This window comes from Arthrobacter sp. P2b (genome assembly GCF_900168295.1).
Classification (GTDB): Bacteria; Actinomycetota; Actinomycetes; order Actinomycetales; family Micrococcaceae; genus Arthrobacter.
The window spans coordinates 1-57,671 of record NZ_FVZL01000020.1; the positions used below are offsets into that span (position 1 = coordinate 1).

Annotated in this window: 43 protein-coding genes and 2 pseudogenes (1 of these 45 running past the window's edge); 25 read left to right on the top strand and 20 right to left on the bottom strand. The window is 62.5% G+C overall.

Features of this window, described 5'->3' with window-relative positions; genetic code table 11:
- The first annotated feature begins 663 nt into the window (after positions 1-663).
- The 3 genes from B5520_RS19635 (at position 664) to B5520_RS19645 (ending at position 6,094) form a co-directional block, all read left to right on the top strand.
- On the top strand, positions 664-4,308 hold the full coding sequence (locus tag B5520_RS19635; RefSeq protein ID WP_102974571.1) for a hypothetical protein: 3,645 nt from the start codon (positions 664-666) through the stop codon (positions 4,306-4,308).
- Between the two features lie 119 nt (positions 4,309-4,427).
- On the top strand, positions 4,428-5,528 hold the full coding sequence (locus B5520_RS19640; protein ID WP_079598755.1) for a helix-turn-helix domain-containing protein: 1,101 nt from the start codon (positions 4,428-4,430) through the stop codon (positions 5,526-5,528).
- Positions 5,525-6,094 (top strand): hypothetical protein, encoded by a 570-nt coding sequence (locus B5520_RS19645; protein ID WP_079598756.1) that lies wholly within the window; start codon positions 5,525-5,527, stop codon positions 6,092-6,094. The genes B5520_RS19640 and B5520_RS19645 overlap by 4 nt, the downstream gene beginning before the upstream one ends.
- 437 nt (positions 6,095-6,531) lie before the next feature.
- Here the strand turns inward: B5520_RS19645 and B5520_RS19650 are convergent, their stop codons facing one another.
- Positions 6,532-7,485, bottom strand: coding sequence for an HNH endonuclease signature motif containing protein (locus B5520_RS19650; RefSeq protein WP_079598757.1), 954 nt, complete (start codon positions 7,483-7,485; stop codon positions 6,532-6,534).
- A gap of 261 nt (positions 7,486-7,746) precedes the next feature.
- On the opposite strand from B5520_RS19650, the gene B5520_RS19655 reads away from it, so the two are divergent.
- Positions 7,747-9,225 carry a competence protein CoiA family protein gene (locus tag B5520_RS19655; RefSeq protein WP_139386278.1) on the top strand — a complete coding sequence of 493 codons (1,479 nt, stop codon included), beginning with the start codon at positions 7,747-7,749 and terminating at the stop codon, positions 9,223-9,225.
- Positions 9,226-9,251: 26 nt separating this feature from the next.
- The gene (locus B5520_RS19660) at positions 9,252-9,758 is read left to right on the top strand and encodes an HAD domain-containing protein (protein WP_139386279.1); all 507 of its coding nucleotides are present in this window, start codon (positions 9,252-9,254) and stop codon (positions 9,756-9,758) included.
- A gap of 18 nt (positions 9,759-9,776) precedes the next feature.
- Here the strand turns inward: B5520_RS19660 and B5520_RS23290 are convergent, their stop codons facing one another.
- The 4 genes and pseudogenes from B5520_RS23290 to B5520_RS19675 all read right to left on the bottom strand — a co-directional run bounded on the left by B5520_RS23290 (position 9,777) and on the right by B5520_RS19675 (position 13,557).
- Entirely contained in the window at positions 9,777-9,974 is a 198-nt protein-coding gene (locus B5520_RS23290) for a hypothetical protein (RefSeq protein ID WP_079598760.1), read from the bottom strand.
- 230 nt (positions 9,975-10,204) lie between these two features.
- Positions 10,205-10,534: a hypothetical protein gene (locus tag B5520_RS22560; RefSeq protein ID WP_139386280.1), complete on the bottom strand. Its 330-nt coding sequence runs from the start codon at positions 10,532-10,534 to the stop codon at positions 10,205-10,207.
- Positions 10,535-12,284: 1,750 nt separating this feature from the next.
- Positions 12,285-12,410 (bottom strand): annotated as a pseudogene (locus B5520_RS19670) (acetyl-CoA C-acyltransferase); the annotation flags it as partial.
- 130 nt (positions 12,411-12,540) lie between these two features.
- Positions 12,541-13,557 (bottom strand): NAD(P)H-quinone oxidoreductase, encoded by a 1,017-nt coding sequence (locus tag B5520_RS19675; RefSeq protein ID WP_368483730.1) that lies wholly within the window; start codon positions 13,555-13,557, stop codon positions 12,541-12,543.
- A gap of 368 nt (positions 13,558-13,925) precedes the next feature.
- Here B5520_RS19675 and B5520_RS19680 point away from each other — a divergent pair, with 368 nt between their 5' ends.
- The 3 genes from B5520_RS19680 to B5520_RS19690 all read left to right on the top strand — a co-directional run bounded on the left by B5520_RS19680 (position 13,926) and on the right by B5520_RS19690 (position 17,911).
- Positions 13,926-14,819, top strand: coding sequence for a VOC family protein (locus tag B5520_RS19680; protein WP_079598763.1), 894 nt, complete (start codon positions 13,926-13,928; stop codon positions 14,817-14,819).
- Between the two features lie 222 nt (positions 14,820-15,041).
- Complete coding sequence (locus B5520_RS19685) at positions 15,042-16,406, top strand: MFS transporter (RefSeq protein WP_079598764.1); 1,365 nt, start codon at positions 15,042-15,044, stop codon at positions 16,404-16,406.
- 197 nt (positions 16,407-16,603) lie between these two features.
- Positions 16,604-17,911 (top strand): LLM class flavin-dependent oxidoreductase, encoded by a 1,308-nt coding sequence (locus B5520_RS19690; protein WP_079598765.1) that lies wholly within the window; start codon positions 16,604-16,606, stop codon positions 17,909-17,911.
- A 21-nt stretch (positions 17,912-17,932) separates the two neighbouring features.
- On the opposite strand, the gene B5520_RS19695 is transcribed toward B5520_RS19690, so the two are convergent.
- Positions 17,933-18,868 (bottom strand): LysR family transcriptional regulator, encoded by a 936-nt coding sequence (locus B5520_RS19695; protein WP_176156926.1) that lies wholly within the window; start codon positions 18,866-18,868, stop codon positions 17,933-17,935.
- 147 nt (positions 18,869-19,015) lie between these two features.
- On the opposite strand from B5520_RS19695, the gene B5520_RS19700 reads away from it, so the two are divergent.
- Positions 19,016-20,608 carry an FAD-dependent oxidoreductase gene (locus tag B5520_RS19700; protein ID WP_079598767.1) on the top strand — a complete coding sequence of 531 codons (1,593 nt, stop codon included), beginning with the start codon at positions 19,016-19,018 and terminating at the stop codon, positions 20,606-20,608.
- Between the two features lie 80 nt (positions 20,609-20,688).
- Here the strand turns inward: B5520_RS19700 and B5520_RS19705 are convergent, their stop codons facing one another.
- Positions 20,689-22,194: an aldehyde dehydrogenase family protein gene (locus B5520_RS19705; protein ID WP_079598768.1), complete on the bottom strand. Its 1,506-nt coding sequence runs from the start codon at positions 22,192-22,194 to the stop codon at positions 20,689-20,691.
- Between the two features lie 136 nt (positions 22,195-22,330).
- On the opposite strand from B5520_RS19705, the gene B5520_RS19710 reads away from it, so the two are divergent.
- From B5520_RS19710 to B5520_RS19725, 4 genes are read left to right on the top strand one after another with little or no spacing between them, the layout of a single operon-like run.
- Positions 22,331-23,353 (top strand): ABC transporter substrate-binding protein, encoded by a 1,023-nt coding sequence (locus B5520_RS19710; RefSeq protein ID WP_176156927.1) that lies wholly within the window; start codon positions 22,331-22,333, stop codon positions 23,351-23,353.
- Between the two features lie 37 nt (positions 23,354-23,390).
- Positions 23,391-24,170, top strand: a complete 780-nt coding sequence (locus B5520_RS19715) for an ABC transporter permease (protein WP_079598770.1) — start codon at positions 23,391-23,393, stop codon at positions 24,168-24,170.
- Entirely contained in the window at positions 24,163-25,014 is an 852-nt protein-coding gene (locus B5520_RS19720; RefSeq protein WP_079598771.1) for an ABC transporter permease, read from the top strand. The genes B5520_RS19715 and B5520_RS19720 overlap by 8 nt, the downstream gene beginning before the upstream one ends.
- A 35-nt stretch (positions 25,015-25,049) precedes the next feature.
- Entirely contained in the window at positions 25,050-25,856 is an 807-nt protein-coding gene (locus tag B5520_RS19725) for an ABC transporter ATP-binding protein (protein ID WP_079598772.1), read from the top strand.
- 93 nt (positions 25,857-25,949) lie between these two features.
- Here the strand turns inward: B5520_RS19725 and B5520_RS19730 are convergent, their stop codons facing one another.
- Positions 25,950-26,663 carry a GntR family transcriptional regulator gene (locus B5520_RS19730; protein ID WP_176156928.1) on the bottom strand — a complete coding sequence of 238 codons (714 nt, stop codon included), beginning with the start codon at positions 26,661-26,663 and terminating at the stop codon, positions 25,950-25,952.
- A gap of 128 nt (positions 26,664-26,791) precedes the next feature.
- On the opposite strand from B5520_RS19730, the gene B5520_RS19735 reads away from it, so the two are divergent.
- A complete protein-coding gene (locus tag B5520_RS19735) occupies positions 26,792-28,783 on the top strand; it encodes a flavin-containing monooxygenase (RefSeq protein WP_079598774.1) in 1,992 nt (663 codons plus the stop codon).
- Positions 28,780-30,255 (top strand): carboxylesterase family protein, encoded by a 1,476-nt coding sequence (locus tag B5520_RS19740; protein WP_079598775.1) that lies wholly within the window; start codon positions 28,780-28,782, stop codon positions 30,253-30,255. Before B5520_RS19735 ends, B5520_RS19740 begins: the two co-directional genes overlap by 4 nt.
- Before the next feature lie 95 nt (positions 30,256-30,350).
- Here the strand turns inward: B5520_RS19740 and B5520_RS19745 are convergent, their stop codons facing one another.
- Complete coding sequence (locus B5520_RS19745; protein WP_079598776.1) at positions 30,351-31,442, bottom strand: Zn-dependent alcohol dehydrogenase; 1,092 nt, start codon at positions 31,440-31,442, stop codon at positions 30,351-30,353.
- A gap of 157 nt (positions 31,443-31,599) precedes the next feature.
- On the opposite strand from B5520_RS19745, the gene B5520_RS19750 reads away from it, so the two are divergent.
- The 4 genes from B5520_RS19750 (at position 31,600) to B5520_RS22845 (ending at position 36,959) form a co-directional block, all read left to right on the top strand.
- The gene (locus tag B5520_RS19750; RefSeq protein WP_079598777.1) at positions 31,600-32,685 is read left to right on the top strand and encodes a zinc-binding dehydrogenase; all 1,086 of its coding nucleotides are present in this window, start codon (positions 31,600-31,602) and stop codon (positions 32,683-32,685) included.
- A gap of 143 nt (positions 32,686-32,828) precedes the next feature.
- Positions 32,829-34,349, top strand: a complete 1,521-nt coding sequence (locus B5520_RS19755; protein WP_079598778.1) for a 4-hydroxyphenylacetate 3-hydroxylase N-terminal domain-containing protein — start codon at positions 32,829-32,831, stop codon at positions 34,347-34,349.
- Between the two features lie 8 nt (positions 34,350-34,357).
- Complete coding sequence (locus B5520_RS19760) at positions 34,358-35,791, top strand: MmgE/PrpD family protein (protein WP_079598779.1); 1,434 nt, start codon at positions 34,358-34,360, stop codon at positions 35,789-35,791.
- Between the two features lie 16 nt (positions 35,792-35,807).
- On the top strand, positions 35,808-36,959 hold the full coding sequence (locus B5520_RS22845) for a flavin reductase (protein WP_176156929.1): 1,152 nt from the start codon (positions 35,808-35,810) through the stop codon (positions 36,957-36,959).
- A 532-nt stretch (positions 36,960-37,491) separates the two neighbouring features.
- On the opposite strand, the gene B5520_RS19770 is transcribed toward B5520_RS22845, so the two are convergent.
- A complete protein-coding gene (locus B5520_RS19770) occupies positions 37,492-39,117 on the bottom strand; it encodes an FAD-dependent monooxygenase (RefSeq protein ID WP_079598780.1) in 1,626 nt (541 codons plus the stop codon).
- A 54-nt stretch (positions 39,118-39,171) separates the two neighbouring features.
- Positions 39,172-40,023 (bottom strand): fumarylacetoacetate hydrolase family protein, encoded by an 852-nt coding sequence (locus B5520_RS19775; RefSeq protein ID WP_079598781.1) that lies wholly within the window; start codon positions 40,021-40,023, stop codon positions 39,172-39,174.
- Positions 40,024-40,299: 276 nt separating this feature from the next.
- On the opposite strand from B5520_RS19775, the gene B5520_RS19780 reads away from it, so the two are divergent.
- Entirely contained in the window at positions 40,300-40,791 is a 492-nt protein-coding gene (locus B5520_RS19780) for an NUDIX domain-containing protein (RefSeq protein WP_079598782.1), read from the top strand.
- Positions 40,792-40,941: 150 nt separating this feature from the next.
- Here B5520_RS19780 and B5520_RS19785 read toward each other — a convergent pair.
- The 8 genes and pseudogenes from B5520_RS19785 to B5520_RS19820 form a co-directional block, all read right to left on the bottom strand.
- Positions 40,942-41,735 (bottom strand): annotated as a pseudogene (locus B5520_RS19785) (FAD-dependent monooxygenase); the annotation flags it as partial.
- Between the two features lie 260 nt (positions 41,736-41,995).
- Positions 41,996-42,340, bottom strand: a complete 345-nt coding sequence (locus B5520_RS19790; RefSeq protein WP_079598783.1) for a DUF202 domain-containing protein — start codon at positions 42,338-42,340, stop codon at positions 41,996-41,998.
- Between the two features lie 5 nt (positions 42,341-42,345).
- Entirely contained in the window at positions 42,346-42,741 is a 396-nt protein-coding gene (locus B5520_RS19795; protein WP_079598784.1) for a YidH family protein, read from the bottom strand.
- Positions 42,731-42,997 carry a hypothetical protein gene (locus tag B5520_RS22565; RefSeq protein WP_139386281.1) on the bottom strand — a complete coding sequence of 89 codons (267 nt, stop codon included), beginning with the start codon at positions 42,995-42,997 and terminating at the stop codon, positions 42,731-42,733. Before B5520_RS22565 ends, B5520_RS19795 begins: the two co-directional genes overlap by 11 nt.
- A gap of 99 nt (positions 42,998-43,096) precedes the next feature.
- Positions 43,097-44,536 carry an MFS transporter gene (locus B5520_RS19805; protein ID WP_079598786.1) on the bottom strand — a complete coding sequence of 480 codons (1,440 nt, stop codon included), beginning with the start codon at positions 44,534-44,536 and terminating at the stop codon, positions 43,097-43,099.
- A gap of 79 nt (positions 44,537-44,615) precedes the next feature.
- Positions 44,616-45,902, bottom strand: coding sequence for an MFS transporter (locus B5520_RS19810; protein WP_254865650.1), 1,287 nt, complete (start codon positions 45,900-45,902; stop codon positions 44,616-44,618).
- 51 nt (positions 45,903-45,953) lie between these two features.
- The gene (locus tag B5520_RS19815) at positions 45,954-46,880 is read right to left on the bottom strand and encodes an MBL fold metallo-hydrolase (protein ID WP_079598788.1); all 927 of its coding nucleotides are present in this window, start codon (positions 46,878-46,880) and stop codon (positions 45,954-45,956) included.
- 30 nt (positions 46,881-46,910) lie between these two features.
- Positions 46,911-48,290: an aldehyde dehydrogenase family protein gene (locus tag B5520_RS19820; protein ID WP_079598789.1), complete on the bottom strand. Its 1,380-nt coding sequence runs from the start codon at positions 48,288-48,290 to the stop codon at positions 46,911-46,913.
- 156 nt (positions 48,291-48,446) lie between these two features.
- Here B5520_RS19820 and B5520_RS19825 point away from each other — a divergent pair, with 156 nt between their 5' ends.
- The 4 genes from B5520_RS19825 to B5520_RS19840 all read left to right on the top strand — a co-directional run bounded on the left by B5520_RS19825 (position 48,447) and on the right by B5520_RS19840 (position 52,631).
- A complete protein-coding gene (locus tag B5520_RS19825; RefSeq protein WP_079598790.1) occupies positions 48,447-49,247 on the top strand; it encodes an SDR family oxidoreductase in 801 nt (266 codons plus the stop codon).
- A 119-nt stretch (positions 49,248-49,366) separates the two neighbouring features.
- Positions 49,367-50,209: an IclR family transcriptional regulator gene (locus B5520_RS19830; RefSeq protein ID WP_079598791.1), complete on the top strand. Its 843-nt coding sequence runs from the start codon at positions 49,367-49,369 to the stop codon at positions 50,207-50,209.
- 165 nt (positions 50,210-50,374) lie between these two features.
- Positions 50,375-51,340, top strand: coding sequence for a PDR/VanB family oxidoreductase (locus B5520_RS19835; protein ID WP_079598792.1), 966 nt, complete (start codon positions 50,375-50,377; stop codon positions 51,338-51,340).
- Between the two features lie 91 nt (positions 51,341-51,431).
- Positions 51,432-52,631 carry a cytochrome P450 gene (locus B5520_RS19840; protein WP_079598793.1) on the top strand — a complete coding sequence of 400 codons (1,200 nt, stop codon included), beginning with the start codon at positions 51,432-51,434 and terminating at the stop codon, positions 52,629-52,631.
- A 1,422-nt stretch (positions 52,632-54,053) separates the two neighbouring features.
- Here B5520_RS19840 and B5520_RS19845 read toward each other — a convergent pair.
- Positions 54,054-55,130, bottom strand: coding sequence for an SDR family oxidoreductase (locus B5520_RS19845; RefSeq protein WP_079598794.1), 1,077 nt, complete (start codon positions 55,128-55,130; stop codon positions 54,054-54,056).
- A 980-nt stretch (positions 55,131-56,110) separates the two neighbouring features.
- Here B5520_RS19845 and B5520_RS19855 point away from each other — a divergent pair.
- Positions 56,111-57,671: the 5' portion of a DUF6351 family protein gene (locus tag B5520_RS19855; protein ID WP_139386282.1), read on the top strand. Its footprint extends 911 nt past the window's final position; only the first 1,561 of its 2,472 coding nucleotides appear in the window; its start codon is at positions 56,111-56,113; its stop codon lies off the right edge, out of view.

Genomic DNA, 57,671 nt, shown 5'->3' on the forward strand with positions numbered 1-57,671 from the left:
GAGGTCCCGCCCAGCGATCATGGGGCATATCAGAATGACAAGCAGCGATGGAACTTCCACTTGTCTATCGAAGCGGAGGAGTGAAGCGGCATGACCTACTGAAAGGGCGAGCCAAATCTGTAAGGACAAAGAAAAACCGCATCCCTTCCTTTCGGGATGCGGTCGTAGGTTGAAGGCTTCGACGGGCGGAAATCGGGGTGTGGACAATGTCCACACTTTTGGTCTCAGATCGGGTCCTACTGCCCTCGGACTACTTCGGATTCGGCATGTTTTCGCGGGTTCCCAGTGTCTGCAATGCCTGGAAGGTAGTTCGAGTCCCACCTCGGGCACAGTGTTTCCGCAGGTCAGAGGCTTTTTGTCCTTTTGGTGTTGACAAAGCTTGACTATTTTGATCAATCAGCGTATACGACTGCGCTTACACTTCATGCCAGCAGCGGTCTACGACGCAACACGCCCTATTGCTGTCTGTGCCCACCGGTAGTGTGATGCCAACCAGATCATGTAGCAGTAAACAGGGGTAATTCAGTGAGTCATCGGTTGCCGCACCTTGCCAGTCAGATCCAAATCGAACAGTGGGGCGAGACGCAGCAGGCGCAGTCGCGACTTCCGAATCTTGTTCGAAACCTCATCGCGGACTTGGTTCCTGATGTTCAGGAATTGATCATGCCGGGCGACGAGCACGTAAACCTGTCCGGCTATGACGGAATTGTCCAGTCGCCGGTGCAGACTCCCTTTGTTCCACGAGGGAGGAGTGTCTGGGAGTTCGGTGTTGGTGGGAACCCAAAGGGTAAGGCTGACGCCGACTACGAGAAGCGGACGAAGGAGCCCTGTGGCGTCAACCGATCCGAGACTACGTTTGTTTTTGTCACTCCTCACCGGTGGGTCAATGGGCGAACATGGGCCCAGGAAAAGACGGCGCTCAGTGACTGGAAGGCCGTACAAGTGAGGACAGCCTCTGATCTGTATGGCGCCTTAGAAAGGTCACCGCGGACGCATGTCCGCTTTTCTGAAGAAATTGGAGTTCCTGCCAATGGAGTTCAGAGCCTCGACAAGTGGTGGGAGAACTTCACGAGGGGTACACGGGGGCTACTTCCCCCTGAATTGCTCACGGCGGGTAGAACCTCGGAAGCCGCGCGACTGCTTGCATCGATAACTGAGGAGCCCGCGCGGCTTCTCTGGATTGCGGCACCCGATCCGGATGACGTGTTGAGCTTCGTGGCCGCCGTTGTACATAGGGCCAATCCCGTAATCAGGCAAGACATCCTGGATCGGACGCTGATTGTTTTCGATCCCGGAGCACTTGCATACCTGGGCGAGACGGAAGGGTTACTGATTCTTATCCCATTTGAGGAGTCCCTTGTACGCCGGGCTGACCTCATAGCTGGTCACCACATCATCTTGCACAGCTCGTCAGGAACGACGGGGGACCTCGAGCTTCCCCGAACCCCTATCGGAGAAGCTGAGAAAATCCTCAAGAACCTTGGCGTCGAAGACGACCGGGTGAGCGACCTGGCCCGGGCGATCAACAAGAGCGTCCCGCTCTACAGGAGACGGCTGACAGGTGTGCCGAACGCGGCAACCGTCATAGTGAGGGCCTTTGCGGACGATTCCATCGCACGTAGAGCGTGGATGCTGGGGTCATGGAACCTCAGATCGCCCGGCGATGTCGCGGCCATTGAGCGCATCGCCGGCGATGCTGAAGCCTTTCAAAAAGCCACAAACGCGCTGCTCGACGGAGCCGCGCCCATATTCACTCGAGTTGGTTCGGCATGGAAGATATTCGACCGACTCGATTCCGTAGGTCAGGTCGTTGCCAAGGCCACAGCGGATGATCTGACATCGCTCGAAGCTGTCGTGCAAGAAATTCTCGGAGCCGTTGACCCAAAGCTCGACTTGCCCAGAGACGAGCGATGGAGGGCTGCTATCTACGGAAAGGTTAGGAACCACTCCTCTGATCTTCGGAAGGGCCTGGCGACTACGCTCGCGCAATTTGGCTCGTTGGAGGGCGACGCTAACCGCGTAGTGGGTGGACAGACTCTTGCTGGCTGGACGCAGCTGATGGTCAGGGCGCTCCTCCAACGAGCGAACGAAGACGATACAGGCAAGGTGTGGGAGTCGCTGTTTGACGTGCTCCCACTTCTGGCCGAGGCTGCGCCCGACATTTTCCTTGAAGAAGTTGGGGTGGCGCTGGAGCCTGGCAGCGCGCTAGGTGCGGGCTTGTTCCCCGACTCTGAACGCGCCTACTTGTCACCAACTAGCCCACATGTCTATCTTCAGTGGGCCCTCGAAGTTCTAGCGTGGTCTCCGGTGTATTTCAGCGAGGCGACGCAGCTCATCATGCTCCTGACAGCGAAGGCGCCGAATGACTCGATAACAAACCACCCGACTGGCGTTCTTATAGGGCTCTTCCTGCCCTGGCGGCCCCAGACTTCCGCGTCGCTGAAGTCTCGGAACACGGTTCTTACCAAGTTCGTCAGGAACAATCCGGCTGAGGCATGGAAACTTGTGCTTGCCCTCTTCCCTCGCCGGCATGGGTTCGTAACAGCATCCGCCGGCCCGGAGTTCCATGACTGGAAGAAACGGGCCACTGAATCGAATGTATCGATGCCCGACTACGTGAACTCGGTCGACCGAATTGTCGACCTGGGCATTCAACTTGCGCGGCAAGAGCCGCCTCGGCTCGCCGCCCTGGTTGCCAAGATCGATGAGTTGAGCAGTGAACCGCGTGATCGGCTATTGAGCCTATTCGCGGAGCTCGGCCGAGAAGGAACACTGGACGAAGCGACTTCAGAGACCGTATGGAAAGAGCTGTCCTCGTTTATCCGGCGGCATCGCGAGTACAGCGACTCCGAGTGGGCCCTCGACGAGGCCGCCCTAAAGCCCCTTGACCAGGTCGCTGAACTTTTCCAACCTGCAACGCGAAAGGAACAGGTCCTATGGCTCTTTGACTACCGCCCGGAACTGGGCGACATCTCACGAAGAGACAACTATGAGGAATACGACCGCGAACTTCAGCGTCGCCAGACCGCTGCCGTCGAGGAAGTGTTCGTGCAGAGTGGCCTGCAGGGGTTGCTTGACCTCGCCTCCACTGTAAGGAGGCCCTGGTCCGTAGGTTATGCAACCACTCAATCTTCGAGCGTTCGGATCGATGAGAACGACCTGGCCTCACTCCTAGTCGACAAACGCGCAGGGGTCCTGGAATTTGCGCGGGCCGCGATCGCGAAACTTGCCAAGGAAGACGAAGAAGTCATCGTGGCAATGGCCAAAAAGCATACAAAACCACCGCTACTTGCGGCCCGGATCTTGCAGACCGTTGACGATCTCTCGGTTGCGTGGGCGGCCTTGGACCAATTGGACGAAGCGGTCAGCCGACACTACTGGGCGGAATTCCAGACCCATGGACGTGGCGAGTTTCTGCTAGTGAATGAGGCTGCTCGCCGGCTCGGAAAGCATAAACGCCATGCGGCTGCCCTGGAGCTGATGGCGATGTACTCTCACGGCGGCAAGGTCTACTTGGATCCTGAGCTAATCCTAGAGCTCTTTCACGCCTCCTCTGCCGAGGACCCTGAGGCCGGAACTCTTTCGGAGTACGAAATCGGCGCCTTACTTGACTACGTCGAACGAGACGGCGCCATCGATACGCAGCGGCAAGGACTTTTGCAGTGGAAGCTACTTCCCGCTCTCGACGACTCTACGAGCATCAGGGCGCTCGAGTCGTTGATAGCTGATTCAGCTGAATTTTTTGTCCAGATGATCAGCTTTCTCTATCGCAGAGGCGACGAGAAGGAGGAAACCACTGTCCCAGAAAACATATCTTCGAACGCGTGGAATCTTCTAAACCGCTGGACGATGATTCCGGGATCTGATCCTGAGGACGGAATCGTTGACGAGAGCGCGCTATATCGATGGGTCGGGGAGGCTCGCCGACTCCTCGAAGAATCGGGTCGCCTCGACGTTGGAGAAGCGCATATTGGTATGGTCCTCGCCAGGGCCAGGCCTGATACTCGGGACTCGATTTGGCCATGCATCCCAGTGAGAAATTTTTTCGAGAGTCAGAGTAGCGAAGTAATCAACCGGAATTTCAAGGTCGGCATCATCAATAAGCGAGGCGTGACATCGCGCAGCTTAACCGAGGGAGGCGAGCAAGAGCGAGTACTGGCGAAGGGATTCCTCGATGACGCCCTGGAGCTTGTGGATGAGTGGCCGAAGACAGCACGACTCCTACGTGAGGTCTCCCAGGTCTACGAGGCGGATGCCCGCGAGCATGACGAAGAAGCTCAAAGGATTCAAGAAGGCTTCGGGCTCTAGTGTGAGGGCGGGCTTCAGCGGCTCGATGTATGCCGTAGGAAGTTCTGCGATGCGAGGCGCCGAGGCAGTCCATAAGGCACTGCAATTGGGAAAATCCCAATTGCAGGTAGAATTGAACCATGACAACCGTGGGGGAACGTATTCGGCAGCGCATTGCTGAGCTGCAGCTTGCCGCGCCCGAGAAGGAGATCGCGGCTTCCGTCGGCATAACTCCAGATGTGTTTTCCCGGTCCTTGAACGGGAAACGGACGTTCACGAGCACCGAGCTGGCGCACCTGGCTGAGCGGCTTTCCACCTCCATGTACTGGCTCGCTACGGGTGAAGCGGACCCATTCGAGGCGAGGATAGCGGCCCGTCACGAATACGACTTCGTAAATGGCCGGTACGTGGACGACCAGGACGGAAGTACCCGGGTCACTCTTGATAACATCGAGCTTGCCTACCGGCAGGTCTATCAGGGCAGGAACGATCAGCGCACCAAGGTCGCTAACCCCGCTGAGGTTCGGGATAGGCTCGGCGAAGATTTCGTTCGCGACTTCGCGGCCCGGGTCGAGGAGACCCTGGATATTGACGTCGTGAGGGTGGAGGGCGTCCGAAGCGCGTATTCGCTTCGGGCCGGCGGCCGCTACTGCATCGTTGTTCCGCGCAGCAGTAACTGGTTCCACCAGAACAGTTCCATCGCCCATGAGCTCGGACATATCTACCTCGGCCACTTTAACGCCTCGGATGAGGCCGCATCAGAGGCCAAGGAGGGGCCTGCTTTCGATTTCGGGGCGCAGATCCTCCTTCCGGCCGACCGGATGCGCGCGATGGACTGGACCACCGCGGGCCGCATTGATGTTGTCAATTTCCTGTGGGATTCAGGGGTGTCCACCAAGTACCTGGCCAACCGGCTGCGGAAACTGTCGCTTCCTTACAGTGATGAGGTCCGGAACCTTCTGAGCCTGTCGACTTTCGACGTGCTCAACCGGCCGCTGGAAGGCAAGTCCTTCACGCCGTTCGCAGTCGGTGCGCGTACCCAGCGGGCCGCGGAGCGTCGTTTCCCCGACGCTCTAATTGCCGCTCACATGGAGGCAGTCGCGATCGGCAAGGCACCGAAGGAAACTGTTGCCTGGATGCTGGACGTGGCTCCCGACGACCTCGACGTTCACCCGATCCAGTCGCAGCCTGTAGATCTCGACGACCTGGCTGCGTCACTGGGTTTGGCGGCCAACGGTTGAGCGTAGCGCTGTTCCTGCCGGACAACACCGTCCTGGTGAACTTTGCCCGGATTGGGCGCTTTGACCTTCTGCGCCTCGTGGCCGCAGGGCGTTCCACATGGTGTTACACCGTTTCCCAGGAGTGCGAGAGGAGTTCCTCGGTTGAGGGCCTGGAGCAGCTGACAGAGGCCCCGGGCATTTTTGGCGAACCGTTGAAGTTGGAAACGCCTGCGGAGTATTTGGACACTCAGGTGTATCAAGCCCAGCTCCGCAAACCCGGTGATGACCGGGCGTCAAACTTGGGTGAAGCTGAGAGCCTTTCAATCATTTCGAACCGAAGGCTGGATGCAACGTTTGTCACTGACGACAATGGCGCCCTTGGGTTTGCCGTGACTAATGGCATTAAGCACATGACGACATGGGATCTGCTCAAGCTCTTCGTCAGGGTTGAGAAGCTGGACCGCAGCACGGCGTGGCATTATGTTTTGGAGCTCGGTGGGCATAGGCGCCGATACGAGGAGTTGCGGGACCGGGAATCGTTTTACACATGGCTCGAATCGGCCGACTCGTTACGCTACATCCCCTGATCTTTCCGCAAGCCCCGCGGGATGACGCCCGAGGCTGCCCAACCGGGAAGCGGCTCGGCTGACGGTCTTGGTCGCACTAGGTACGGCTGGGTATTGTCTCAGTCAGTACCACATCTCCGGAGCACAGACGGTCGCTGTATTCACAACGGCGGTACAAGTTGTTGTCTCAGCAGTCCTCAAGCAAGCCCTGACTGCGACGACCGGGGCATTTGATGAAACTCGGCTACGTACGCATGTCCACTTCAAATCAAAACGCGAGCATACAGATCAAGGCGATTTTGAACGACCCGGAAAGGAGGGAGTGGCGGGTGGACTGTAGGGGCGGATCTGTGATCGACGCAATGAACCGTCCATGAGTCCACCCTCAGAGAGCTTCTGGTGAGGGAGACAGGCCACAACATTGCTTTCGACGGCCCCTGCGGCTGGCACTGCAAGTCTCAGGGCGTGTTAGCTTCGACGGCCAGATGGTGCTGCCGATGCCAGGCGAAGTAGTCCCGCGACCGTTCGTCATGAGCGAGGCAGCTGCGGCCGAAGAGATACCGCAGATGGTCCCCAATTTGTCCGTGCCCCGGTCTGCCCGCCTCGATGGTTCCGTCAGTGCCGACGATAAGGTAGCCGCGCTCAAAAAGCGCATCGCAACCGAACAGGCAAGCCAGCATGGACACATTGCGAGTGTCCATGCGCTCCCCCTCGGAGCACTTCGAGCGGGGTTTGATGTGGGCGGCAACCAGGAACTCGTCCGGATAGGAGCGCCCGCAGAGAGAGCACGAGCTGCCCCGGAGCTGCAGCTGCTGGTTTCGCAGGAAGCGCTGCTCGGTCCGAACGGCGGCGAGGGCCCATGTGTCACTGGGACCGCCTAGGTATTGCTCGGAAGACCACGCCCCGTCCAGCTCCTTGTCTCCACGATTGTCGATTTCCAGCCCTGCGTGGTGCAGCAGTTTCAGGGCGGCATCCCGGTCAACCGAATACACGTAACCGTTGTTGGAGCCGCCTTTCGCCGTGACCGGGCCCCGGCCCGGCGGCAGGATCCGGTAGGCGTCTTCCCGGAGAATCCGGACTTCGCAGAGAGGCTCGGTGAGCACCAGCATGCCGTTCGTGTCCGCTGGCTCCTTGTAACCGCGCAACGGTGGATAAGCAGGCGTCGGCAGCGTGGACACAAGGCTGATGCCCTGAACTGCAGGGCTCTTGAAATTCAGTACGACATCTCCCGGCCGGACATAATGCAATGTCTCCCAAGAGGCGACGCGCTGCCCGCCGGCGCCTTTCAGAGGTGCCCACAAGGTGCCGTCGAAATAGACATGCCGGAAGTTCAGGGACTGGAATGCCCACCAGAAATTAGTGGCAGGACCGACAGGGACGGTGATCGGCGTGTCCTTCGTTGAACGGGTCATGCCTTATTCATACCGGAAAACGCAATGGCGCCTGAGGATCCTGCAAAGGGTCTGCCCAACCGGCGTGCCCTGCTCTGTCCGTAGCAGCGGGCTCGAATCTTCAACCGTTCTTGATGGCGCCGTTGGCGGACGGCAGGTAGATTGACCGCCAGGCGACAAAAGGGCGTCGTGTTGGGGGGATCTACGTTGCAGCTGGTGGCGTACATCAATGGTGAGCGACTCGATGCGACTGAAATGGCTCACCGGCCGTGGCGTGATCTGGTGAAACATCCGCGCTATGCGGAGCTGGTGCTGATTGAATGCGGGCTGCGGGCCAAACGGGTGACCTCACACATGGGCCGCCAGTACTTCGCCCATTACCCGAACCTTGAGTGCCCCGTCGTGCACAAGTCGGAGACGCCCCAGCACCTGGCCATGAAGCAGGCGCTGAAGGACAGGATCAACGCCGCCCCGGGGTGGACCGCGCAGGTGGAGGCCGCTCATCCCCAGCGGGCCTGGACTGCCGACGTCTTGGCCACCAACACGGACGGCCGGCGGCTTGCGTTCGAAGTCCAGCTCTCGCAGCAAACCGAGGAAGAGTTCGTGCGACGGTCCCAGCGTTACGTGGACGACCGCATCGGCCCAGTGTGGGTTGTCCCCAAAGCCTTCGATTGGTTCCGGGTGCAGCTGCCGATGATCGTAACGGGCTTCGGCAAGACCAGCGACCTGCCCGGGGATCCTGCCGAACTGATGGAACTGCTCGACCACCAGCCGCTCATCGGAAAGATGGCCCGGTCCGGGGCGATAGTGGACGCCGTCCTGCAACCAAGATTTACGTGGCCTCACGGGACGCCACGGCTCCAGTGGGACACCATCCAGCGGCTGGAGGCTGAGCGCGCCGAAGCAGCGGAGGCCGCCAGGTTGAAGGCTGCTCAGGAAGTCACAGCGAGACAGCTCGTGGGCCAAGAGGAGGTGCAACGTAAGGCGGAAAGGGACTCGCTGTTCGCGGTTCAGGCTGTGGCACCAGACGTCGGGGCTGTACCCGCAGTTAAGGCGGGGATGAATGTGTGGGCGAGCATCGTCAGGTGTTCTGGCTCCGGCCACCCTTTCCTCATCTGGCGGTTGCTGGAGCCGCCGGCGAGGATTGATCTTCGCCCTTACCGGCCGGGCCCTGAAAGTCTGGACCGTGTCCTTGTCCCGGTCGAGGCCTGGCTTCAGGCCGCTGGCGGCTCGCTGGTCCGAGCCAAGTTGGTCACCGTGAACCGGCCCGGTAAGCCTCTGGGGTTCGCATGCCCGACATGCAACGACCTTGTTCAAGGGCGGTGGGTGTCTTCGATACCAAATTCGAAGTGGTCAGCAATTGCCGAACGTATACAGGCGGAGGTTGACGTTCCCAGGCCGCCGGAACCGGGCTCGCGCCCTGGGCCGCCAAGGGAGCAAACTCCCAGGCCTCAGATGGTGCGCCGGCCGGCGCGCATTGAGGAAGGCCACCCGGAGTTCATCGGCCCACGGCCCTGGGCCCTGTGGATGTCTGAGGCCAGGGACGCGACCGAGATCGCCGCACGCCAGGCGGCCAAAGATGCCAGGGCGGTACGACTGCGGGAAATCAGCGAGAACCCACGCTACATCGGCAGCGCCAACGGATTCAGGTTCCAGTGCAGTGACTGCGGCGGAACTTTCGAAGACGACAACGAGGGTATCCACGCGGACGCCCAGTGTCTGGCGCGTGGCAGCAGGAACCCAGCTGGCAGTTGGCGATGACGGGCGGTCGTGAAAGGGTCGCACCCATGAAGCCGATCATCCTGCTCGACATCGACGGTGTTCTCAACCCGGCGCTCCGGTCGCGGCCGGGTACTGTCCGACCTGACCCGTTGCTCTCCTGTGAGAAGAAAGCACTGGTACGGCGCCTGGCCAGGTGCGGCCGGATCGCGTGGGTGTCGACCTGGCCGGCAGAGATGACAGCCGACTTGGAGGACCAGCTGCAACTGGACGTGGAGCCGCTGCGGGTGACGTTATTGCTCCGTGCCGCGGACGAGGCCGACCCGACGCCGAAGCTGCGTTCCGTGGCACGGTGGCTGGCCAGGATGGAAGCGGCCGGCGAAGCTGGCTGGGACTCGGTCGTATGGATTGACGACGTCCTCGGGCCGGATGCCAGGAAGTGGGCCCACGGTCACCACCAGCCGGTCCTTCTGGAGAAGCCAATACCGGACCAGGGACTGACCGAGGCGCACATCGTCGCAGTCGAGGTGTTCATCGAGGGTGGCGGGGGAGGAGTCGAAGCTCCGGCCCCCTGAAGAACGGACGGTGCCGGGCTACCGGGGCGCGGCGCCGAGGTACTCCTCCAGGGTGATGCCTTGGGTGGCAATGTCGGTGGTGAGCGGCATGCCGACGAAGCGCAGATGCCAGGGCTCGTGGTACTCCGGAAAGCGGTGGAAGGCGACCTGGCTACTTGGCGGGATCCGTACTGCAGCGCGGGCTACGGCCCCCCCTAAATTCTGGCTGCCCGTCATCGCAGAGTCCTTTGGCTGGGCAGAGGGGCTGACGGTAGCGATTTGTTTGTGCAAGATTCGTAAGGACCGTATAGACGCTGGACTGCTAACGGGCGCCCCACCACGACGGGTCAGGTGTCAAGGGTTCCACCACGGGCTCCGGCTGGGATACCTGTATGGATTCCACCTGAGAACAAATCAACAGCAGGCCGCAACGGACAGCCCCAGAACTTCCCTGCTAATGCCTCTTCCTACCGCCACTCAAACAGGTCTGTCTTCCAAGAACTTCCGTTCCAAATGAGACGGCAGTTGTACAGCCGTGGCTCAGGGTTATAGTTCACCCACGTACTTAGCTTGTAGGTCTTGATTGAAGGCTCATATACATCACTGCGGTCTTGTCTCTCCCTGTCGCCGACGCTGTCCTGAATCATCCGCTCGCAGGTTTCCTTGGCATTGCTCCATGTGTTTGCAGGATTATTCCGTGGGTTTGATGCTGTGTGTATCCAGGAACTGATGCCAAAGTATCCACCGATGACAGCGGCGATGATGCCCCAGATAGCAAGTTTCTTGAGAGGACTCATCCTAGGAGGCTGATGCTGAGCCGGAGTGGCAAGCCGGCGTTGCTGGGGAGGGCTCACTGGGGGAGTGGGTGTTTGCCAGGACTCCAACTTAAAAGGCTGCTGTGGCTTAGGTTCCGGGCCGTGTTGATTTTCAAAAAGTTCCCCCAATATCTAGATGAACGACAGCACTCACCAAAGAATGCGCTCGTGGAGTGAATCATATGGTCAAGCACCCACAATTGATGGCTACCTCGAGCTTCGGTATCAGGAGAGAGGCATTTTTCTTGATACCGGGGAAGTGCCGCCATCCTCACAGGGACTGCGAAAAGAGTTACGAACCAAGAGCGGGGTGCTAAGACAAACAACTCACACACCTGTTATTGAGGCAAGATAAACGCGGTGTGTTGCGCAGCGGAGCCAACGACATCGAGGATTTCATCGCCGAGGTGTACCGGCGCAGCATAGACCGGATCGCTGGAATCAATTTAGTAAGGCCCATGACCCCTAACACAAAACGACTGCCGGGCCCCCTCGAAATGGGGAGCGGCAGTCGCTCTGTTTGTTCAGAATCTGTCAGGAAGGGCGTGTTGACAATGTCAACAGAATCGCCGCCGGACTGGGCCGTCCATCGGCCGTACTAGCTCGGATTCGGTACGTTTCCGCGGGTTCCCAGTGTTTACAAGGCCTGGAATACAGTTCGAGTCCCACCTCGGGCACAGCATATCCCCTCGTCAGAGGGGTTTTTGCTTTAACGTGTTGACATGGCTTGTGGTGGCGTCCCTCTGACGCTAGGTTTGCGGGCTTTGGCCTGGCCTCCGCTGAGCCTATTCAGGTGTGTGGGGTGGCGGGTTCAAGGCCCTGGCTAGTGGGCCTTCCGCCTGCTGTGGTGGGGTTATATGGTTCCTCGTTCCGGTTCTGTCGGGTTGGTCGGGGGTGGCCAACACCTATTCATGGTCCTGTGTGGCGGACACAACATGACCTCGCCGACTTTGGTACGAAATTCTTCTTGAAGGGCTCCTCGAAGACGTTACGGGAGCTGCGGCTGGACGCTTTGTCCTGCCAAAGGGGGTGTGGACACTGTCAACACTTATGTCTGCTTTATAGGAGTCTCATGGTGGCGCTGGAGCGCGGAAGGCGTTGGGAATCACGAGCGGATGTAGCGCTTTGACTGCGATGGGCAGGAACCGAAGACGTTGGTCGTCCAAAAATAGTGGGGAGTTGGGGCACCTTCACTGACGGAAGTGAACTCGACCTGCCACCGTGAAAGCTGGGGCAGTTGGCGAATCGTGGCAATCCTGCCGCCCGGTAACCGACTCAGTTGACCGTGTAGCTTCGCTCCCGTTTTGGGTCGAAAACTGAAGTGTTAGATTTCGATTCTAGGACCCAAAGTAGATGTGAGCTTTGGGTGTGGGGAATCTGACGTATTCCGTTGGATATTCGGCACTGGGGCGGGGCGGAGTCGGTTGCCAGGCAGTAGGTCGTTGCATCGGCGGGCAGTGGGCAAGAGAATCGCCCCCGTGTGGGCAGCGGGGGAGCGACTCGTACGGTCTGGATGGGGACATATTTCTGGCATCCCAACCCCGGAGGCGATCAGAACGCACAAGCATCTGCTCCGATGGAGTCATCTATCGGACGGCTCAGCTCGGCAGCAGTACAAGGCTGGACCCATCGCTCATTCATTACGCGCAGCGGCAGCAGGTAGGGCGCCGCTGCTTCAGCGGACATCCGCGGCCGTGTGGGCGTTCGTGCCGCGTCCGTTGGACGCGGGAAGTCAGCGGAAGAGCAGCAATGCTTCCCCTTGGCCGCCGCCTCCGCAAAGGGCAACGGCTGCTTTGCCGGTTTTTGGGCGGGCAAGTTCCTGGGCGGCAGACACCACGACGCGCGCTCCAACGGCACCGGTTGTCTCTGTTGTGGGCGACAGCGAACTTCTGCACGATGACATTAGCTATCACGGCCGTGCTTTGGCAGGCCGGGTAAGGTGCCGTCTGGGATTACCGATTCCTACGACACCCTTCACAGTTGCACGTCTAATCTGTTTGACGGCAGTCCAGCAGGATCTTGCCAACGTGAGCCTTGGTTTCGAAGTGGGCGTGCGCCGCGGCTACTTCGGAAAGTGGGTACACCCTTTCTGTTATCAGTCTGATTGCCCCGGCTGTCAGGAACGGGAGGACAAGACGGTTCACGCCCGCCATGATCGCCGTCTTCTGTTCGGGCGAGCGGTCTCGCAGCAGGGTCCCAGACACGGATGCCTTCTTCTTCATCAGGGCCGCGAAGTTTAAGGTGCCACTGGGCCCGCCCTGCATGCCGATGGTCATGATCCGTCCGAATGGTGCCAGAGCCTCAATATTCTTGGCAAGATAACTTCCTCCGACAGTATCCAGGACGATGTCTGCCCCACCTTCAGCAAGCATCCTTTTAGCGAAGTCCTCCTCCTCATAGTTGATCAAGATGTCAGCGCCGAGACGACGGGCCACCTCAAGCTTCGTATCGCTAGACGCGGTGACTGCTACCCGCCCTCCTATGGTTTTGATGAGTTGGATACCAAAGACTCCAATACCCCCGGTGGCTCCGTGGATCAGAACGGTCTCACCGGGAGCGAAACGACCTGTGTGGCAAATATTCGAAACCAGTGTGGCTGCAACCTCTGGTACCCCAGCGACTTCGATCAACCCGATTCCCTTCGGGATCGCGAGGACATGGCCCACGCTGACGGCGACATATTCGGCGTATCCGCCTGAGGCAAGAAGTGCCATGACTTGGTCGCCGGGGATGAAGCCGTCAATACCTGGTCCCGCTTCTACGATGGTTCCAGAAACTTCCATTCCGAAGATTTCTGAGGCACCTGGGGGAAGGTTGTGGCGTCCCAGCCGTTGCAGTGAGTCAGCTCGATTTAGGCCTGCGCCTGCTATGCGGATGAGAACCTCCCCCGCTTGTGGTCTCGGATCCGGGAGTTCTTCCACAGCGAGGGTTTCGGGACCTCCGGGTGTTCTAAATCGAACAGCTTTCATGATGCGTATTCCTAGGTTTACAAAGCGGGCAGTCATCGGAGACGAGCTTGGCTACGCCGAAGGCGGGCACCGCTTTGGTCCGTCCGCATCTTCTGTGATGTCTCCCGGAGGTCAAGCAATTCCCGGCGGTTGATGATGCCGGTATCGGTCCCCCATCGCGGGCCGGCATCCGCAGATACTGTCGCGCCGGGCCTATCAAGGGGCCGGTTAGTTGAGATATGCGTCGTCGACGATGTCGAGGTATTAGGTGGTGGTGTACTCGGCCCTGCCTCCGGAAACGCCTTCGCAGCCCAGATGTTTTTTTGTTTTATTGCTGGATAATCGATTCTAACTACGATACTGTTTTATCCAAGTTGTAGCGGGTGTCACATCCGTCAGAGCCATGCAAGGAGTAGGAGACAAGGATGTCTTGGGGATTGATAAGCGCCATGGGCCACGTAAGCATTCAGACGACGGACCTCAGTAACTCGGTATTCGATGCGACCCAGATCCTTGGACTTCGTGAAACGGAACGGACCTCCGATGCCGTGTACCTTGCTGCCGGTAATGTCCACCACGAACTGGTCTATGTCGAGTCTGATGTCAACGGGGTGGATGGTTTCGGCCTGGTCGCGGCCAATGGCGACGCGCTGCGGGAGATCCGTCGGCGCGTAGAGAACGAGAACTTCACGATCCTCAGCAACAAGCCACGCGGCGCTGGCATTGAGGACGGTTTTTCCTTCATCGGGCCTGAGGGCGTCGTCTTCGAAATCTACGTAGGCATGCAGGAGAACATCGCCCTTCAGCAGTCCTTCGGTCCGGACCGGTACGGCCACTTCAACTTCCACCCCCGGGACGTCGGCGGCATGATGCGCTTCCTGCATAGGGTGCTGGATTTCCGTCTTTCGGACGTCATCGGGGACGACTTTGCCTATTTCATGCGGTGCAACCCAGACCACCACGGCATTGCCCTGGTCCGCGGCGAGGGAACCCTGCACCACCACGCCTGGCAGACGCAAAGCATTTCCGATCTCGGAAAGCTCGGCGACCGGCTGAACAAGCTGGGACGGGAGCTGATATGGGGCCCGGTGCGCCACGGCGCAGGCCACAACATCGCCGCATACTACGTGGAGACCTCGGGGGCCGTCGTGGAGCTTTACACGGACCTGGAGCAGATCTACGACGACTCCCGACCCCCGGTGGTGTGGGGCGAGGACGAGAACTGGTACAACATGTGGAGCGCCTACCGCCCCATGGATTTCCGCAAGTTCGGACTCGCCCCCGTGGATCCCCGGTTCCTCAGCAGCCTCCACCGCTAGGCGTTGCACCTTCACCACCCAGGTAGGCACAACACGCACATCAACTTCCGCGTCGGCACCCTGCTGGTCACGGATTTAATACTTTCGCCACGGTTATGCTTTATTAATTGGTCATCTCCTGTGATCTGCGTCATGCTTGAAAGAGCGCATGAAGGGGTTGCTTCGGGATAGGTCCAACATCGCCGTCGGTCACCGAACTCTCACAGCTTTCGAAAAGAGATCATGTTGAAACCGAAAACCGCTCAAGAGAGAAGCCAGAAATCGGTCGACCTGCCATCGGGCAGCAAGGCATCACCGGTTGACTCGCTGAACACCAAGGACATGCGCCGCATCCTGGGCTCCAGCCTCATCGGCAGCATCATCGAGTACTACGACTTCATCCTTTACGCCACCGCTGCATCCCTGGTGTTTGACCGGGTCTTCTTCGCAAACCTCGGCCCCGGCCTCTCCCTGTTTGCCTCCTTCGCGACCCTTGCAGCCGGATACGTCGCCAGGCCTCTCGGCGGCATCGTCTTCGGACACTTCGGCGATCGCATCGGCCGGAAAAAGATGCTGGTGCTGTCGATGCTCATGATGGGCGGCGCGACCGTCCTGATCGGGCTCCTGCCCACCACGGCGCAGATCGGCGTTGCGGCGCCGATCATACTGGTCCTCCTGCGCGTCATCCAGGGCATTTCAGTTGGCGGGGAGTGGGGAGGCGCCACCTTGATGGCCCTGGAGCACGCGCCCGCGAAAAAGCGCGGCCTCGCCGCAGCATTCGCCAACGCCGGCGGACCGGCCGGCGGACTGCTGGCCACGCTGGTGGTTTCGGCCGTTTCCGCCCTGACCGGGGACCAGTTCCTGGTCTGGGGCTGGCGGATACCCTTCCTCCTCAGTGCCCTCCTGATCCTGATCGGCATGATCATCCGTCTTCGGGTGGCAGAGACACCGGTGTTCCAGAAGCTCGACGCCGAAGCCGCCAAAGTCAAGCACCCGCCCCTGCTGGAGGTGCTTCGCAATCATCCACGTCTCGTCGTGGTCACTCTCGTGGCAACGCTGGGATTCTACGCCTGCCAGGGACTGCTGACCGTGTGGGGCGTCTCCATGGCTGTGGGGAGCGGCGTGGACCGATCCGGAGTCCTGAACTGGAAGGGAGTTGCCGCCGTGGTGACGGTGGCAGTCTGCTTTTACACCGCCCGCCTCAGTGACCGGATCGGGCGGCGCGCAGTCCTCACCGGCGCGGGCGTGGCGGCCATCGTCCTCGCCTTTCCCCTGATCATGCTGCTCACGAACGGGACCCTGTGGGGCTTTGCGGTTGCAGTGGTGGTCGGCAACGGACTTGTTCAGGGGGCGCTGGCGGGACCCATCGGAGCCTACATCTCCGAGCAGTTCCCTACCGGGGTCCGCTACACAGGAGCGTCCCTGTCCTACCAGGGAGCTTCGATGATCGGGGCGGGCTTTACCCCCATGATCGCCACGGGCCTCGTTCTTGCAGCCGGTGGCGGAATATGGATGGTGGCGGTGTTCTGGATCGCCATCCTGGCGGCGGGCCTCGTAGCAGTGCGCCTCACGGCTGAGGGCTCACGCGTCAAGCTCGACGCCGCCTAAGCCTTCCCTCACGGGAGATACCGAAGCGGGACGGCACATTAGCTGTCGTCGTTTTGGTTCGTGTCCTTCTAAGCACCATTGTCAGCATTATTGAACTCATTGTGCTGAAACTTCTGCATTTACGCGGGAACAGACGACTGGCATGCTGAAGGCAGGAAGGCGCCTGGATCGGCGCCCATCACGAAAGGAACCAGGCAATGAAGCCTAAGAATCACATGGTGCTCACCACCTTCATGCTACCGGCGGGATACCACAAGGACAGCTGGCGAATGGAAGGAAGCCGGGCCGAAGAGCTGGGCAACCTGGAGTTCGTGGCAGACCTGACCGCCATGGCCGAGGCCGCAAAACTTGATGCCGTCTTCTTTGGCGATATCGTCCACGCCAACACGGTCATGCGGGGCGACATCAAGATGAACGGGTTCTACGAACCGATGACGGTACTTGCCGCGCTGGCCGCGAGGACGAAAAACATCGGCCTGATCGGCACCATGTCCACCTCATTTTCCGAGCCGTACAATCTGGCCCGGCAGCTGTGCGGACTGGACCACATGTCCAACGGCAGGGCAGGCTGGAACATTGTCACGTCCTCGGACGGATTCAGCAACTACGGCGTTGAGGACGTTCCCGACCCCGCCGTGCGGTACCGGCGGGCCACCGAATTCGTGGACGTCGTGCAGCGCCTCTGGGACAGCTGGTCCGATGACGCCGTCATCGTGGACAGGGAATCCGGCGAATACGTGGACCGAAGCAAGCTCAAGGCCATCCGGCACAAGGGCGAGTTCTTTGAAGTCGAGGGACCCATCAACATGCCGCGGTCACCCCAGGGCCGGCCCGTGCTGGTTCAGGCCGGCTCCTCAGGTCCCGGCATGGACCTGGGTTCGTCCGTGGCGGACGGGATTTACACCGCTCAGCCGTTCAAGGAGCCGTCCATCGAGTTCTACACCAAGTTCAAGAACATGGTGGCTGAGAAGGGCCGGAACCCCGACGACGTCAAAGTCATCCCGGGCATCCTGCCGATCCTGGGCAACACCGAGAAGGAAGCGCAGGACCTGGCGAACGAGCTGGCCGGCTACGTCCACCTCGGCAACGGCCGCAAGCAGGTGGGCGCCGACCTTAAGATGGACCTTTCCGAGCTGGAATTCGATGAAACGATCCCCGCGGAGTGGTTTTCCGACGACCCCCGGATGGGAAGCCGCTACCAGATCTACCGCAAGAAGAGCGTGGACATGGGCATGACGCTGCGCGAACTGATCGTGGACCTGGCCCGCTCCACCGGGCACCAGTGGATGGCCGGCACGCCGTCGCAGGTGGCCGACCGCATGGTGGACTGGTTCGAGTCCAAGGCCTGTGACGGCTTCAACCTCAACGCCCCCTTTAACCCGGGCGGCTTCAAGCTCATCTGCGACAAGCTGGTGCCGGAACTTCAGGACCGCGGTTACTTCCGGTCCGAGTATGAGGGCACTACCCTGCGTGAGAACCTCGGGCTTTCCCGCCCGTCAGCATAGACGGAGCGGCTCAGGGCCCGCTTATGAGCTTGCAGAACCAAAGCGTTCGACGGCAACATCCACCCACGCCTGGGCGCGGGTATTCAAACGCATGCTCCGCGTCCAGGCCAGTGAAACGGTGGCCGGGGCGCGGGTATGGATACGGGGTTCCGCAACCGGCTTGAGCACAACCTTCAGCTCCTCATATGGCGCGTCCAGCATTGGCTGCTGGAAGAGCACGGCAACACCGCGACCACTTGCCACCAGCGACCGGACCGTAGCGTAGCTGCGGGAGCGGTGCCGGATCTCCGGAGTCAACCCGGCGTCGCGGTACATGTCAAGGACCCGCGTGGAAATGGGTGGAGCGTCGAAGAAGATCAGCGGACTTGCCGCCACATCCCTGAGTGAGACAACCTCCGCGTCGCGCAGGGAGTGGTCCGCCGGAAGCAGGATATAGGGCTCCACGGACAGCAGCGGCGCCGTTTTCAGGGCCGGGGAAATGTCCATGTCGTAGACGAAGGCGGCGTCGATGGAACCTGCCAGCAGGCGCTCCTGCAGATCCTCGTGGTACCCCTCGATGAAATCGACCTCGACATGCGGGCACTGGTCGGCAAAGTCGGCAAGCATCGGCGGAATGATGGTGGGCCCCAGTGGCATGAAGCACCCCACCGTCAGTGGACCCCGGATATCCGTCCTGTCCCGTTTGGACAGCGACGCAATTTCATCGGCAAGGTCAAGCAATTGGCGCGCCTGCCGGAATACGACGATGCCCGTGGATGTCAGGGTGAGCCCCTTGGACTTGCGCTTGATGCACAGCTGAGCCCCGACGATCCGCTCAAGTTCAGCGATGGACATGGAAATGGCCGACGGTGCCATATGCAGCCGCCGTGCCGCCTCGCTCATGGTTCCGGTTTCCGCCGCGACCACAAAGTGGAGGACCTGACGCAGTGTGATCGAGGGGTTCAGGGTGATGTTCACATTGTCGATTTTACTGATAACCAACAGCAAAAATAGGTCATTTACTTGATGAACCCGGCTTGTCATGATGAAAGAAACGGCGACGACGATGGCGCCAGAGTCAATCCCGCGGCGGCGGCAACCTCTCCCGAAAGTGACGTGACATAAATGGACGCGCAAGCAAGATTCCTTGACCAGGCAGAGGCCGTGGTGGGTGCCGACAATGTTGTCCGCGCCACACCCAAGGAGGGCTACATTGATCCGTACCCCCTGAACCCTGGCCGGGCGAAGTGGCCGGGCGTGCGCCCCGGCACGGTGGAGGAGGTCCAGGACATTGTCAGGCTGGCCAACAGCACCGGCGTTCCGCTATGGTCCTTCTCCAAAGGCAAGAACCTGGGTTACGGAGGGCCGGAACCGCGAACCCGGGACATGGTGGCACTGGACCTGAGCCGCCTCAACAGAATCATCGAAGTGAACGACCAGCTCAACTACGCCGTCATCGAGCCCGGCGTCAGCTTCTTTGACCTTTTCGAACACATCCAGGAGCAGGAGTTGAAGCTGTGGATGTCCGTTCCCGCCCTCGGTTGGGGCTCCATCGTCGGGAACGCGCTGGACCGCGGCTACGGTATGACGCCCATGGGTGACCATGTGCAGTCCATCTGCGGCATGGAGGTGATCCTTCCCGGCGGCGAACTGGTGCGGACCGGAATGTGGGCCATGGAAGGAACGGAACTTGGGCCCATCTTCAAGGGCGGATTCGGCCCCACGCTGGACGGCATCTTCACCCAGTCAAACCTCGGCATCGTCACCAAGATTGGTCTCTGGCTGATGCCCTGGCCTGACGTATACATCAACGGCGATGTTGTCGTGGAGCGCGAGGAGGACATGCCCAAGCTGGTCGACATCCTGACCCAGCTCCGGCGCGAGGACGTCATTCAGAACAACGCCCTCTGCGGCAACGTGGTGCGGGCGGCGACCATGAACGGGCCGCGGTCGCGCTGGTATGAAGGGGAGGGGTCCATCCCGGACGAGCGCCTGGAAGAAATGCGCCAGGAGATGGGCATCGGCCAATGGAACGCCAAGTTCGCGATCTACGGGGACAAGGGGCTTGCCGAACGCAGGCTGGAAATCATCCGGGAACGTTTCACCGGGATGGAGGGCTTCACCGTCAAGGCCCGCCTCTATGAAGGTGCTGACGGAATGCAGGTCGCATATGCGGACATCGCGGACATTGACCGCACCCAGATGGCCGGGGTGCCCACGCTCAAGCCGCTATCCACGGTGGCGTGGGCGGCGGAGAACGGCGGGCACATTGACGCCGCTCCCATCATTCCTGCCCGCGGGGAGGAAGTGTGGGCGTTTTACCGGGAGGCCAAGGAACTGTACCGCCAGTTCGGCTTCGACCTTTATATCGGCTACCACCTGTATCCGCGTCACATGGTGCACGTGACAATGATCTTCTTCGAAAACGACAACCAGGAACAGCTGGCGCGCGCGCGGGCACTGTACGCCGCACTGTTGGCGGCGGCACGGAGCCACGGCTACGCGCCCTACCGCAGCCATGTGGACTACATGGACTCCATTGCCGACGGTTTCGACTACAACAACAACGCCATCCGCCGCCTTCAGGAGACGTTGAAGGACGCCTTGGATCCCCAGGGCATCCTCTCACCGGGAAAGCAGGGCGTCTGGCCCCGGCGGTACCGCGAGGTAGGTGCCGAGACGCCCAACGGCGCCGAGGAGTCGGTGCTCCCGCGGTAGGTGGACTGTCCGTAGCGGCGGGAGGGGCCGGATGCTGGCTGACCAGCATCCGGCCCCTTCGGCCTGCCCTGTTCCGGTGGTTACGCGTTGCTGATGTTGATCGCTACGGACTTGACCTCGGTGTAGGCTTCCACGCCCTCGCGGCCGTTCTCCTTTCCCCAGCCGGACTGCTTGAACCCGCCGAATGGCATATTGGCATCCATCCCGCCTGCGGCGTTGACCCGCACGTTGCCAGCCTTGATCCTGCGTGCAAACTGGTGGGCCCTGGAGATGTCCTTGGTCCAGATCGTGGAGGAGAGCCCGTAATCGGTGTCATTGGCACGCGCCACCATGTCCGCGACGCTGTCCGAATCACGGAAGGTCGCCGCAGAGAGTACGGGCCCGAAGATCTCCTCGCGCACCACCTTCATTTCATGTGTGGTGTTGTGCAGGATGGTCGGCTGCATGAAGAAGCCGTCCCCGGGGAGGGCGGCCCCACCGGTGACCACCTCTGCGCCCTCCTCACGGCCGCTCTGGATGTAGCCGAGGATCCTTTCGCGCTGCTGGGCCGAAATCACCGGACCGATCTGGGCCTGCGGATCGGTCCCCGCGCCGACACGCAATGCTGTGGCCCGCTGTGAAATCCCTGCGATCACTTCATCCGCCACAGCCTCGTGGACGTAGAGGCGCGAACCGGCAGCACACACCTGGCCGGTGTTTCCGAAGATGCTCATGGCCGCCCCGTCCATGGCCCGCTCAAGGTTTGCGTCCGGGTAGATGACCACCGGAGACTTGCCGCCGAGTTCCAGCGAGACGCGCTTGAGGTTGCCGGCGCACGAGGCGAGCAGGTGCTTTCCTACGGCCGTCGAGCCGGTGAAGGAGATCTTGTCCACGAGCGGGTGGTCCGCGATCCGCTGCCCCGCGACGGCACCGAGGCCCTGGACAATGTTCAGTACTCCCGGCGGGAAGCCCACCTCAAGGGCCAGTTCACCCAGCCGGACCGCCGTCAGGGGCGTCAGTTCCGCTGGCTTGAGCACCACGGTGCAGCCTGCCGCTAGAGCGGGAGCCACTTTGGCAGCGGTAATGGCCAGCGGGCTGTTCCAGGGAACGATCAAACCCACAACGCCGATGGACTCCCGGAGCGTGTAGGCATGCCATTCGCCGGGCAGGGAGACGTTCCGGGTCTCGCCGTTGAGCTTCGTGGCCCATCCCGCGTTGTACCGGAAAGATTCCGCCGCCCCGCTGATTTCGAACGCCCTGGCAATGCCCAGGGGCTTGCCCGTATTGAGCGTTTCGAGCAGGGCCAGCTCGTCCGCGGCGGCGTCGATGGCTTCTCCGAGCTCCCAGATCAGCCGGCTCCGCTGGCCCGGGGACATTGCCGGCCATGGACCCGAGTCGAAGGCCCGGCGGGCGGCCTGGACCGCACGGTCCACATCATCGACGCTCGCGGACGCGGAGTCCACCAGATGTTCGCCGGTGGAGGGGTTGGTGATGGGCAGCGGTTCCGCTCCTCCTTCCACCCATGCTCCGTCGATCAGCAGGCGCAGGGGCCTGTCCAGCAGGTCCGGCCAGGGAGTGGTGGGGAGGGGTTGGGTTAGAGGCGTCATTGGCTTCCTTCCGGGAGGCGGATTACGGGGCTGGCTGTTATGCAATCTGTGATGCTTGCCACATCACTTAGACCAAGATACATTGTTCTAGGAATTATGCATTTCTTGCGTTCTGTACTCAATGAGGAGCTTCTGGATGAAAAAGCACAACCGTCACTCACTGTTGACCAAGGTCCTGACGCCGGCTGTCGCCGGCCTTACCCTCCTGTCGCTGGCGGCCTGCGGGACGTCGGGCACGCCCAGCGCGGCCGGAGATGCCGGCGGAGGCTCGCAAGGCAAATCCGCGATCAAGGTTGTCGTCGCTCCCCTCCACTTCGAAACGGCCTATATCGCCAAGGAGAAGGGCTACTTCGATGAGGCGGGCCTGAGCGTGGAAATTGTTCCCGGCGCCGATCCTTCGGCCAACCTGGCCCAGACCGTGAGTGGGCAGGCGGACATCACCACGGCGTCATGGGGCGTGATGACCACTGCCACGGCGAAAGGCATGCCGGTGAAGGTGATCTCCGGAAACGGTGTCGTTGACCCGGATGCTGACAACTCTGGAATCCTGATCCCCAAAAACAGCGGCATCAACAGTGTCGCTGACCTGAAGGGCAAGAATGTGGCCGTCGTCGGCGTGAACACCGGCGGCGACATCCCCATGCTCCAGGCTGCGGCCGCGGCGGGAATCGATCCCAAGTCGATCACCGAGATCGCCATTCCGTACGCAGGCATGCAGGCCGCCCTGGAGCAGGGAACGGTTGATGCGGCGTTCGCAGCGGACACCTACTACCACCAGTTGATTGATGCAGGCTTCAAGAGCATCGCCAGCCCGGTCCGTGAATTCCAGGGCAACATGCCCGTCACGGTCTGGGCTGCCACCGACGCCTGGCTCACAAGCAACCCCGGAACAGCGAAGAAGTTCAATGACGCCATGACCAAGGCCGCCGCCTTCTACGAAGATCCGGCCAACGTCCAGGCAATCGTTGACATCACTGCCCGGGTCAAGGAAGTGGACGCATCCACGGTAAACCCCAAGTCCTACGTTCCGGTGAATACGTCCATCAACCTTGCCACCGGACAGGCCGGCATCGACGCCATGAAGGACCTCGGGTTCGTCACCAAGCCGCTCACCGCTGAAGCCATGCTCTGGGCCGACGCCCCGCGCTTCACCAAGTAGGACTCCAGCGCATCAGGAATACAACGGAGACATTGATATGAAGACAAGCACAAAGTCGCTGGACTGGGGTTTGACCACCCAGCGGCTGTTGGCGATCGCTGCACTCCTGGCCATCTGGCAGGTGGTCATCTGGAGCGGCATGCTGCCTTCCATGACACCCGGAGTTGCCGCCCTGGCATCCTCTATCGGCACTGCGCTGACCTCAGCGACATTCTGGTCAGCGCTGGCACAGACAATGACGGCTGCCGTCAGCGGCTGGCTCATTGCCGTTGCAGCCGGAACGGTCCTCGGGCTGCTGATCGGATCCATCCGCGCGCTGGACCGTTCCACGTCGATCCTGATCGACTTCGGCCGTTCCTTTCCGGTGCTGGCGCTGATGCCGGTGGTGATCATGCTCCTTGGCGCCACCGCGCAGATGGAAACCGTCGTAGTCGCACTGTCCTGCCTCTGGCCGGTGCTGGTACAGACCATCTATGGTGCCCGGCGGATGGACGCTGCGGTGGCGGATACGGTCCGAACCTTCCAGATTCCCGCCCTGCTGCGGTTCCGCCGGATCCTCCTTCCAAGCGCGACGCCCTTCATCGCCACCGGAATCCGGATCTCGGCATCCATCGCCATTCTTGTCGCCGTCGGCGTCGAGGTGCTCAGCCAGGCGCCGGGGATCGGCCGGCAGATAACCCTGGCGCAGCAGGCCCAGCGGTGGGACTCGGCATTCGCTTACCTCTTCTTCGCCGGGCTGGTGGGTTGGAGTATTGCCGGCCTCTTGAATTTCGCCGAAGGCCGGCTCCTCAAATGGAACAGGCAGACCAATGACTGATACAGCACTTCGCTCAAAACCAAACCTGGACACCGCCTCCCGGCCCAGGACATCAAAGAGGGAGGGCGGACGCAGCCGTTCTGCACAGCTGGCTCTGAACGTACTGGAGCGGACGTGGTTGATCGTTGTTGTGTTTACCGTCTGGTGGGCCGTGTCGGCCGGCAGCAGCAATGTTTTCATCCCGTCCCTTGAGTCGATCCTGGTCAGCCTGGGCCGGGACCTCTCCAACGGCGTGATCGCCTCAGGGGCGACCTACAGCCTGACCAATCTGGCTGCCGGGCTCCTGATTGCCGTGGCCGTGGGCATCATCGTGGGACTGATCCTCGGCGAAACGAAACGGCTGCGGGAAATCGTGGATCCGGTTATCCACTTCTTCCGTTCCGTGCCCCAGGCGGCTCTCGTTCCCCTGATCATCGGCGCCTTCGGAATAGGACAGGGGCCCAAGATCTACACCATCGCCTTTGCCTGCATGTGGCCGGTACTGCTGAACACCATCGACGGCGTCCTGGGCGTGGAACCGACTATCCGCAAGTTCTCCAAGGTCTACCGGATCCCCCGTGGGCTTCATTTCCGCAAGGTGGTCCTGCCTGCTGCGCTGCCGCAGATCGTGGCCGGCGTGCGGGTGGCGCTTCCGATCGGCATCACGGTGATGGTGGTGAGCGAACTTTTCGCCGCCAACAAGGGCCTGGGTTTCTACATCCTCAACTCCTCCGCCACCTTCATGGTGCCGGAGACGTGGGCAGGTGCCCTGCTCGTCGGCGTCATCGGCTACATCCTCTCCCTCCTGTTTGTCGTCCTTGAACGCAGGATCCTGAGCTGGTACTTCAAGTCAGGCGCAAAATGACCACCCCGATCAGACAGAAAAATGAAGGAGCTCCCATGGCCATTCAGGCACCGCCCGAGGAAGTGCAGGTGGCAACGAAGCCGCTGCTCCAGGTCCAAGGGCTGACCATGAGCTACGGCGTCAGTGACTCGGAGAACAAGATTTTGAACGATCTGAATCTCGAAGTGAACGACGGCGAATTCGTCTCCATCGTCGGTCCGTCCGGCGTCGGCAAGACCACGCTGTTGCGGTGCCTCTCGGGGCTTATCCAGCCCAAGAGCGGTACCGTAAGCGTCGGCGGGGAAGTCATCAACGGCCCCCATCGGGACTTGGCTGTGGTTTTCCAGGACTACAGCCGTTCGCTCATGCCCTGGATGACGACGCTGGAGAATGTGGCTTTCCCCTTGCAGGGCCGCGGCGTGGGGAAAAAAGAGCGGAATGAAGCCGCGGAAAAGAACCTCGCGGCGGTGGGCCTGGCTGGCCAGGGCCACAAGTACCCGTGGGAAATGTCCGGCGGCATGCAGCAGCGGGTGGCCATCGCCCGCGCGCTGGCCTACAACGCCAGGGTCCTGTTGATGGACGAGCCCTTCGCTTCGGTGGATGCACAGACCAGGTTTGACCTCGAAGACCTGGTGATCGATCTCCAGTCGACCCTCGGTGTCACCATCATCCTGGTGACCCATGACATTGATGAGGCGCTGTACCTGGCTGACAAGGTGATTGTCCTGGCGGAGAAGCCAGCCACGGTGGTGGACCTGATTGAGACCGGCTTCGGTGACCACCGCGACCAGGTGGAAACCAAGGCCGATCCCCGCTTTGTGGAGGCGCGGGCGCGCATCCTGCACCGCCTGCGGGATCACTAGTCCGGTCGTGTCACAGCTGAAAGCCCTCCGGACTCTATGGATCCCGGAGGGCTTTCAGCGTTCTGAGCGCCATCTGGATTCGGCGCCGGGCGCCTAGGCGTTGGTCTTCTCCAACCCCCGCTCGGCTGCTTCCTTCTCGACACCGGATTTCAGGATGGCTTTGAGCGTGGTCTCATAGTGGGTCCGGAGGAGCCGGGACGCGGCATCGGCGTTCCGATCCAATGCCGCGGCCATGATGTCGCGGTGCTCCTTGGCGATGTCGCGGTCCATGTTGCGGGTGGCCCGGCCTGCCCAGCGGCCGTACAGCTGTGCGAGGTCGGAGAGGGTGGAGGCAAGGTCGATCAGCACCGGGACGCCACACGCTTCTAGCAGTTTGGCGTGGAACGCCTGGTGGGCGCGGTCCCACGCCTCCGTCAGCTCGCCATTTGCACTCTTATCACGGTAGGGGGTGCGTTCCAGCGTGTGGTGGGCCGCGATGAGCTCCGATTCCCAAGCGAGATCACCGCGCTTGACGGCCAGCCCGATCCCGAACTCCTCCGAGACGCAGCGCAACTCAGTAATGTCCTTGATCTCGTCCAAAGAAAGCGTAGGAACGAAGAACCCGCGGTTGGGCTTAAGCACTACCAGGCGGTCTCCCACCAGCCGCGTCAGGGCCTCGCGGATTACGGTGCTGCTGGTTTTGTAGTGCTTGGTGAGTGCCACCAGCTGCAGCTTGTCTCCCGCGGCCCAGCGGCCGGCCAGGATGTCGTCCCGGAGCGAGTCCCGGATCTGCGTGCTGAGAGTCTCAGACTCAATACTTTTCGACATGTGCATTATTGTACCGCGAAGCGGATTATGTTTTATTTGTTGACTTATGCAATATCTACCTTAGAATTGGATGAGCATACGGAGAGACCTGATCACAACAGATCCCGTCATTACCTAGGAGAACCGCCGTGACCAACTCCACCACCGAAGCCCTCCAGACCCGCGAGGAGCACGTCGTCGACGACCTTTACTGGCGGGACCGGTATGAGCCCATCGCGGAAGACGACGAGTTCCTGCAGAAGATCGTGGACACCTCGGACCTTCCGGCGCTGATGGTGGCGCTGGCGGCAGTAACGAAAGACTTCTCCCTGCTGCGCGAGGACCTCCGGCCGCCGCAGCCGCCCGCGGACATCGTAGGCGTGCCGCATGGCGGAATGAGTTCCGAACAGCAGGCGCAGGCGCGCGAGCTGGCTTTTGCTGCCCTGAAGCGGGTGCGGGACGAGCAGCTGACCAGCGTCAGTCTCCTGACTGAGGCCGAGGCCGATGACATCATCACCTGGATCACCAACGAAGCCAACCCCGAGTACCACCCCATGCTGATGCATGACATGGCCCTCGTTGAGGGCAAGAGCGGCAAGCCAAAGTGGGACTTCAAGGACATCGCGCTGGGCCGGGAGTTCAACGTGGCCGTCATCGGGTCAGGAGTTTCCGGGATGGCGGCCGCCTACCGGCTGAAGCAGGCCGGCATTCCCTACACCGTGTTCGAAAAGGGCCACACAGTCGGCGGCACCTGGTGGAAAAACACCTATCCCGGAGTACGCCTCGACACGCCCAACTACGCCTACAGTTTCTCCTTTGCCCAGCGTGACGACTGGCCCCAGCAGTTCTCGCAGGGGTCGGAGATTTTCGAGTACACCCGGCAGGTGGCCGAGCGCGGCGGTATCCTCGGTGAGATCGAATTCAACACCGAGGTTACGTCCGCCACCTATGACGAGGCCACTGGCCTGTGGAACGTGGACATCATCGATGCTTCCGGCCGGCCGGTCAGCCGCCAGTTCAATGCCGTGCTCTCTGCCGTCGGCCAGCTGGACCGGCCCAAGTATCCGGACGTCCAGGGACGCATGGACTTCGCCGGCATCCAGATGCACTCTGCCGAGTGGGACAACAGCGTCGATGTCACGGGCAAGCGGGTGGCGGTCATCGGCACCGGCGCCAGTGCCTACCAGATCGTCCCGGCAATCGTTGACCAGGTCTCCTCACTGACTGTCTTTCAGCGCAGCTCACCCTGGATGCTGCCCACCCAGGGCTACTACGCGGACATGCCGGACTCTGTCCAGTGGCTGGTCCGCAAGCTCCCGCATTACGGGCAGTGGCTGCGGTTTTGGCAGCACTGGCTCGGGGTGGAGGGCCGGCAGCACACCACCGTGGCGGAGCCGGGCTGGGACAAGCCCGGCAGTGTGTCCGCCGTCAACGCGAAGTGGCGCCAGGGCCTTACCGACATCCTGGCCAAGCAGTACCAGGACCGCCCGGACCTGCTCGCCAAGGTCACCCCCGATTACATCGTGGGCGGCAAGCGCATGCTCCGGGACAACGGAGTCTGGGCCGAGTCGCTGAAGAAGCCCCAGTCCACGCTGGTCACAGAGGGGATTGAACGCATGACCCCCGCGGGTATCATCACGAAGGACGGCGTGCTCCACGAGGTGGACATCATCGTCTACGCCACCGGCTTCCAGGCCTCCGAGTTTCTGGAGCCGTTGAAGATTACGGGCCTGCACGGCACGGACCTGCACGAATACTGGGGCGGCGACGCCAAGGCTTTCGCCGGCCTGACCGTGCCGAACTTCCCCAACCTGTTCATCATCACCGGCCCCAATACCGGCCACGTCGTCAACGGCAGCCTCTATTCGATGATCGAATACGGGGTCGAGTACATCCTTGAGTCGCTGCGCCTCATCATCGAAAAAGACCTTAAGGGTCTGGACCTGAAGCAAGAAGTACTCGATGAATTCGTCGCCGGCCTGGATGCCGCCAACGCCACCAAGGCGTGGGGGCATCCCAGCGTTCACACCTGGTACAAGAACAAGTTCGGCCGGGTGTCCCAGATCTGGCCCCACCCCGTGTTGGACTTCTGGCAGATCACGCGCACCGTGAACCTCGACGACTACAACCAGCTGGCATGAGGACTGCCGCAACCGGGCCGCTTACGGGCATTCGTGCCGGGGAGGCCCTGTACAAAGTGGAAACCCACGACGGCGTGATTAGCGTCCGCGGCGTCCGTTACGGTCAGCGGCTGGATCCTGAGGACCGCTTCTCCACGCTGGGTGATCCCTCACCGGAGCGGCCCCAGGCTCCCGCGACGGTTTTCCCGCAGGCGCCCGGATCGCTGGACTGGCTGCTCGGCCCCGCACTGGCCCGGATGCCGCAGGACGAGGATTCCTTCCTGCTGGACATCTGGGCGCCCGAAGGCGCAAAGGATCTTCCGGTGCTGGTCTTCCTGCCCGGGGGAGCCTTCATCAGCGGCGCCGGGAACGTGCGCTGGTACGACGGCGGCCGGCTCGCCCGGGAGGGCCGTGCCGTGGTGGTCACCGTCAACTACCGGCTCGGAGCGCTCGGTCTGCTCAACGGCGAAGGCGACGCCGCAGCCCCTGGCCCGCGGAACCTTGCGGCCGGCGACATCCTGCAGGCGTTGACCTGGATTCACCGGAACATCCACGCGTTCGGCGGCAACCCCGAAGCTACCACCCTGGCGGGCCACTCCGCCGGGGCGTGGTACGCGTACGTTCTGAGCTTTGCGGGGCAGGCGCGCGGCCTGTTCAACCGGACCGCCCTGTTCAGCCTGCCCTGGCAGCCTCCCCTGAACGAGACGGAGTTCGCCGAGCGGTCCAGGCTGTTTGCAGCGGCCCTGGGGGATGGCGACGGTGCCGGCCACAGCACGGGGGACATCCTGGCCGCACAGGCCGCGGTGTCCAAGGCCTATGCAGGCAGGAGCCTCGGCCTGATGCCGGCAGCGGACGGGGAACTCATTCCGTCCTGGGCGATGGACTTCGAGGCCGCGGCGGCCGCAATGCATGTGGACGCGCTGCTGCTGAGCAGCACCGACGATGAAGCGGCCGCGTTCCTGCACGCCCTTCCCGTCCAGGCCGTCGGCGCGCAACAGCTTGCCGGCTTTGTCGAAGCGCACTTCGAAGCCGCCGCCGAGGCCACGTCCTTCATCGAAGAACGGCATCCTGCGGGGACGGACCACAGGAAGCTCGTGGAGGCCATGAGCCTGCACCAATTCCGACTGGCCGCCACCGAGCTGGCAGGCCGGGCGGACCAGTCCGAGATTCCCGCCACGCTGCTGCGGTTCTCCGTGCGCAGCAGGCTGGACGGCGCCGGCAGCCCGCACTGCTTTGAACTGCCTTTCCTGTTCGGAAACGGCGCAGACTGGCACGATGCCCCGATGCTCGGCGGGTTCCCCGCCGAGGTCTTCGACAACGTGTCGGACCGGCTCCGGCCACTCCTGCTCGGCTTTGTCGCGGACGGCGTAGCCCGGACGCCCGAAGGCCAGCCCGTGCCCCGCTTCGATCCGAAGTGCCCCGCACTGCATAAGGTGAGTGAAACCGGAAGCGGTACCGCCGTCGTCGAGCCTGAACTGCGTCCGCGACGCTAGGCCCCTGCAAGAAGGAAAGACTACTGAACCGAAAACGCCGGTGGAGCCGTCCGAAGGGGCGACTCCACCGGCGTTAAGGCGGATGTTGGCGGATCTCAGAAGCTCGTGATCACCGAGCGGGCCACCGATCCGCCGCGCAACAGGTCGTAGCCGTCATTGATCTGGTCCAGGGAGATGCGCTTGGAAACCAGCTCATCCAGCTTGAACCGGCCCTGCAGGTAGAGCTCCGCGTACATCGGGACGTCGATTTTCAGGTTGGTGGAGCCCATGGCCACGCCGCGGATGCCCTTCTGCTTGCCCATCAAGTCGCCGAACGGCGTCAGTTCCAGGCGGGTTTCCGGTTTCTGGACGCCGATGAGGAATACCGTTCCGCCGATGTCCAGCATGGCGACGGCATCCAGCGCCGTCTGCTTCAAGCCGATCACTTCAAACGCACACGTGACGCCACCGCCGGTGAGGTCCTTGACCGCCTGCACGCAGTCCGCCTCCCCGGCATTGACGACGTCCGTGGCGCCGAACACCTTGGCGAGTTCCAGCTTCGCCGGCTGCAAATCGATCGCGATGATCCTGCGCGCCCCGGCCAGGGCGGCGCCCTGGATGACGTTAAGGCCCACCCCACCGCAGCCAATGACGGCAACAGTATCTCCCGGGCGGATTCGGGCCGAGTTGATGGCTGCCCCGGCCCCCGTCACCACACCACAACCCAGGAGCGCAGCACGGTCGAAAGGGATGTCCTTGCTGACAGAAACAACGGTGTTCTCATGGACGAGCACCTGTTCGGCAAATCCGCCGACGCCGATGAACTGCGTCAGCGCCTCACCGCTGCGGCTCAGCCGCGGGCCCTGGCCCGGGGTCCTTTGCGTTTCCTGTGGATGTCGGCACTGATAGGGCCGGCCCGTCAGGCACCCCCGGCAGTGGCCGCAACTGTGGATAGGCGATGACACCACGTGATCACCCACGCGGAACTCCGTGACGTCCGGGCCTACTTCGGCCACCACACCGGCGATCTCGTGGCCGAGCACGGCGGGCATGGGGAAACCCAGGTTTGTTCCGGCCACATGCATATCGCTGTGGCACAAGCCGCTGGCGCGGACATCGATAAGCACCTCACGGCCGACCGGACGTGCAATGTCGATGTCCTGGACCTGGAACTGCTGATCCACACCGTCAATTACTGCTGCTTTCATTCCTGCTGGTTTCCCCTCGAAAAGTGAGCCGGACCTGCCGGCATGGACGTGACGCGGCCCACAAATACAAATATAGTGGGAGGTGAAGTGCAAAATCCATGAATTATCGATTATTTTCGGGCGAGCATCGCGCTTACCAGTAGGCAGGGAGTCCAGCATGAGAGCTGCAGTCATCAACGAAATCAACGGCCGTTTCGATGTGGAAGAGATCAGCATCGGTGATCCCGTAGGCTGCGAAGTCCTGGTGGAAGTCAAGGCTGCAGGGCTGTGCCACTCGGATCTGTTGGTCGCTTCAATTGACCGCGGACGCCCGCTTCCCCTGGTTGTTGGACATGAGATGGCCGGCGTTGTGGCCGCCGTCGGACCTGAGGTCCGGGACCTTGCCGTAGGGGACCAGGTGGTTGGCTCCGAAGTGAAGTTCTGCGCGCACTGTGATGAATGCCTTGCCGGCCACAGCTACCGTTGCGTCAATCCCGGTGAAGTGTCCCGGCCGCGCACTGCAGGGTCCAAGCTGCGCCGAAACAGTGGGGATGTGCACGCTTTTGGCGTCGCCGCCTTCGCCGAGTACACCATTTGCCATGCCAACTCGCTCGTGAAGATCCCCAGGGAGCTGCCCTTCCCCCAGGCGGCCGTGCTCAGCTGCGCGGCCATCACCGGCGTGGGTGCCGCGGTCAATACGGCAAAGGTCCAGCCCGGCGACACGGTGGCCGTGATCGGCCTGGGCGGCATTGGCCTTAACGTCCTGTCCGGGGCCCGGATCGCCGGGGCCACCACCATCATTGGTGTGGACGTGCATCCGGCCAAGCTCACGCTGGCAGCGCGCTTCGGTGCCACCCACGTAGTGAACTCCAGCGAGGAGGACGCCGTGGCAAAGGTGCGCCAGATCAGCGGGCGGGGAGTGCAACACTCTTTCGAGGCTATCGGCCTCGGGCTGACGCAGGCTCAGGCCATCGAGATGACCCGCGTGGGTGGCGGCGCGTACTTCATCGGCATACCCCAGGGCGCGCCCCTGGAGGTGGACGTACTGCGCTCTCTCATCGCCTCCCAGCGGCGCATCCAGGGCGTGTACATGGGTTCGAGCAACATACGCCGGGATATTCCGAGGTACGCCGAGCTTTACCTGCAGGGCCGCCTGAACCTCGATGACCTGGTGGCGCAGGAAATCCCGCTCGAGGGGATCAACGATGCCTACCGGCTCCAGGAGTCCGGGGCGATCGCGCGCAGCGTAATTACCTCATTCTGACCACAGGGGCAGTGCCAAGCAGGATGGCCATTGCCAAGTGCATGATGTTTATATAAAATCATCTAAAGAATGCATTTTCCTCTCACAATGTTGTGAAGGTTCCACCGGTGCCACCCCTGGTACCAGCCAAGAAGGAGTTCAAAGTGACTGCACGCACCGGAGCAGAGTACAAGCGGGGCCTGGATGACGGCCGCGAAGTCTGGCTGGGGTCGGAGCGCGTCTCCGTTCTCGAACACCCGGCCTTCAAAGGGTCCGTTGAAGGCATGGCGGGCTACTTCGATTACCAGCACAAGTACGCGGCGGACTGCCTGACCACCCACCCGGAAACGGGGGAGTCCATGAACGTAAGCCTCTCGCTGCCGAAGAACGCAGATGACATTGCCCTCAGGCACCGGGCCTTCGACCGGTTGGCCCGCTACTCCAACGGCATGCTGGGCCGCACCCCGGACTACGTCAACGTGGTCCTGGCCGGCCACGTCTCCCGCCGTGACATCTTCGACCGCTCCGGAGACCCGGTATACCACCAGCGGCTGGCGGCCTATCACCGCGAAGTGATCGAAAAGGACCTTGCCCTGACCCACACCATTGTGCACGCGGCCATCGACAAGAGTGTCGGCGAGCTGCAGGGCATGAACGAGGAACTCACGCTTCGTGTGGTGGAACGGACCGAAAAGGGACTTATCGTCAAGGGCGCCAAGATGCTGGCCACCCTGGGCCCCATCGCGGACGAACTGTACGTCTACCCGGCAGTTCCCATCCAGAAGGGCTTCGAGGAATACGCCATTTCCTTCGCGATCCCGGTGGCCACTCCCGGCGTCGTGGCCGTGTGCCGCGACCACTACGGCGTGGACGCCGATGTTGCGGACAAGCCATTCTCGTCGCGCTTTGACGAGCAGGACGCCGTCATCATTTTCGATGACGTGCTGGTTCCGTGGGACCGCGTGTTCATCGACGGCAACCTGGACGTCTACAACGGCATCAATGCCGGCACCGCGTCCGGCAACACCCAGCAGCAGACGGCCATCCGTGCCGCCGTAAAGCTGGAGTTCGCCTACGATCTCTGCACGCAGATCGCCAAGGTGACCGGCACCGAGAACAAGCCCGACGTCGGCGCCATGCTCGGCGAGATCTACACCTACCTCCGCCTCACCCGCGCGGCCATCCACTCCGCCGAGATGCGGGCCTCGGACTGGGGCGACGGCGCGTTCTTCTGCCACGACGACATCAGCGCACTGCGCGCCATCATGCCCGGCTGGATGATCCGCATCAACGAAATCATTAAGTCCATGGGCTCACACAACCTGCTGGCCACCCCCACCGGCGGTGCCTTCGACGATCCGCGCCTGGGTCCGCTGCTCAAGAAATACCTCCCCGGCGCAAACGGCATCAGTGCCCAGGAACGCGCCCGCATCATGCGCACCGCCTGGGACTTCGCCGGCTCGGCACTGGGCAGCCGGATCGAGCTTTACGAGCGCTTCTACCTCGGCAGCATCGGCCGCGCCCGGGCCCTGGACCACCGCAAGGCCCAGGCAGCCGGGGAGACCGGCGCCTACCAGGCGATGTTCGAGGAAATTGACGGCCTGCCCGCGACACCAAGCGCTTTGCCAGAGGGCGAAATTGCCGCGCCTGTGGCTGACCGGGTCGCCGTCGGAGCGCGGGGCTAGGATCCGCCATGACGGCGCAGACAGCGGAGGCCGCCGGCCTCGAGAGCAGTGCGGAGAACACGACGTGCACAGTGGCCAGGCATGTGGTGGACACCGGCTTCGAGGCATTCGACGCCGGCACTGTGGACCGGGCAAAGATCCGGCTCATCGACTCGCTGGGCAACATCGCCGCAGGCCACCGCGCCCAGGGCAACGGCGCCGTCCTGGACCTTGCCCGCCGCTGGGGCGGCACGCCGGAATCAAGCGTGCTGGTCCACGGCGCCCGCCTGCCGGCGCACAACGCGGCCATGGTCAACGCGGTCATGATGCGGTCCTACGACTTCGAGCCGATCGGCGCGGAATATGAGGACCACACGCAATCCGCCGCCCACATCAGCGGGACCACCGTTCCGGTGGCCCTGGCCGTCGCGGAGCAGCAGCGGTCCTCGGGCCGGGACTTTCTCACGGCACTGATTGTGGGGGACGACCTCACCTCGCGGCTCGCCGCGGCATCGGGCTTTGACGTCTACGGCGGGCAGGACAACACCGGCACCGTCAACGGCCTCGGCGGCACCGCCATCGCCGCCAAGCTCATGGGGCTGGACGCGGTTCAAGTCCGGAATGCGTTGGGAATCGCGGTGAACCAGCTGTCCGGAACCGTGGCCAACATCTTCGATCAAACCCTGGCGTTCAAGCTGCCCATCGCCTTCGCCGCGCGCAACTCCGTCGTGTCCGCGGAGCTGGCTCAGGCGGGGTTCACCGGGCCGGTGGATGCCATCGCAGGCCGGCACGGGTTTTTGGACATGTACTGCTCCTCCCCGGCACCGGAGAAGGTGACCCGCCGGCTCGGCCACGCCTTCTATGCAGACTGCGTGATCAAGCCCTGGGCCTCCTGCCGGGCCAGCCACCCCTCGCTGGACGCGTGTGTGCGGCTGGCAACGGAAAACCGGCTGAACGAGGACGAGATTGAGGAGATTCTCATCCACGTGACCCCGCGGACCCTGAAGGGTTTCGTGGGCCAGCCGTTCGTGATCGGGGAGTGCCCGGAGGTTTCGGGCGCCTTCAGCATCCGGTTCACGGCGGCAACCGCCCTGATGTACAGGACCGTGCGGCCGGAACACCTAACGCTGGAGCACATGCAGGCTCCGCGCCTGCAGCGGCTGCTGGAGAAGATCCGGCTGGTTGATTCCCTGCCGCCCGCGGAATCGCTCACCGCCGAAGTGGAGCTTCGCCTACGGGACGGTTCCCTTCTCAAGACCCGGACGGATGTGCCCAAGGGGGACATCTACGCCAGCCCCATGAGCGAGGCCGAGATCCTGGACAAGTATTACGCCAACACCGCATTTGGCGGCAGGACCTCACGAGGGAATGCCGAGGAAGCGGTACGGCTCATCCAGCGCCTGGAGGAGCTGGACAGCCTGGCACCCCTCATCAAACTCTTCACACCCGACCTTCAGCACTAAATCCCAGGAGGATGAAATGAATACAGAACAGGTTGTACCCAACGCGGCGATCACCGTCGATCCCGCTGCTTTCCGTCACGTCGTGGGCCACTTCGCCAGCGGCGTCACGGTCATCACCACGGTTGTGGACGGCGAGCTGTACGGCACTACGGCCTCTGCCGTCTCCTCGCTGTCCATGGAGCCTCCCATGATGCTCGCCTGCCTGAACCGCTCCAGCTCCACGCACGACGCCGTGCTGAAGGCGGGAGTGTTTGGCATCAATATCCTTGCCGAGAACCAGAGCGATCTCGCGATGAAGTTCGGACGCAAGGGCGGCGACAAGTTCGACGGTGTTGCGGTCACCCTGTCAGCGGAGGGCGTCCCCATGCTCGACGGCGCCCTTGCCACCATCGTCTGCCGGGTTGCCGAAACCCCCACCGGGGGCACGCACACCGTGTTCCTTGGCCAGGTCACGGACGCCAAGGCCACCGCAGGCGAACCCCTGGCGTACTTCCGTGGCGCCTTCGGACGGCTGGAAAGGGTCAAGGAACTCGCGGCCTACGACGCCGTACGCGACTGGGTACTGGGCCGCCGCACCCCGTTGCACCACACCTTGGACCCGGTGGAGATCGCTGCCCAGTCCAAGTCCGATCCGCACAACGTCCACAATGCCTTGGTGAAATTGACTGCTGAGTCGCTGGTTATCCGGGGTGACAAGGGCGAATTCCTGCCGGCGCCCATCACGCGCGAGCTGACGGACAGCGTCTACGATGGCCGCCTCACTATTGAGCTTGGCGTACTGGCCAGTCATTTCGATAAGTTCACGGATGAGGACATCGCGGAACTAAACCGGCTCACGGACGAGCTGGCATTGCTGCGCCAAGGCGGCCAGGAAGCGCTGGACAGCTTCCTCAAGACCAACGCCAAGTACCACGACCGCCTGGTCAGCGTGGCGGGCTCCGCCCAGCTCACCGATGCCTTCCGCCGCCTCGGCATCGGCACGGTGTGGCGCGAGGCCCTCAACAGCGAGGAATGGGCGCGGAAAATGGACCACAGCCATATCGTGGAGCTCACCGCGGCACTGAAGGACCATGACCACGCGCGGGCCACGGACGCCCTCCGCCTCCACACCTCTTTCGGCAAGCAGCTGGCAAGCGACGTCATCGAGCGCCATGGCGGCGCAGTCTAAACAGCAAAATGAACACCGACGGCGAGGCCGCACCGGGGAACTTACGCCCGTGGTGCGGCCTCGCCGTCGTGCGCGTTACGCCCTGGTTGATCCGGCCCTTAGGATCTCCCCGAATATAAGTGGCAGCGGCTTGACCTTTCTCTAGTTTCAAGCGCGGCAGGGGTTGGGTTTTGTGACGCTGATCGTCTCTGGACCCGCCGCGCAGGACAGCGCCCCAAGCATCGGCAAATTGCCCTTTGGGTCCATTCCCGGGTGCAGATCAGGATCAGCAAGGGCTTCAGACGCCTTCGTATGGTGGTGGCTGGCCGCAACTGCCCGTCATCCTGGGGCAGGACTCCAGCAATGATTCCGGGGAGTCAGACTGATACGTAGTAGGACATCCCGGCAGTCAGTCCCGGACCAACCTTTCTATCCTCCCAGTCGTTTCGAAGCCTCAGAGCCGCATCGGTTTCCACCTGGTTGGGCATGCGGACAGCAAAGGAGCGGGAGACCCATCTGGGTCTCCCGCTCCTTATTTCTGCTCTTGTTGCTGTCAGCGGCTGGCCCGCGCTGCTGATTCGGCGTTCACCAGGCGTGGCAGTTCCGGCACGTACGCGGACAATGCTTCAAACGCCGCCTGCTCGGTATGCCGGGTGGTGACTGCTGCGACATACCGGTCGGGCCGCACCACGAGGGTCATACCACTGCCCGCACCATCCACGAAAGCCCCGTCAGGGTCAGTAACGGTGATAACGCCGGCTCGCGCCAAGTGCCGGCTGCCGTTATCGCTCCCTACGGGTCCGTTCCCGCTAGTGACCAGCCGCTTGACCTCGAAAGGCGCGCTTCGATCATGCGGGAAGTGCAGCAGTGACCAGCCTGTACCGAGGACGGTGTCCAGTGGGACGACGTCACCGGTGGACAGCGTGACCTGCGGCTGGGACAGGGAGCGGCCCACCAGCAAGGCTGCCCACCTCGGAACTTCAGAGCCTGGCAGCACCACACAACCATCATCGAAGTACGGCTGCTTGAGGAACTTCATCCCTGCAAGCCAGGCTTTTGCAGACGGAAAGATGCCGGACGCGGTAATCGCGGCGTCACGGACGGCGGTGAGCACCGGGTTGACGTTCATCACCACTTTGCCGATCCTGTGTGACAGGCGCACCATGTCCACCGCGTGCGGGCGCCGCTCCGCCTGGTAGGTGTCCACCAGGGCATCCGTGCCGGTCCCGTGGACGTGCGCGGCGACCTTCCAAGCGAGGTTTGCGGCGTCGCGGATACCTGCGTTGAGGGCCTGACCGGCGAACGGGGGCATCATGTGGGCCGAATCGCCCGCGAGGAGCACATGCCCCACCCGGTAGTTCAGGGCAACGCGCTGGTGGGCTACATACACGGCAGCGCGGCGGATGTCCGTGGCGGCAATCTTTTGGAACGGTGCGATAAGCCTGATGATGGTTTCCGGAGACGTCATCTCCGCCGCCTCCTCGCCGGGCAGGAGCATGAACTCGTAACGGCGGCGGCCGTGGACTCCGGGGACCACCACAACGGGACGCGTCCCGTTGCAGTGGAACTCCGAGAACCGTTCCGGATCACCCGGGGTGTTGATGATGTCCACCACGATCCACTTCTGGACCTGAGTGGAACCCTCCATAGCGATCCCCAGCTGGGAACGTACCGGGCTGCGCCCGCCGTCGCACGCCACCACCCATTTCGAACGGACGGTGTGCTTGCCCTCGGCGTCGATCAGCACCGTGTCCGCATGCCCCGGGCCGTTCGTAATGCGCAGCGCTTCGGTGTTGAAACGGACGTCGATCAACGCGCGGCCCCGGGCGGCTTCGAGAAGCAGGGATTCCATCACCGGCTGGTCGAACTGGGACTTGCCTGGCTGGCCCAGCCGCGGGGCGGCCGGGTATACCTCCGCAAGAAGCTGTTCCCTACGGCCGAAGTAACGGGCGCCGGTGTCCATCAGCATTTCAGGTGCCAGCCGGTCCAGAATGCCAATCTGTTGCATGACGCGCAGAGTCTCATCGGTGACGCTGATGGCCCGCGGTTCGTCACTGGTACCAGCATGGCGTTCGACGAGCGTTACGCTTACGCCCTGGTCGGCCAGCAGGTTCGTCGTGGCCAGACCGATGGGGCCTGCACCGATGACAAGAACGTCGGTTTCGATGATTGTGTCCATGCCGGTTTGGGGTTCCGTTCCTGTAGGAATGCTGTCGAGGGGGAGCAGGGCAGGTCAGGGGACGAGCTCCACCGTGTTTTTGAGGGTCCCAAGGCCGGTGATTTCGACCTCGACAACGTCGCCTTCGTAGAGCAGCCCGGACGGTTCCATGAACAGGCCCACGCCCCCAGGGGTACCGGTCACGATCACGTCACCGGGCGAGAGCCTTGTGAAGCCGGTGACGTAGGCGATCAGCTGTGGAATGGTGAAGTACAGGTCTGCCACGGAGGCTTTCTGGCGGATATCGCCGTTGACACGGGTTTCCAGGGTGAGCTCGTTGACGTTGCCTAAGTCGGCCGCCGGGACCAGATACGGGCCGAAGCCGCCGGTGCCGGGGAAGTTTTTGCCGGGGATCCACTGGGAGGCGGCGAGTTGCCAGTCACGGACGCTGAGGTCGTTGTAGGCGGCGTAGCCGGCAACGTAGTCGAAGGCGTCTTCTTCGGCGACGTGGAACGCTTCCTTGCCGATGACGAGGGCCATTTCGCCTTCATAGTCAAACTTTGTGGTGGTGGCGGGCATCTGGGCGGGCTGCAGGTGGCCCATCTGAGAGTCGGCGAAGCGGATGAAGATGGTGGGTGCCTTCTGCTCCGTCTTTCCGGATTCTTCTTGGTGGCTGCGGTAGTTCACGCCAATGCAGATAACCTTTCCCGGGTCTGTGACGGCGGGCAGGAATTCGATGTCTGCTTCTGCACGAGACGGGGCGCTGCGGAATTCCTCACCGACGGTTCCGAAAATGCCCTGCTCAATCGCGGCGAGGAGTGTTCGGGCGACGTTTGCTCCGCTGGGACCCAGGTCGTACGCGCGTCCGTCCGCGATGATGCCCCAGGTGGGGGTGCCGTCCATAGCTACAAAACTTGCGTAATTCATATGAAGTTCCTTTCGCGGCGCCGTTGCGCCTGGGGAGGTGATGCTGTTCCTCTTAGCAGCGGTACCGCCGCGGAGTGTGCATCATCGATCAAGAAATATATTATCCTGTTTTTAGGCATTATTGCTAGGGGTTAGTCAGCGAGCCGACGGCCCCTGGACGCAAGTGCTCACAGATGAGTTGAACTTCAGGGGCCGTTCCGGCAGGTCTTCGATATCTGAACCCGGCCCTGCGCAAAGGGCCCGACTGCGCTCGAGAGCAGTAGCAAAGGAGAGAACATGGGCGCCATCACCACATCCGCCTGCGTCGGCGCTCCCTCTGGCGCCGCCGGCGACATCCCCCTGAACCACGTTGTCGTCGCCGCCGTCATCCAATGCCGCGGCAGGATTGCCCTATTCAGAAGAACCCGCCGCCCTGGCCACGACAGCGGCCTCTGGCACTGCATCACCGGATTTCTCGAAGCCGGGGCAACACCGGAACAGCAAACTCTTGAGGAACTGCTCGAAGAAACGGGGCTGAAGGCCACAGACCTCCAGGCCCTCCATCAAGGACCGGACCTCGTGGTCGCCGACGATTCGGGAGCTCCCTGGCTGGTTCACACGTTTACCGCCCTAACAACCCGGCGGCGGCTGGAAATTAATTGGGAGCACGACTCCTACCGGTGGACGGATCCGCGCAAGGCGAGGCGCTTTACTAACCGCGTCACTTGGCTGGACAGCGTGCTCGACGCAACTGGCCACTGCAGCCTCGAAAACTCTGCCACCCCTTAGGCCCATTCCTGTGCCGACCTGACCCTGAGCGCCTGTCCTGCCTTGGGTTCGGCAGCCGGGACAAGCCCGTCCGTCTGGGCATTGGCTTCGTGCAGCACGGCGGACTCCTATCTGGATTGGTGGTTGGTGGGGGCGGTTACCGGCGTTGCTCCCGGCCAGGAACAGGCCCGTAGCGCGTGGTCGTGTGGACGAACCTGCGGAACGGCAGCACCATCTTTCTCGATGATCGGGCCTTCCTTCAGCTCGAAGCCGTTGCCGTTGACCCCGGCTGCGGAACTTGAACCAGATACTGTCGTCATCCCACTCGGTCCCGTTGGCGGAGTTGGCGTAGATCGGTTCATCGGAACTGGGGCGGGGCCTCGGCCAGGATTCCTAATCAGGCGAACGGTATTCGTGGAAGTAGCATTTGCGGTGCGCCTCGGGGATCTGGAACCGGCAGTGGCTGCGGGAGCCGTCGGCGGCCACCAGGAAGTCTGCCTGGATCTCGTATTCCACGCCGTCGGAGTCAGTGAACGGACCTTCGCGTTGCCTTCAGGTCGTGCACGGTCGTATCAGTGACGCTGTAGCGGACGTCGCCGCCGTCGTCCTTCCGGCGCGCGGCGAGGTCAAGGAACACGTCTGTCTGCGGGTACAGCCACAGGGATTCCCCCACCAATTCCTTGAAGTCCACGCGGTGGTTCCCGCCGTTGAACCCGCAACTCGATACCGTCGTGCCGGTCCCCCGTCACGCAGCACCTAGTCCGAGACACCGCTGTCCACGAGCATGTTCACGGTGCCGTGTTCCAGAATCCGGTGCGGACGGTTTCGGAGATTTCCTTGTGGCTCCGCACCTTAGTGACCGTAGATTCGCGGCCGGCCTTGGCGAGCAGGTGGGACAACATCAGCCCGGCCGGACCGGCTCGCATGTTGGCCACTTGGGTGGTGATGATCTTGGGTGCTCCCATGATCTCTCTCGCTTCATTGCGGGCCCGGCAGACGGTGCCGGTGATTCCGCCTGAACCAGTGTGAGCCACGGCCCGTGACGTAGTTACAACATTCGTCAATGGGAAATTTGATCGAAGTCCGTCAAGCTCCGAGCAGCCGGACAATGCGGTCCACCACCGAATACCCTGAACTCGAGTTCGCCACCTGCAAGCCCTCCGATGGAACGCGACCTCATCGCGACTGAAAGAAGAACATGCGGAGAATCGTCCCAACAGCATGTTCAAGGTAGCAGGACGACGCTCATACCGAGTGCGCCCAGTACCATAGCTGCGAAAGCGGTCCATAGCACTCCGGAAATGTCGGGGGCGGCCGCTTCACATGAAATCGCCTGGGAGCTGGTTTTGTAACGACGGCGTTGCGTGAGGTAGATGGCGGAGGCCGCGCCGGCGGCCACCGCGATGAGCACCACGACGGCGAAGCCATGGTGGGGCAGCCAGCGCAGGTAGATGGCACTAACTGTCACCAGCGCCAGCAGCGTCCTGCCCCAGGCAAGGGTTGTCCGCTCCGGCTGCAGCCCGGGGTCCCCGTGCTTTCCACCTTGTGATCCGCTGAACTTCGACTCCATGGAAATCAGGGCAAAACGATGAAGACCAGAACGACGGCGGCAGCCAGTGCCCCCGCCGCGGCCAGAAGGGGCACAATCAGGGGCAGGGGCAGGGATGCCTTATGACGCATACTGTGCTCAATCTTTAGCCAACGCATAGCGGCCCCTCCGCTGAGGAGCATGCCGAGCAGAAGCAGCAGGATACCGATGCCTTTTCGGACTGATTCAAGAAACAGGTCCGCCGTGAACGCCTCGATCGCTATGCCACCGGCAAGGAGGGCGAGTGACGTGCGGATCCACGCCAGGAAGGTCCGCTCGTTGGCCAGCGTGAAGCGGGGATCGGGTTCGGTTCCGCCTGGAAAGATTCGTTGGGCGAGCCTTTCCCGCTGCGGAGGCTGGCGGGGGTCGCTTTCAAACCCCATTAGAGCGCCACGGTGTGGAAGCGGCAGTTGCCCCTGCGCAAGATCCTTTGTCGTGCATGTTCGGTCTGTCTGCCATGCTGTTTGCCAGTTCCAGCGATTCGTGCCTGTAGTGCAGCAGAAACTCGTGCTTGTAGTGAAGTCCAATCCAAGGCGAGGCAATAATGTCGTCGATGTCGGCAGGCAATTGCAACGAATTTTTTACCGCTGCTACCTCGAGGCTGGGCCTGATAGTCGGGTGGGTGACGGTGGGCTTCACGCGGTGCATCCTCTCGTTGGAACGCGAGTTTCAGGTTGAGGCCGGGGCCGGAGCGATCGCTGTTCCGGTCCCGGCCCTTCGCTCCGGGGCGGTTCGGTCCTAAGCCTTGGTGCCTGCAGGGGTGACTTCCAGGCCAGTGGCCGTGCTGGAAGCAACAAGAGTGGACGTTGCCGGAGCGGCATCATCCGCTATCTCCAGGCCAAGGCTGCGTCGGTCACGCTGCTGGTTGATGAAAAGCAGGGCCAGGATTCCGAAGACCAGCAGGAGGCCGCCGGCCAGGGCAAATGCTGCGCGGTAGCCTTCAGCCGGGGTGGCCGCACCGCCGATCAGGAATCCCGACACCGCGGGTGCGAATACGCCGCCGGTGGTTAGGACCGCGTTTGCGATGGAGAGGTTTGCGCCGCGCTGGGCGATGGTGGTCAGTTCAGCGACGACGAGGTAGGTGATGGCGAAGAGTGCCGGTGCCGTTCCGAAGCCGAAGACCATGAGGATGACGGAGAGGGCGGGTGAGGTGGTCAGGGTTGCGGTCACAAGACAGGCTCCCGCGAAGGCCGCGGAGATGCTGAGTACCCAGCCGCGGGCCTTCCGGGTGGGAACGCCTTTTATGTGCAGGCGCTGGGTCAGGGCGCTGAGGCCCACTGTGGCGATAGCTCCCCAAGCCGCGGGCAATGCGATCATGGCACCGGATTGCTGTCCGCTGAAGCCCAGGACGTTCTGAAAGTATGCCGGCCCCCAGGACATGGCCAGGGTGAAGGTCCAGTAGCCGAAGAAGGACGCCAGGACCGCGAAAATCCAGCTGGGAGAGAGGATGGTGCGCCAGTAAGGGACCTTGGTCTCCGTTAGGACAGGAGCTTCCTGGGCCGCGATCCCGTCAATTTCCTGTTCGGCCTGCCGGCTGGTGTATGGGCCTTCCTTGCCTACGATGACCCAGAAAACAGACCACAACAGTCCCACGATGGCCAGCACTGCAAAGGCTGTCTGCCAGCCGAACTGCCCGATGACCCAAGCAAGGACCGGTGCGAAGGCCACGATGCCTAAGGTCACACCGGATGAGGCCAGAGCTGCCGGAGTAGCGCCCTTCTTCTCGGGGAACCACTTGTAAATGCCGTGCATCAGCACCGGCGCCAGTGGGCCCTCGCCAGCACCCAGGAGCAGGCGGCTGGCCCAGAGGGCAGGCAGGGAGGCGAACAGCAGGATGGGTACCTGGGCCACGGACCACAGCAGGCACAGGACCAGCAGGATCCACTTGCTCGATACCTTGTTGGCGATGGGCGCGGCGACGATCTGGGCGATCCCGAAGGTGAGGAACATGGCGCTGCCCACGAGGCCGAACTGCTCTGGGGTGATGCCCAGTTCTTTCATGATGGGCACCGCGGCGATGCCGAGGACTGCTTTGTCGGCCCAGCTGAGCATCATCAGGAAGAGGAGGCTAAACGTCATGAACCAGCCATAACGGTTGCGCTTGGCCCGGGACCAGGTCCCGGGATCGCGGGAGGCCGCGGCGCCCGGCTTCACGCCGGTAAGGGGAGTTTCAGACACAGTATGCCCAATCGTTGAAGGGGAAGTCTTTGCCGGTTTGGAGCGGCTTTTTCTTGACTCTAGGCTGGTGTGACGGGCCTTACATTTGAGCTTTCCGTTGGGCGGAAAGCGACTTTCTGGGGTCCCGTACACTCTTGACGGTCCCGCCGCCGGGGCCACCCAGGAGCGCCAGCAGGGCCATCCCCAGAACGCTCAATCCGGATGTCAGCCACCAGGTCGTATCCCAGCCGCCGGTGGTGGTAGCGAGCAGGGCAAACAGCATGGGCCCCAGGAAGTTCCCGACGTTGAAGATCTGCTGCGTCAGCCCCAGCACGGCGGTGACAGAGCCGTCCTCGGGGGCAATACGAACGGAGTACCTCGTCACCGCGGCAGGAATGAGGCCTCCGACGGCGGAGAACACGGCGATGAGGATGAACTGTAAGAGGATGCCGTTACCTATGCTTTCCCAGTCGACGGCGAAAGTCGCCATGGACGCCGCGGACATCGCCAGGAAGGTCCAAAAGATGATTCTTCGTTCGGAGAGGCCGCGCTGGATGAGCGGCCCGGCGCTCAATGCCCCGATCGCGTTAACCCCGCCCACCGCGGCACTGAGGATGCCGGGAAGCGGCCCCTCCAAGCCAGCCGAGCGGTAAATGGACGGAAGGAATCCGAGCACCGCCATCCACTGAGCGGTGTAACAGGCGAAGACCATCCCGGTGATCCACGGTTGGCGGATGGCCAAGGTGCGGCCGACACGCCGGAGCGCGGAACGGAGCCCGGCGTCGGCCGGAAGCACGTCCTTGGGTACCCGGCGCAGCAGCAGCGGCACCGGCAACAGCGTGAGGACAGCCATCAGTAGCCACCACTCGCGCCAGCCGGCGGCCTGCAGGAATAGGGCGCCCGCGGCAAGGCCGATCATCGTGGCCAGGCCCTGAAACGCGCCCCAGCTTGCCAAAGCCACGTTCAACCGCTGAGCCGGGGTCACCTTGCGAATAAGTGCGGGGGCGACGACGACGGCCAGCAGGAATCCGACGCCCTCCAGCGTCCGTGAGGCCATCAGCAACTCAGTGGTGGGCGCGGCCGCCCCGAGCAGGGATGCTGCAATCAGCAGGACCAGGCCGGTGATCAGGAGCCGGCGGAGGCCTGCCAGTTCGCCGCCAAGGGCCGTGGCCAAGCCACCCACCACGCTGGCTAGCTGGATGATGCCGAGCAGCAGCCCGGCCTGAACCAAGGTGGTGCCCAGATCCGTCTGGATCCCTGCCAAAGCGGCAGGCAGCTTCCAGATATGCATGGCTGCCGCGATGCCCGCGGCGAGGACGGCAAGCCAGGCTCCGTCCGCCGTCGTCTTTTTCTCATCCATTGCTGTTGCGGGCGACGGCAGTTCCAAGAGTTGTCCTTGCTGCAGGGTGGAGGGCGAAAATCCTTCTTCTCAGGTTCCTTAGGCCGGTGCCAGCACCGGTGTGTCGATGCGGAAACGCTGGCCGCTGACGGCGACGTCCACAGGGCCGTCGAAAGTTGAGGCGGCCCGGCTGCGCCACCATTCTGGCTCGGCGCGGCCGGCCAGGTGGGAGAGGACCAGGCGGCCCACTCCGGCTGCGGCGGCAACGCGGCCTGCTCCCTCTGGCGGCGTATGTGCGATCCGCTGGTGGTTGAGGAATTCCGGCGCGAAACCCTTGTCTGCGTAGAAGTCCAGGTTTACTGCCTCGTGCACCAGGACCTCTGCACCGCTGGCGAGTACAGCCGTCGCCCCACATTCAGCGGTGTCACCGGAGAACACCACAGAGCCTGCGTCGGTGTCGAAGCGGAATGCCAGTGCGGGGCGCACCGGCGGGTGTTCAACGAGGATGCCGGTGACCTTGACCCTGTCATCCTCGTAGACGTCAAAGGGGCGGGCCGCGGCCGGGCTTCCATATGCGGGGGTGTTGAGGTCCACGGTGCGCACAAGGGACGCCAGGTTCGGACGGGCTTCATCGTGGACGCGGATGTCGATGTCGTAGGAGAAGGCCTGAAGGGAATGGGATACCAGCTCACCGGTGCCGGAGAGCCCGGCACCACCGGTGCGGGTGGCGTCCTTGCCCGGGCCCACAATCGAAACAGGGCCGGTGAAGCCCTCTACCGGGTTGCCCCAGTTCCACAGCAGAAAGCCAGGTAGCTCCACCACATGGTCCGAGTGCAGGTGGGTGACAAAACCCGCCACCAAATCCTTGCCGCGCAGCCCGGCCTCGTGAGCTGCCCGCGAGCAGCCCATGCCAAAATCCACCATGTAGAAGGCGTCGCCCACTACCAGTGCGCTGGAGATGCCGTTTTCCGGTCCGCGGATGGCTGGGCCGGCGGCCGTGCCAAGGGTAATCAGTTCGACGCTCACAAGAAGTCCTTCTGCAGGGTTGGCGCGGGATCAGGAGTGGGGGCGGGCATTGATGACGCGTGTTTCCAGGTATTCCTCCAGGCCCCATCGGCCGCGTTCGCGGCCGACGCCGGACGCCTTCCACCCTCCGAAGGGGGCGTCCGGTTCCACCAGGGTGTGCTGGTTGACCCAGACTGTTCCGGCTTCGATCTGTGATGCGGTAGCGTACGCACGTTCCTGGTCCGGGCTCCAGACGGAGGCGCCGAGGCCGAACTGTCCGGCGTTCAGCTCAGCGATGGTCTCTTCGAGATTTTCATAGGAGACGATCGGCAGGGCCGCCCCGAACTGTTCCTGTTCCACCAGCTCCATGCCCGGCTCGGCGTCGATCACTACTGTCGGGGAGAGGAAGTAGCCGGGCAGGTCGCAGCCGGGGCTGCCGCCGGTAATGATGCGGGCTCCGGCACCCACGGCGGAGTCAAGGAGGCCGTGGACGAGTTTGAGCTGAGCCTCGTTGTGCATAGGCCCCATGGTCGTCCCGTCCGCAAGGCCGTGGCCCAGCACGTGGCGGGAAGCCTCAGCGGCGATGGCCTCGGCCAGTTCCCGGCTGCGGCTGCGGGGAACATACACGCGTTTGACCGCCATGCACACCTGTCCGGCGTTGCGGAAGGCACTGCTCACAATTCCGCGGGCGGTAACGGCTGCGTCGGCGTCATCGAGCACGATGGCAGGATCGTTTCCGCCGAGCTCCATGGTGACGCGCTTGACTGTAGGGGCTGCCTGCTGGGCCATGGAAATGCCCACTTCCGTGGAGCCGGTGAAAGAGATCTTGCGGATGCCGGAAGAGGTGCTCAAGGCAACATTCACCGTCCGCCGTGAACTGGTACGCACCTGTAGCACCCCAGCGGGCAGGACCTCATTGAGCAGGTTGACCAATGCCATGGTGGACAGGGGCGTGGACGGGGAGGGCTTCGCGATCACTGTGCAGCCGGCAACCAGCGCAGGGGCAAGCTTCACGCAGAGCAGGGAGATGGGAAAGTTCCACGGCGTGATGGTGCCAACGATGCCCACCGGCCGGTACTGGACCTCAAGGGTCCTGTCGGCCCGTGGGGCGAGGGACTCGGTTTCGTCCCATCCCAGGTCCGCATAGTACTCAAAAAGTCCTGCCGCCACGGTGAACTCACCCGCAGCATCCGTCTTGGGCTTGCCCTGCTCACGGGAAAGCAGGGTGGCCAGGGAATCCAGGTCACGGCGGATCAAGGCGGCTCCGGCACGCAGGGCGGTGCGGCGCGCCTCGCGGTCGGCTCCCCAGCGCGGTGCAGCCAGGCGGGCAGCCGCAACGGCCTGCTCAACCTCTTCCCCGGTGTTTTCTGGGGCGTGCCCTACGAGCTCAAGCGTGGCCGGGTCCAGGACCTGGTAGTGGTCTGCCGTCATGGCTGTCCTTTCGGCGGGGATGGATTCTTATCCAAGTCTTATGGCACCCGCCACAATCCGACGCGACCTTTCCATCCAACGGAAAGGCAGGGGCGAGGGATCGATCCCGCTTGCCACTATGGAGTGAAGCACGTCACGCACTAACGAGGAGTCCCCATGTCCCAAGAACAGCTGCCCATCGTCCTTACGGGGGTTTCCTCCGGCATCGGCGCCCGAACGGCGCAGATGCTGACCGCCCGCGGGGTGCCGCTGATCGGCATCGACCGCAACATGCCCACCGGCTTCAGCGGCACCTACGTGCAGGCTGACCTTTCCAGCCAGGCGGGCGTCGACGCCGCAGCAGCCGCAGTCTCCGCCGCCGCTCCGCATGGCATCGCCGGGCTGGCCAACATCGCAGGAGTACCCGGCACGTCGCCCTGGCGCACAGTGCTGTCCGTCAACGTCTTCGGCGTCCGCGGGCTGGTCCGGGCACTTGCCCCGCTCCTCGGTGAGGGAACCGCCGTCGTGAACCTCGCTTCCAGTGTTGCCGTCCAGTGGCGCGAGGTGAAAGCCAAGTGTGCCGCGTTCGCCCTGGCCACGGATCAGGCACATGCGCTGGATTTGGTTGCCGGTGACGGGGACATCACGGAGGAGTCCTACCTTTTCTCCAAGCAGTGCGTCCGCTTCCTGACGGAACACCTGGCGGCCGAACTGCTGCCGCAGCGCATCCGGGTCAACAGCGTGAGCCCCGGGCCAGTAGCCACGCCCATCCTTGAAGACTTCAAGAAGGACCATGGGCGGGACAAGGTGGAGGGTGCAGGTGCCCTGCTGGGCCGCTTCGGCGAGCCGGAAGACGTCGCCTCCGTTATCGACTTCCTGCTTCGTCCCGAGTCGGGGTGGGTGAACGGCTCGGACATCCGCGTGGACGGCGGCCTGGGCGCTTACCGCGGTTCAACCCTCGCCACTGCCACCAACTGAGGACCAACGACGCCGGACCCTCCTTGCATATGCATGGAAGGTCCGGCGCCTGGCCTAAAATGACGGTAGGCACGGCGTCAATGATGCGCTTCTGCTTCCAGCGCTCAGAAGGGTGATCCATGGCTAACGCTGCCCCCAGCGGCCGGACCGCCCGCCGTCCCGCTTCAATACCCGGATCCAAACCCTCCCAAGCTGCCGACGGCGGTGCGTCCGCTCAGCAGGCGGCGAGTGTCACGTCCCGCGCACTGGCCCTGCTCGGGACCTTCGACGCTGAGCACTCCGTGCAAAGCCTCAGTGCCATGGCCCGCCGTGCGGGCCTTCCCGTGACCACCGCGCACCGGCTGGCCGGCGAACTGGTGGTGTGGGGAGGACTGGAGAAGGCCAATGACGGGTACCGTGTGGGGCAGCGGATCTGGCGCCTTGGCCTGCTGGCCCCTGCGCAGCAAAACATCGCCGAGGTGGCCGCCCCCTTCATGCAGGACGTCCTCTTCGTGACGCACAATGTGGTGAACCTGTTCATCCTGGACGGGCAGGAGGTCCTGCTGGTGGAACGCATGTCCGGTACGGGAGCGGGCCAGCCGTTCCGGCGTGTTGGCGCACGCCTGCCGCTCCACGCAAGTGCCGCGGGAAAAATCATGCTGGCCTACGGGGCCAAGGAATTGTTTACCGCCGTTTCACAGCGGCTCGAGCCACACACCTCTCGCACCATCACCAGCCCCGCCACGCTCGCTACCGAAATCGAGCGGGTGCAGGCCCTCGGCTATGCCACTACCGAGGAGGAGGCGGGCCCGGACAACTACGGCCTGGCCGTCCCGGTGTTCCTGCCCAACAAACAGCTGGTGGCGGCGCTGGGCATTGTCACCCGGAGCCGTCCAGCTTCGGTTGGCAGCGTGGTTCCTGTGCTCAACATTGCGGCCCGAGGCATTGCCCGGAGGCTGGGCGTGGAGCATCTGCCGCAATAGGCCGTCCGGTTCCCGTTCCTTTCTGCCAGTCTTTCCGTTGGACGGAAAGCGGCGCCGCGGTTGTGTTGTGGAACACCTAACCTCAAGTAAGCCGTAATTATGGCCGGGATGCCCGGCCAGGGGACCGTCGTCCAGGCGGGCCTTTCCAAAGGAAGTGAAGACCTAATGACTGCATCTGCAGGAGCCACCATCGACGTCGTCGTCGGCCGGGCGGACATTGTGGCGGACCAGGTGGTCTCCTTGGTGTTGCGGCGGGCCGACGGCCTGCCGTTCGAGGCCTGGCAGCCCGGCGCGCATATTGACGTACACGTGGGCGACGGCCTGGTGCGACAGTATTCGCTGTGTTCCTCACCGGAAGAGCTGGACCACCTTCGGATCGGGGTGCTGCATGTGCCCGATTCCCGTGGCGGGTCAAAGGCCGTGCACGCGCTGTTGCCGGGAACACCGCTGGCCATCTCGGCGCCCCGCAATAACTTTCCCCTGCGCGAGTCCCGCCGCTACCTTTTCCTTGCCGGAGGTATTGGCATCACCCCAATCATTCCCATGCTCGAAGCAGCCGACGCTGCCGGCAAGGAATGGACGCTGGTTTACGGCGGCCGGAGCCGCAAGACCATGGCCTTCGCCCAGCAATTGGAGGACCGCTACGGCGTGGACCGTATCCGCGTCGTCGCCGAGGACGAGGTGGGCCGGTTGGACTTGGACCAGGTCCTGGCTATGCCCCGGGCCCACATGCTGGTGTATGCCTGCGGTCCCGGTGGGCTGCTCGGTGCCGTGGAAGAGCGGTGCATGGGCTGGCCGCCCGGCGCCCTGCACACCGAACGGTTCGTCGCCTCCACCCTGGGTGCCGCCGCCGCCAACGCACCCTTCGAGGTGGAGCTGGCGAGGACCGGAAGCACCGTGTCGGTAACGAACGACAAGACCATCCTCGAAGCGGTGGAAGAGGTGGGAGTGCGCGTCCTGTCCTCCTGCCGCCACGGTTTGTGCGGCACCTGCGAAACACAGATCATCTCCGGCGAGCCCGAGCACCGCGACGCAGTCCTGTCTGAGGAGGACCGCGAAGCCGGCGAGATCATGCTGGTTTGTGTTTCCCGTGCCGCTGCCGGTTGTCCGCGACTGGTCCTGGATCTCTGAACCGCAGTCAGTTAAGCCGGCTTCCAGCCCGCGTTAATCCGGCCGTTGGCCGGCCCGCCCCCTTCAAGTTTCACCACCAGGAGTGTCCCAGATGACCGTTTCAACCCACGAAGCAAATGTCCTTGGCGAGGACCCCTTTGAAACCGCAAACCTCCTCGACCCCTATCCCTTCCTCGGCCTGCTCCGAGATGCAGGGGCCGTCTCTTACCTGGAGAGCACGGGAAGCTACGCGGTAGCCGGGTACCAGGAGGTCTACGAGGTCCTCACCGATTTCGAAACGTACATCTCCTCCGGCGGTCTTGGGCCGCGTGACATCCGGAAGGACTCGGGCTGGCGGCCGCCCAGTATCCTCGAATCGGACCCGCCCATCCACACCGTGATGCGCCGGGCTCTGACAGGCGTCATCAACCCCGGCACCGTGCGGGCCCTCCGCGAGCCGTTTACACCGCCTGCCGAGGAGTTGACCGAGCAGCTTGCGGGCCGCGAGCGGTTCGACGCCATCACCGACCTCGCCGAAAAGTACCCGTTGCGTGTCTTCCCGGACGCGGTGGGGATTCCCGACGTCGGCCGTGAACACTTGCTGCCTTACGGCAACATGGTGTTCAACGCCTTTGGCCCGGAAAACTACATCTTCAAGCAGGCCTTCGCGCAGGGCGACGAGCACGCCGCCGCGGTGATGCGCAACTGCCAGCGCGAAAACCTGGACGACACCGGTTTCGGCGCCCAAATTTGGAAGCGTGTGGAGGACGGCTTCATCACAGAACAGCAGGCGACGCTGCTGGTCCGGGCACTGCTGTCCGCGGGCGTGGACACCACAATTTTCGGCATCGGCAACACCATTTCGGTGTTAGCGCGATACCCGGAAGCCTGGGCCCGGCTGCGGGAGAATCCCAAAATGGCAAAGTTTGCCGTAGACGAGGCGCTCCGTCTGGAGTCCCCGTTCCAGAAGTTCCACCGCACCGTTGCCGTGGACACCGTCCTGGGCGGCGTGCATCTGCCAGCCGGTGCAAAGGTGCTGGTTTTCCTGGGCGCTGCCAACCGGGATCCGCGAAAGTGGGGAGACAACGCCGACGAGTTCGACCTGGACCGCAACGCCTCCGGCCATGTGGCTTTCGGCATGGGCCTGCACCAGTGTGTGGGCCAGCCCATCGCGCGGCTCGAAATGGAAATAGTGCTCCAGCAGCTGCTTCAGCGCGTATCCACCATCGAACCGGACGGCACGCCGGTGCCCATCCTGCACAATGTGCTGCGCGGGTTCGAGTCCCTTCCGGTGCGGATCACGACAGGATAGATCTCCTGGATGTGTACGCGGTCCTGTCTTGAAACATGAAAACCAAGCCATCCTCACCGCAGAAGTAAGGTCACACCAGGAATCCTCCGATATAAACTTCCACACCCGAAATGGATGCCATGACCAGGGCGAGACCTTGGCTTCATATCTCCCCAGGGCACTGATCGCCTTCACATTCTTCACCACGTCGTCGTGCTGGATACTACGAAAGGCGCGATGATGGCTCTTTGTTTTTGTCACCACTTGAACCGGAGTCAGGGTCACGGTTTCGGGAGACAGTGGTGAGATGAATGGAGGAAGAATTGGGCAAATTGTAGGTGTTGACAATGTCAACACCTTTTGCCGCGGACGGGGGTGGTAGAGCTGCGGACAGCCCCGTCTCCGTATGTTTTCTCGCTTTCCCAGCCTTTGCAATGACCCGCATGTAGTTCGAGTCCCACCTCGGGCACAGCATATCCCCTCGTCAGAGGGGTTTTTCCTCTGACGCTAGGTTTGCGGGCTGTGGCCTGGCTGCCGCGGAGCCTATTCAGGTGTGTGGGGTGGCGGGGTCAGGACCCTGGCTGGTGGGCCTTCCCGCCTGCTGTTAGTTGGGATATGCGGTTCCTCGATCCGGTTCTGTCGGGTTGGTAGTAGTTGTCCAACACCTATTCATGGTCCGGGGTTGCGGGTACAACATGACGTCGCCAACGTTGGTACGGCAGCCTCTTGAAGGGCTCCTTTTAACCGCCGCCGGTGCCGTATGCGCTCGATTTGTCCTGCCGAAGGGGGTGTGGACAGTGTCAACACTTACGTCTGCTTTATGCGGTTGCCCGGTGACGTGGGAGCGCCTAGAGGAATATCGCTTGACGATCGGCATGTCGCGGCGCAGAGGCACAAAGACCGGAGTGCCGATCAGCGAGGCAGGCTGGCTTTGGGTGCTTAAGGATTGTGGGGGAGAGCGGCACCATGACGTACAGAAGTGGGTCCGCCCCTGGAGTCCTGAATGCTGTGACAGACAACTGTTACTGGCGGTGCTTCGGCCCCGTATCCTGACCGATTGGCCATGCAGTTCCGCTGCCGTTTTGGCCCAATCCGACGTGTTAGATCCCGGTCCAGGGGCCGTCCCGCGACAATGTCAGCTTTGGGTGTGTCCGAACCTTACGACGCACCGCCCACCGGGGACCGTACAAGCCAGGTCCCACGCCGACGATGTTCGTCAAAACTCTGAACGCGCACCCGCGCCGAGTGTTTTCAGAACGAGGAGGCACTGAGTTCGAGAGCGAAGAGGGTAGAAAGAGACCCTTTCATGCCAGGGGTGCGCGCCCCGGTCCTAGCAGCGTTTGCCCGCCTTAGCACTCATTCCAAGGCCGCCGACAAGCTTGCCACCTCATGCATAGCAAGCCGGGCTCCAACGGTGCTGCGGTGACCAGCCGGTCGATCCGTTTACGGAACGATGCGTTCGGCCCGGTAGCGGTCGAACAGGCGGGTGAAGCAGTCCTGAGTGCGGCGGTAGCCGCTAAAGCCGGCTAACCGACTCTTGCTCATATCGGCAACTACTTCAATGGGGCGGCCCAGGTCCGCGTCCGTGTGCCACCAGGAGGCCACACGCGCGAGGATCGGCTCGGCCAGCCCGTGCTGGGCCACAATCCGGGCCCAGCTGTCCTCGGCGCCGCGCATTTGCTCCTCCAGGGGACGCGGCGCCTCTTGGTAACCCTCCCAGTCGAGCCCGAAGTAGTCAGCCAGGGCTGGCCACATTCGGCGCCACCGGAAGACGTCCCCGTTGACTACGTTGTAGGCTTCGTCGCGGGCATTCTCCGTGGTGGCGGCCCAGATCATGTGCTCGGCGAGCAGCGTGGCGTCAGTCATGTCGGTCAAGCTGTTCCACTGCGTCTCGGAGCCAGGGAACACAAAGGGACGTCCGGTTTCCCGGCAGATCGCGGCTTGGGCGGCGAGGGTGAGCGCCATGTTCATGGCGTTGCCCACCGCGTGGCCGATCACGGTATGCGCCCGGTGCACCGACCAGCCGAACCCCTGACGCTCAGCAGCGGCCCAGAGCTCATCCTCCTGGGCGTAGTAGAAGTTCTCCACAGGAAGGCGGGGCTCCTCCTCCAGGAAGGGGGTGTCCGGCATTTCGCCTTGTCCGTAGGCCTCGAAGGGACCGAGGTAGTGCTTGAGTCCGGTCATCAGCGCCACGTGCTCCACCGGGGCATGGGTCAGGGCGCCCAGGAGGTTCCGGACCATCCCGGCGTTGACCTCGATGTTCTCCTTTTCGGTGGCCTGGCGGGACCACGCGGTGAAAAACACGTGCGTGGGCCGCTCTTGGGCAAGCGCCGTTTCAAGGCTTTCGGCCGAGCGCAAGTCTGCGCTTATGTGCCGCGCCGTGCTGCCGGGCAGGGGGTTGCGCGACAGCGCCACTACGTCCCAGTCCTGGGAGGTCAGTTGCTCGACGATTGCAGAGCCGGTGATGCCACTGGCGCCTACGACCAGGGCGGTCCGGGCGGGGGTCTCAGGTGTATCCATAGGTTCCACTGTGCCATGCAAAGGTCGGGTGCCGCGCCGGACAAAGAAAAACCAAATCCCTTCGTTTCGGGATGCGGTTGTAGGTTGAAGGCTTCGACGGGCGGAAATGGGGTGTAGACATTGTCCACAGTCTTGGCCTCGGATCGGGTAACACAGTCCTCGGACTGCTTCCAATTCCGCATGTTTCCGCGGGTTCCCAGTGCCTTCAAGGCCCGGAAGACAGTTCGAGTCCCACCTCGGGCACAGTATTTCCGCAGGTCAGAGGTTTTTCTCTGTTTGGTGTGTACAAAGCCGCCCAAACTGTTGACAGCGGCGTATCCCCCCAGTTGGATCCTGCTCGGAATCTTTTTCGCGTTTATTGTTCCGATGCCTCGGTCAGAGTCAGGGAAGTCGCGCCTGGAGAAGCCAGGACATAGCCTCATTGCCCGAGGTGAAAACCGTGTAGGGGACGGGAGCTTCCGCCGTGCCACGGCAAAGTTGGTATTGACGCGATTGACCGGGGTTGAGCCCAGCAGGGCGATTCGTGAAGCGGCGCACTTGACGCTGGAAACGGACTTGGCCGCGCGAGTCACCGCCTGGGTGTTCGATATGTCGATCAACAGCGGTTACTCGCCACTGTCGGCATCATCATTGACCTTTGCCATCGCCGCATGGACATCTGCGGCCTCCGGAACAGGTTCCCCCGCTTCCACATAAGGTGGAGAACCCCCTCGTCATCGAGCTCTACGTGCCCGTACCGCCGTCAACGGCGATCGGTTTCATCTTTTGCTCCCCCAGCATTTTTTATAGCTGAGACTACTTGCACGGCTTTAACCTGCGGAAACAACGAGTCAAGCTAGCGCCTCCGGGCGTAGGGCTATCTCAGTGAGACGTAAACGCCGAGATACACCTTGCTTCGTACGGATGCCCTAAATTCCGTTGCCACACACTGAGTTTCATAATATGGTTCGAACGTTCATATTACGATCAAGCTTGGCGATATGCCGCCCCTTTCAGCTTGTGAAATCACTGTGGATTCGCGTCTGAGAGAGGTTCAGTTCGTCCCGGTCGCAAACCTAGAAGGAGAAGCCAGCATGCATTGGGTTCAAGACCATCCCCATCGTCGGCGCCGATGTCACGCCATAACCGCCGCGGTTGCGGCAGCCGCGTTGGCAGCCACGTTGTTCGCGACAGGATCTGCTGCCGAAGCGGCGCCGCCGGTTAAGGGAGAAGCTCCGGAAGCGGGCTTCGAACTCTCAGCCGTGTCGACGCGAGCTGATCTTGTCACTGGCGGCGACGTTCTAATGAGGGTCAACGTGCCCCCCAATGTTCCGCCCCACCAGGTCACCGTTACCGTCAACGGCCGTGATGTCACCGACGCCTTCGGCCCTGATCCGCAGCACGATCTGGCTTTGCTGGGACTGGTTGACGGACTGGAGCTCGGCGAGAACAAGGTCGTTGCGAAGGCGAACGGCAAAGGCCTTGGTCGTCCTGCGGCCCAATTGACCGTCACCAACCACCCGATCGGGGGGCCGGTGTTCTCCGGCCCACAGATCCAGCCATGGGCGTGCACGACCGAAGAGATCGGCTTGGGTGCAGCGACTGACGCGCAGTGCAATGCCCCCGCGCGATACGAGTTCTTCTACATGGATGTGGACCCCCCAAGCATCGTGGACGAAGGCCCTGGACTTCGGGATGGACCCTCACTCACGCCCTATGATCCCCAGAATCCGCCTCCCGCCGAGCAGATCCAGAGAATCACCACCGACGAAGGCAAGACCTTGCCGTACATCGTGCGCGTGGAAACGGGTACGGCCAACCGCGGTATCTATGACGTCGCGACGCTCTTCGATCCCGCGAAGCCTTGGGAATCTCAGGAGGGCTGGAACGGGAAGCTGTACTTCGTCGCCGGCTGCGGGCAGGGTACCGGGCATACTCAGGGCACGCAGCGGACGTGCGCGAATTTCGCCGCGCCGGAGAGGAACGCTCGCCCCGACCACGTTCTCGTCGACCACGCGCTGTCGCGGGGGTTCGCGGTCGCGGCGTCGACGTTGACCAACCGCGCCAATAACACAAACACAGTCGTGATGGCCGAGACGCTGATGATGGTCAAAGAGCACATCGTCGAGAACTACGGCCCCATCCGGTACACGATTGGATTCGGCGCCTCCGGGGGCTCCCAAGCGCAGAACGGGATCGCCAACCAGTACCCGGGCCTGCTCGACGGCCTCACCATGCCGGCGAGCTTCCCTGATGTATGGGCGTCTATGAATACCAACGCCATCGACTGCCCATTGCTCAACAACTACTTTAACAACACCTCTCCGGAGCTGTGGCCCGACGTGGGTCAGAAGGATCTGGTGTATGGCTTCGGTGTCGGACACCCCGGTGAGTCAGGGACCGCGCACTGTGCTGGTCCAGACCGCCCTACGCGGCTCTGGGAGCCGACACAGGGAGGGGCGTTGACTCTACCCCCTCCATGCGTCTCGGCGGATGAGGTCTACAACCCGGAGACGAACCCGACAGGTGTGCGTTGCAGCGTTCAGGACTACATGGTCAACG

Bases quoted from the DNA above. Each gene is read 5' to 3' on its own strand.
- B5520_RS19825 (WP_079598790.1), top strand. From the start codon at position 48,447: ATGTCCCAAGAACAGCTGCCCATCGTCCTTACGGGGGTTTCCTCCGGC.
- B5520_RS19680 (WP_079598763.1), top strand. From the start codon at position 13,926: ATGTCTTGGGGATTGATAAGCGCCATGGGCCACGTAAGCATTCAGACG.
- B5520_RS22845 (WP_176156929.1), top strand. From the start codon at position 35,808: ATGAATACAGAACAGGTTGTACCCAACGCGGCGATCACCGTCGATCCC.
- B5520_RS19780 (WP_079598782.1), top strand. From the start codon at position 40,300: ATGGGCGCCATCACCACATCCGCCTGCGTCGGCGCTCCCTCTGGCGCC.
- B5520_RS19820 (WP_079598789.1), bottom strand. From the start codon at position 48,290: ATGACGGCAGACCACTACCAGGTCCTGGACCCGGCCACGCTTGAGCTC.
- B5520_RS19745 (WP_079598776.1), bottom strand. From the start codon at position 31,442: ATGAAAGCAGCAGTAATTGACGGTGTGGATCAGCAGTTCCAGGTCCAG.
- B5520_RS19835 (WP_079598792.1), top strand. From the start codon at position 50,375: ATGACTGCATCTGCAGGAGCCACCATCGACGTCGTCGTCGGCCGGGCG.
- B5520_RS19795 (WP_079598784.1), bottom strand. From the start codon at position 42,741: ATGGGGTTTGAAAGCGACCCCCGCCAGCCTCCGCAGCGGGAAAGGCTC.
- B5520_RS19690 (WP_079598765.1), top strand. From the start codon at position 16,604: ATGAAGCCTAAGAATCACATGGTGCTCACCACCTTCATGCTACCGGCG.
- B5520_RS19700 (WP_079598767.1), top strand. From the start codon at position 19,016: ATGGACGCGCAAGCAAGATTCCTTGACCAGGCAGAGGCCGTGGTGGGT.
- B5520_RS19705 (WP_079598768.1), bottom strand. From the start codon at position 22,194: ATGACGCCTCTAACCCAACCCCTCCCCACCACTCCCTGGCCGGACCTG.
- B5520_RS22560 (WP_139386280.1), bottom strand. From the start codon at position 10,534: ATGAGTCCTCTCAAGAAACTTGCTATCTGGGGCATCATCGCCGCTGTC.
- B5520_RS19740 (WP_079598775.1), top strand. From the start codon at position 28,780: ATGAGGACTGCCGCAACCGGGCCGCTTACGGGCATTCGTGCCGGGGAG.
- B5520_RS19770 (WP_079598780.1), bottom strand. From the start codon at position 39,117: ATGGACACAATCATCGAAACCGACGTTCTTGTCATCGGTGCAGGCCCC.
- B5520_RS19775 (WP_079598781.1), bottom strand. From the start codon at position 40,023: ATGAATTACGCAAGTTTTGTAGCTATGGACGGCACCCCCACCTGGGGC.
- B5520_RS19840 (WP_079598793.1), top strand. From the start codon at position 51,432: ATGACCGTTTCAACCCACGAAGCAAATGTCCTTGGCGAGGACCCCTTT.
- B5520_RS19830 (WP_079598791.1), top strand. From the start codon at position 49,367: ATGGCTAACGCTGCCCCCAGCGGCCGGACCGCCCGCCGTCCCGCTTCA.
- B5520_RS19710 (WP_176156927.1), top strand. From the start codon at position 22,331: ATGAAAAAGCACAACCGTCACTCACTGTTGACCAAGGTCCTGACGCCG.
- B5520_RS19685 (WP_079598764.1), top strand. From the start codon at position 15,042: ATGTTGAAACCGAAAACCGCTCAAGAGAGAAGCCAGAAATCGGTCGAC.
- B5520_RS19790 (WP_079598783.1), bottom strand. From the start codon at position 42,340: ATGGAGTCGAAGTTCAGCGGATCACAAGGTGGAAAGCACGGGGACCCC.
- B5520_RS19715 (WP_079598770.1), top strand. From the start codon at position 23,391: ATGAAGACAAGCACAAAGTCGCTGGACTGGGGTTTGACCACCCAGCGG.
- B5520_RS19635 (WP_102974571.1), top strand. From the start codon at position 664: ATGCCGGGCGACGAGCACGTAAACCTGTCCGGCTATGACGGAATTGTC.
- B5520_RS19660 (WP_139386279.1), top strand. From the start codon at position 9,252: ATGAAGCCGATCATCCTGCTCGACATCGACGGTGTTCTCAACCCGGCG.
- B5520_RS19640 (WP_079598755.1), top strand. From the start codon at position 4,428: ATGACAACCGTGGGGGAACGTATTCGGCAGCGCATTGCTGAGCTGCAG.
- B5520_RS19760 (WP_079598779.1), top strand. From the start codon at position 34,358: ATGACGGCGCAGACAGCGGAGGCCGCCGGCCTCGAGAGCAGTGCGGAG.
- B5520_RS19720 (WP_079598771.1), top strand. From the start codon at position 24,163: ATGACTGATACAGCACTTCGCTCAAAACCAAACCTGGACACCGCCTCC.
- B5520_RS19750 (WP_079598777.1), top strand. From the start codon at position 31,600: ATGAGAGCTGCAGTCATCAACGAAATCAACGGCCGTTTCGATGTGGAA.
- B5520_RS19725 (WP_079598772.1), top strand. From the start codon at position 25,050: ATGGCCATTCAGGCACCGCCCGAGGAAGTGCAGGTGGCAACGAAGCCG.
- B5520_RS19650 (WP_079598757.1), bottom strand. From the start codon at position 7,485: ATGACCCGTTCAACGAAGGACACGCCGATCACCGTCCCTGTCGGTCCT.
- B5520_RS19675 (WP_368483730.1), bottom strand. From the start codon at position 13,557: ATGACTGCCCGCTTTGTAAACCTAGGAATACGCATCATGAAAGCTGTT.
- B5520_RS23290 (WP_079598760.1), bottom strand. From the start codon at position 9,974: ATGACGGGCAGCCAGAATTTAGGGGGGGCCGTAGCCCGCGCTGCAGTA.
- B5520_RS19730 (WP_176156928.1), bottom strand. From the start codon at position 26,663: ATGTCGAAAAGTATTGAGTCTGAGACTCTCAGCACGCAGATCCGGGAC.
- B5520_RS19845 (WP_079598794.1), bottom strand. From the start codon at position 55,130: ATGGATACACCTGAGACCCCCGCCCGGACCGCCCTGGTCGTAGGCGCC.